Here is a 49,777-nt window from a genome sequence, read left to right on the forward strand (position 1 = left end):
GCGCATCCGCGCGCAGCCGCATCGGCGCTGCCGCTTCGGGCGCCGATCCGGTCAGCGGCGCGGCCGCATCCTCTCCCTCGTTCCGGTCTTCGCTCACGACGCCGGCCTCCCGTCGGTGCGGGTGATCCGGACACGCTTCTGATTGTCGCCGGAGCCGAACCGCAGCTCGGCGGCGGCGAACAGCCGGTCGACGATCATGTAGTTGGTGCGGACGCGATAGTTGACCAGCTCCGACGTCTTGCCCTCCGGGCCGACGACGAACAGCGGCGGCATCTCGCCCTGGCCGACGCCGCGTGGGAATTCGATGAAGACTTGCCGGCCGTCGTCATAGGCCCGCAGCGGCCGCCATGCAGCACGGTCGCCGGTCACCTCGTAGCGGAAGTTCAGCCGTGCGAGATCGACGCCGGTGGCCACCGGCTGGGTGGCCTGCGCCTCGGCATTCTGCCTGCGGAGCGCGATGAGCTGGTCCTGCGGATACTGCCACGAGACCGAGGCCATATAGGTCCGCTCGGTCGAGCGCAGCTCCATATGGTAGGTGCGTAGATTGGTGTTGATGACCAGGTTGGTCATCAGATCCGCGCGCGTCGGCTTGACGAGGATATGGACCTGCAGCGTCGCGCCGGCGCCGCTCTGCGTGTCGCCGATAATCCAGCGGACCGTATCGCCGGCCGCGACCGGCCCTGAGCCGACGAGCTGCTCGCCGGGTTGGAGCGCAATGTCGGTGATCTGCCCGACGGCGGTGTAGACCTGATAGAGCGCCCCTTGCGTGAAGGGATAGACCTGCATCGAGTTGATGAAGCCGTCGCGCACCGGCTGAATACGGGCGGCGGCGTTGGCCTGGTTGACGCGCGCGGTGGGATCGGCCGGCTCCGGAGCGCGGCGCGATTCCTCGACCGGCTTCATCTGACCGGGCAGCGGCAGCGGTCGCGGCAGCTCGACGACCCGGACCGGCGCGGGAGGATCGACGGTCTGCACGGCGGCCGGAGCGTCGTCGTAGCTGATTTCCGGCGGCGGCGTCGCGGTGGCGCAGCCGGCGAGCGCCGTCGCCGACAGCAGCAAAGCCGCAAATGTCTGAATGCGCAAAGCCGGCCTTCCGGCTTTACGGAAATACGGCTTTGTCATTGCCCCAGCTCCCGTGACCATGAGGGGGTGACTACACGAAAGTGACGTATCTGCACGGAAAGGGCGAACGGATAGCGAACGTCACGCGGCAAGTAGGGAGTTGACGGCGCGCAGCGGTCGCAAGGCGTCCGGATCGGGTTGATCTTCAACATTCCAGCTATAGTCACCGGTCAGCGAGATATGCTCCCAGCCCAATGGCGCGATGTGGCGTGCGATTTCGTCGGCTGTGCCGATGTCCGCCAGCGCCATTTCGAGATAGCGAGTGTTCCACAAGATGATGGCGGCGACGAGCAGGTTGAGGCCGGAGGCGCGATAGGTCTGGTTCTCGAACCGACGATCGCGCAGTTCGCCGAGCTGGTTGAAGAAGAGCGCGCGGGCGAGCGCGTTGCGGGCTTCGCCTTTGTTGAGGCCCGCCTGGGTGCGCCGGCGCAGGTCGATGTCGCGCAGCCAGTCGAGCATGAAAATGGAGCGTTCGAGGCGGCCCAGCTCGCGTAGTGCGAGGGCCAGTCCGTTCTGTCGCGGATAGGCGGACAAGCGGCGCAGCATTGCCGAAGCAGTGACGGTGCCGGTGCGGATCGACGTGGCGAACCGCAGCAGTTCGTCCCAATGCGCCGCGACATGACCCAATGCGATCGGTTCGGCCGTCATGCCGGCAAGCAAGGGGCCGGATTCTTGGCCGGGAAGGAGGTGTAAACGACGCTCCTTGATGTCGCGCAGGCGCGGCGCGAAGCGGTAGCCGAAGAAGGGCATGAGGCCGAACACATGGTCCGATGCCCCGCCCGTATCGGTGTAGTGCTCCTCGATCGTCAGGCCGGTCTGGTGATACAGCAAGCCATCCAGCACATAGGGCGCTTCGCCAGCGGTCGCCGCGATCACCCGACTTGCGAAGGGGTCATATCGATCCGAGACATGGGTGTAGAAGGCAACGCCTGGTTCGTTGCCGCTGCGCGCGTTGATGTCGCCGATCGCGGCCCCACGGCCCCCGGCATGAAATTGCTGTCCGTCGCTCGACGAAGTGGTGCCGTCTCCCCACAGCGCGGCGAGCGGCATGGCGCGATGGGCGTCGATCAGCCTTCCCAACGCTTCGCCATAGGCGGCTTCGCTGATGTGCCAGTCGTGAAGATGGGCGAGCTGACGCAGACTTGCGCCCCGGCAGGTTTCCGCCATGCGTGTGAGGCCGAGATTGATGCCATCGGCGAGGATGACCGTGAGCAGCGCATTGCGATCGTCGGCTTCCCGGCCCGAACGACGATGGATGAAGCATTCGCTGAACCCGGTCCAGGCATCGACCTCCAGCAGAAGATCGGTGATCTTCACGCGCGGCAGTCGATCATAGGCGGCGCGACGGGCAATCTCGGTGGCGGGCGGTGTTGCCGCCTTCAGCGGCGAGATGATGAGACCGTTTTCGTCAAGCTTAACCTGGGGCAGCTCCCCTTGCCGTGCAAGGACCGTTACCTGCTCGATCGCCGTGTCGAGCCTGGTGCGCCGTTCCTCGATATGGCGCTCGAAATCCGTTTCGATGGCGAGCGGCAACGGCCCCTTCTCGCGCAGCGCCGCAAAGGTCGCCGGCGGTATGAGATAGCTGTCGAAATCGCGAAACTGCCGGCTTCCCGCGACCCATATATCCCCGGCTCGCAACCGCTCGCGTAGTTGCGACAAGGCGCATAGTTCATAAGCGGCACGATCAACGATGCCATCCCGCAGGACGAACGGGCGCCATGCGGGCGGCACAAAGCGTAGCGGCACGCGATCAGGCAAGCGCCGTTTGCCGGTCCGATATAGCTCCGCGATGATGGCCAGCGCTGACAGGAGCCCCTGAACCGCGCCGGCGCCGCGAAACTCGAAGGCGTTGAGAAAAGCGCCGACAAAGAGCTTCACCGTCCGATGCCGCTCGATCAATTCGGCGGTGCGATCGACGGTTTCCGGTCGCCCGAGCACTTCGGCCTGCTCGACGGCCACGGCGAAGTGCTGCCAGTCCAGCGCCTCGATCTGCGCCAGAGAATCCACGCCCTTGCTGCGCGCGTCGATGAGGAGGCGGCAAGACCCCGTGAGCGTCCGGAGGTGGCCTTGCAACTCGCGCACCGTCTTGAGGGCTTTGTCGCGGGTCCGGTTCTCGGCGCGGCGCGCCATGCTGCCCAACAGCTTGTCGAACATCGTCAGGGTGGCGTCGGTCAGGCTTTCCTCAAGCCGGATGCCGGTTGCCGCCAGCGTCGCATGGCGGCGCAGGGCATTGAGTTCGCCAAGGTGCTGGGGTGTGATGCGGCTGCCTTCGTCCGCCAGCCTGTCAAAAGTCAAAGCCGGGATCATGTCGGCACGGGCGCGATCGAGGCCCAGCGCGCGGATATAGGCGAGCCGTTCGATCAGGCGCAGGATGTTGCGCGCTGCCGGCGATTGTGGCGCATTGCGCATCCAGGATAGCCATGTCGCGACCTGCCCCGGTCGTCGGGCCAGCAAATCGTCCAGGCCCTGAAGGGTGTCAGGCAGCAGGCCATTCGTGAGCACTTCATAGGTAAGCTGTTCGGCTTGCTGGCGCGCCCGCCGCAGCACCGCTTCGAGAATCGACGGAGAAGGCAGGAGGATCTGCAGGCGCCGGAGTTCATCGACGATGACGTCTGCCATCTGGCCGGGGTGTATGATGGTCTGCGCGATTGGGACCGAGAAGGCGACAACTTCACGGAAAGCGTTGCGGTCAAAAATCCTGAACCCGTGCGATCGTCGGATTTCGACGAGATGCTCGCGACGGGTCTGGTCCCGATGGGCATAATCCGCGAAGGCTGCCGGCGCGACGCCGAGTTGCTGCGCCACATAGGCGAGCACAGGAGCGGGCGGGACTTCGCCCGCTTCCAGCGCACGGCCAGGCCATCTCATATATAGCATGAGCATCGCATAGCCGAGCCGGGTGGCATCGCCGCGACGGCGGCCGACAATTTCCAGGTCGTCGCTGGTCAGCGTATAATGACGCGCGATCTCGCGCTCATCGAGCGGCGCGCCATAATGCCTCGCCCAGATTTCCAGGCTCACCAGTCGCCGTCTCGCCAAGCATCATCTCCTTCGCTTTGCGTGTCCGTCAGACGGTCCTCTGGCGGCCAACAGGAATATGTCCGTTAACTCTGGACCTGTAACGGCGATTCGGACAAGATCGCATAATGACGGGAAAACGGACAGGATCGGGCATCATGTGGCGCTGATCGGCTATGCGCGCGTCTCGACCGCAGACCAGAAGCTGTCGCTCCAGCTTGACGCGCTGAACACTGCCGGGTGCGACCGTATATTCGACGATCACGCATCCGGGGCAAAAGCCGATCGGCCTGGCCTAACCGAAGCGCTCGCCTATTTGCGCCCCGGCGACACGCTGGTGGTCTGGAAACTCGACCGCCTCGGCCGCTCGATGAGCCACCTGATCGAGAAGGTCGGCGAGCTTGCGGCGCGCGGCATCGGGTTCCGCTCACTCACCGAGAATATCGACACCACCACTTCGGGCGGCATGCTGGTGTTCAACATCTTCGGCTCGCTGGCCCAATTCGAGCGTGACCTGATCCGTGAACGCACTCATGCCGGCCTCAAGGCCGCACGCGAGCGGGGCAACAAGGGTGGTCGCCGGCCTGTCGTTACCCCCGACAAACTACGTAAAGCGCGGGCGCATATCGCAGCGGGCCTCACTGTTCGTGAGGCGGCGGCCCGGCTCAAGATCGGCAAAACCGCCCTATACAAGGCTCTGGAAAACGCGTGAAACCGCTGGCGATCAAGAACTCGTGGGTGCTGGTCACAGGGGCTTCGACCGGTTTGGGCAGAGCGTCCGCCCTCCGCTTGGCGGCATCGTACCAGGCCAAGCCCCTGATTGTTGGACGAAGGCTCGACAACTTGCGGGAGCTACAGACCGAAATTGACGAGCGGTTCAATGTGCCGTGCGAGATTATAGTGGCTGATCAACGTGAAATCGAGGGCAGGGAGAAAATCGCGGCTAAGGTTGCAGAATTGCAAGTAACAGCCGCTTTGTTGGTTGCCGGAATGACGAGCGTTGGTTCATTTGATGCAGGCCGTGCCGACACTTATGCCGAGGTAATTGAAACAAACATACTCGGTTTCACGGATTTGCTGGCTCGCCTGATTGCGATTTTCAGGGAGCAGCCGTTTGAATCCTCAGTAATCGCCGTGTCGAGCCTGGCGGGCGAAACATCCGTGCCCTTCCAAGCGGTCTACGGCGCGTCGAAAGCCTATGTGAGCACCCTCATGCGAGCGCTTTCCGTGGAGCTTGCCGGGACGGGAGTGAGTGTTGGATCTTTTGCACCCGGTGGAATCGACACAGACATGGCTGCCCTCAGCGATTTGAAGTGGGGGAGGTTGGGTTTGATGGACGTTGACCGGTGCGCGGCCCATGCAGTCCATGCTCTGGTTTATCGGCAATCCTTCGCCATACCGGGGATGGGCAACCAGCTCACATATTTGGCGAGCAGGGTTCTACCTCGATCGTTGGTCAATCGGATTGCCGCCCTCCCATATCGGCGCCCGTAGGGCGGCACCACATAAAAGGGGCAGGAAAGCCTGCGAATAGCATCTGCTGGCATCGTACCGGATTTGTTCGCCCTTAGCGTGCAGATACGTCACTTTCGTGTAGTCACCCCATCATCGCCACGCGCACGTCCCGCCAGATCGAGCAGCGCGCCATGTGGCGATGCCGCTGCGTCAGCCCTGCTCGGCTGTCATCGCGCTAGCGCAAATTCAGAGTTGAGGCGGCTGATTGGCCAGCCTGGGGGCCAGCTTCACCTCGCGTGGGGTATCCCCGGTGACCCTTGCGAACACCCGCGAAAACGCCGCAGCGCTATCATAGCCGACCAGCCCGGCCACGGCCTTGACGGGCTTGCCATTGCCAAGAAGCTGATGCGCGAGCGTCATCCGCCAGCGCGTCAGATAGTCGACCGGCGTCCGCCCGACGACGACGCGAAAATGCGTGGCGAAGCGGGTACGCGACATGCCCGACACCTCCGCCAGATCGTCCAGCGTCCAGCTCCGCTTGGGCTGTTCGTGCATCGCCGTCAGCGCCTTGGCCAGTCGCGGATCGGCTAGCCCGGCCAGCACGCCGTCGGTGACCAGGCCACCCGCGACGACATGCCGCACGATCAGGATGAGCAGATAGCCGAACAAGCGATCGATGGCCACTTGACGCCCGTCATCCTCGGCAAAACCTTCGGCAATGAGCAAGGCGCACACGGGCCCCACCGCCGGGTGCGACGCCAGCGGCAAGATTATGAGGTCGGGCAACCCCTCGCTGATCGGGTTGCCGGTGTCGCTCCCCAGATCGACGGTCGCGCAGACGAGATCGGCGCCGCCTTCGGTTGCCCCGGTAAAGCGATGCGCTCGCCCGCGGGGAAAGAACAGCAAGCTGGGCTCGCTGACCACGATGTCCGCCGCGCCCGATTGGCTGAGCGTCAGCGCGCCCGCTTTGAGCAGATGGAGATGGCCGCGTTCGGTAAACTGCGCCGTGGCGCGCAGATTGCCGGAAAAGAACGTCTGAGCGGTCGGGGCGGTATGCGCAAAGAGCGCAGCGAAAAGATCCATCTGAACGATCTGCAATATAATTGGCACCAATGTGCATCGATAGTCGCAGATAGAAGCGTTGTGCAACCTCGCACCGCTTTCGAAGGAAATCCCGATGCCCCGTATTGCTCCCGTCGATCTCGCCACTGCCGACACCGGCGTTCAGGCTACCCTCGCTGCCGTCAAAGCCAAGATCGGCATGGTCCCTAACCTGTTCAGCACTTTCGCCCAGTCACCTGCCGTTCTCAACGCCTATCTCGCGTTGTCCGATGGGCTGGCAACCGGCAAACTGACCGCCAAGCAGCGCGAAATCGTGGCGCTTGCCGTCGCCCAGGCCAATGGCTGCGCCTATTGTCTGTCGGCCCATACGATGATGGGCAAGGGTGCCGGGCTTTCCGCCGACGCCATCACCGCCGCACGCCACGGCAAGGGTGCCGATGCGATCGATCATGCTATCGCCAAACTCGCCTACGACCTGATCGAAGCCCGTGGCCAGATCAGCGATGCGCAGCTCGCCGCTGCACGTCTTGCCGGGCTCGATGATGCCCGCATCGTCGAAATCGTGGCGGCCGTCGCGCTCAACACGATGACCAACTTCATGAACAACGTCGCGCACACCGACATCGACTTCCCCAAGGTCGACCTCGCCCTCGCGGCCTGACCCGAATCGGCCGGACGTATCCCGCGTCCGGCCCACACCACCACCCCGCATTTGAAAGGCTATGCAAGGAACTCGGGATCGAGCGCGTCACTCTCTACCGCTATGTCGGTCCCAAGGGTGAACTCAGAGATTACGGAAAGCGCGTCCTCGGCTTAGCGTAGGATTTCGCCCCCTCCCGCAAACGACCCCGAACAGATCGCGGAATCCTTCGCGGACTTCGCCGGAATCGGGCCACCGGATTCCGGCCAGCGTGCGAAGATCGGAAATTATCTTCAGGGCATGAGTGCGTCTTGAGAATCCGCCACGCCGAGCACGCGCCGCATCGAGCGAGACGATGTTGCACGGATTGTCTGCCAGGCGCTTCCGCTCGGCCTTCTCCGCGTTCTCTTTGGCCCACACTTTCCGTTGCTTGTTGAACGCTCGGGTCTTCGCCTCCCGAGCCTTCTTCCATTCCGACACCTGGGCCGAAGAATAGGGCAAAACAGCCGCTTTCAGGTCGGCCATCGCATACGTTTCCCCGCTGTTATGCAGGATTTTCACCAATTCGCCGTTCTTCGAGTTTCGAGACAGCGGAACCCGAAGAACACGCGCCCCCTCGGTGCATTTCATGTCCGCCCCGAGGCCGGATAGACGTTTAGCCAGCCCTTCATTGACCGCTTCAACGACAGAAATCGGCAGTTTTCCGCCATTTTTCGAGACGTTCCACACTGGGTCTTTCAGCTTCCAGATCATGTATGCGCCCCGGCCGGACGTGATCATGAGCGTCGGGAATGGCAGACCCGAAGACATGACGCCTTCCGTTAAAGTCGCCGTTCTCTCTTCCCAAGACATATCGTCCCAATCCGCAATCGAATTGTAAACGTCTAAGTCAACCCAGACCCAAGGCAATACTTTGATACCTGCTTTGTCGTGTTTTTGGCCGGGACAAAAGTATAGACCTTGAGAGAAGTAAATATCTCTCAAGTCTGGATTATCCTGTAACCTAGCTATTTCGGCCAAGCCGTCAGCGTTCGCAGGCACCCAATGCCTGCGTCTCCCGTGCCATTTCGTTCCATCGTCATTTGTTACTGTCGATTCAATCGTCAATACTGACCAGAACAGACACTTTTTATCTCGTTTTTCAGGTATCCAGCCGTCAACCCACATCTCCTCCGCCGATCACCTGGCGGTCAGAAGACTCGACGGAATCCGTTTGGTTCGCTATAATAAGCGCAACCAGGCCGGACACCCGGCAGGGCCGGGACGGGGTATGAGTCAGGATCATATCCTCTCCAATCAGAGGACGACGCCCGTGCATCCGCCAAGATACGAACGGTCGTTGCCCCCAGTTTCCCGGACACTATAGCAAACAATTCGGACTTCCACCTAATCGGTCAGAACGATGGCCGATTAGGTGGTTGATTCCCTTAGTTTCTAGCCGTTCGCCATGTCTGACGCATCGCCGCTCCTGTCTGACGGATCGGCCTTCTTGTCTGACGTGGACGCCTTTATGTCAGACAAGGCCGCCTTCAACAGACCGTATGCCTGGGCAGCCACTCGCTTCGGTGGAGGCGCACCGGCTGCGGACATTTCAGAGATCAACCCCACTACCTTCGCCACGTCATCAATGGTCTGACGTGTCGGACGGTCATTGTCCGACGCTATCGTGGGGGCGGTCTGACGGCCGAGATCGGCCTGGACTTGCGTTCGAATAGCGCGATCTATCCATGCGCCTATTGCCATTTTTTCTCGGTTTGCTGCCGATATTGCAGCGTTGCGCGATTCAGGTGGAACGCCACGGATAGACCACGGCTTAATATCGTCAGACATGTGACAGACTCCGTTGTGTTACCGTCAGTCTGACATGCTGGCAGACAAAGCGCGATAAATCGTGCTTCGATCAACGCGATACCGCCGAGCAATCTCACTGACAGACTGTCCGGCCTGGTGCGCCGTGATGACCTCAGCCCTGGCGCTGGGCGACAGAGCATGGCGACGACCGCCGATGCGCCCCCGGCGACGAGCGGCCGCAAGCCCGTCTTTCGTCCTCTCGCTGATGACTGACCGTTCCCACTCCGCGACACTGGCGAGAACCCCGAGGATCAGGTTTCCGGCCGGGCCGGTCGTGTCGGCTCCCAAACCCAAAATGCGGACACCGACCCCGCGCCCCCGGAGATCGCGAATCAACGACAAGGTGTCCGGCGCATCGCGCCCGAGCCTGTCCAATTTCGTGACCGTCAGCGTATCACCCTCGGTCAGCCGATCCAGCAGACCGGACAGGCCGGGCCGGGCCGCTGCCCGAACCCCTCCCGACACCTTCTCACTGACGATCCGATCTGGCCCGACCCCGGCCGCCGCCAGTTCGTCAGTCTGGCCGTCATGCTTCTGGTCATCGGTCGATACTCGTGCGTATCCGTAGATCGCCATTTCGCACACCCCTTTATGCAAGAACGGGAGGCCCGGTTTCCCTGGCCTCCCGATAGTGTAGCACAAACGGTCGTTTTCGCACGGTTATCTCGGGGTCATTGATCCAGAGATAACCGCAATATCACCATTGCCCGCCGGATAGGATTTCATAGGAAATTCACCAGCAGATGCGTCAGCGCACCGAAATTCACGTCGGTCCCCGACGCGATCCAGGTCGCGGCCAGCTTGGGGCCGGCCGTGCGGCCCTCCATCACCAGCGGCATCCACTGCGCGAGCTGTGCCGGGTCGGTCGAGAAGCGCATGCCGCTGAACAGCGGGTGATCCTTCAATGCTTCGTAGCGGCGGCGCAGGTAATCGCAATTCTCGTCGCCCCAGACGAAACTCATGTGCGGAATCGGGTTGAGAAACGCGCGGGGCGAGGCGATCACGCCCGATTCGACCAGATAGGCCCAGAACTGGCGCGAAAGCTGGAAGGCCTCGTTCACGCCGACGGCCTTGGAAATGTCGATCGTGCCGTCGGCGCGCGACGGCGTGTAATTCAGCTCGCACAGCGCGGAATGGCCCGTGCCGGCATTGTTCCAGGCGTTGGAACTCTCCTTCGCCACGTCGTCCAGCCGCCCGAACATGCCGATCGACCAGTCCGGCTGCAGAAGCTTGAGAAGCGCGCCCAACGTCGCGCTCATGACCCCCCCGCCGATCAGGACGACGTCATAGGCGGATTCGGTTCGGGTCGTATGCGAGGTCATGACATTCTCCGGAACGAGGCGCGCAGGCCGAGGCCTGTGAATACGGTCTGGGCCGCCGGTCCCATCGCGGCGGACCGAAGGCGGGAAAGGGTGATCGTCCATGAACCGGACGAACCTGAACCGGGTGCCATGCGGGCCGTACCGTCGCGGACAGTCCGCACATCGCACATACGGTATCGCACAGCCATCACCCGGTCCGGTCCACCGGAACGCCTCAACCTCTTGCCATCTGAACCGGTTTTCCGAGGCATCATCTCTGCGCGAGCCGATCCTGACCCGCCTTGCCCGCCACGGCAAGCGGCGAATGAATACAGATTCCGCCTCTTCCTTTTTATTTCTTCCATTTTTTGGACTTCCCCGTCGGAGTGGCGCTTCTGTCCATTCCATTACCGCATGACTGTCAGGCTTTTCCCGCATCATGGCAAGGGAACCGCCCGCCGCAATGCGGGACGCTCAGACTGACGGCGTTTTCACGCGGCGGGGCATGACCCGATAGACCCGGAAAGCCAGCAGGGCGGCCACGACCAGGCCATAGAGCAGCGTTTCGACCCGTATGACCTTGAAAGACAGGATGAAATGGATGGCGGCGCAGATCGCGGCGGCATAAACCCAGCGATGCAGCGCCTTCCAGCGCCGCCCCAGCCTGCGGATGGCCCAGCCATTGGACGTGGCGGCCAGCGCGGACAGGATGGTGAAGGCGACCATGCCGAGGATGATGAAGGGCCGCGTGGTCACGTCGGCCAGCAGGGTGTGCAGGTCGAACCCCTGGTCGAGCGCCACATAGGCCGACAGGTGGAACAGCGCATACCAGAAGGCCAGCAGCCCCACCGCCCGCCGGTAGCGGAGCAGATTGACCCCGGCCAGGTCCCGCAGCGGCGTGATGCACAGCGACAGGATCAGGAACCGCAGGGCCCACAGGCCCAGCGTGCGCTCAAACGTATTGACCGGATCGGCACCCAGCCGGTTCGTCGCCCCCAGGACGAACGAGACCACCGCCGGCGTCAGCCCGATGCCATACAGCGCCAGCCGGATCGGGCCGGCCGATCGCACGCGCCGCGCTGCCATCAGAAGTCGCGCCGCAGGTCCATGCCGGCATACAGGCCCGCCACCTGCTCGCCATAGCCGTTGAACGGCAGGGTCGGCTGACGCCCGGCACCGAAAAACCCGCCGCCGGCACCGATCGGCCGCTCGCTCGCCTGGCTCCAGCGCGGGTGGTCCACGGCGGGATTGACGTTGGCGTAGAACCCGTATTCGTCGGGTGCGCGGACATTCCACGAGGTATGGGGCTGCCGGTCGGTCAGCCGGATGCGCACGATCGACTTGATGCCCTTGAACCCGTATTTCCACGGCACGACCAGCCGCACCGGCGCGCCGTTCTGGTTGGGCAGCGTCTGGCCGTACAGGCCGACGGCCAGGATCGTCAGCGGATGCATGGCCTCGTCCAGGCGCAGCCCCTCGACATAGGGCCAGTCCAGTACCGGCAGCACGCCGCCCTGTCCCGGCATTTCCGACGGGCGCACCACCGATTCGAAGGCGACATATTTCGCGCTGCCCAGCGGTTCGACCTCGGCCAGCAAATCGCGCAGCGCGAATCCGATCCACGGAATGACCATCGACCACGCCTCGACACAGCGCATGCGATAGATCCGCTCTTCCAGCTTGCGCCCCAGCAGCGCGTCGATGTCATAGGTGCGCGGCCTGGCCACCATGCCTTCGACCCGCACGGTCCATGGACGCGGATGGAAGTCGCCCGAGCGCTCGGCGGGGTCGGTCTTCTCCAGCCCGAATTCGTAGAAATTATTGTAGTGCGTCACATCGCGCAGCGGTGTGGGCTTCAGCCCCTCGTCCGACAGGGGGCCAGGCTGCGCCGCCAGATCCACCGCCCTGGCCGAGCGGGAGGGCAGGATGCCGCCGAGGAGGCCGGCGGCGGCACCCGCCGCCAGCAGGTCGCGCCGCGACAGCCAGAGAGCGTGCGGCGTGATGGAGGAGGATGGCGGAGAAGGGTAGCGGAAGACACGCATGCTGGACGCCTTCTGGAGCGGGGCGGGGCCGGGCCGGCGGGCCGCCTGGGGGAGGTGACACCGCCGGGATCGTCCGGCACCCTGCCGGAAACGGGACGGAAAAGAAAAGGACCTGCATTCCCCAAGTGGCGTGTCGTTTGAGGTGAAGATCGCCTGTATCCGAGCGCTAGACAAGGATTTTCTGCCGCAAGCGGCACCTGCGGTCGCGCAGACTGCTGGATCTGGACGGATCAGACCGCGAAGCCGCTGTTTCCTTGCCCAAGGGCGGCGTTTTTCAGCGCAGCGGACAGATCTGTCCAGCCGCTTTCGTTCAGTTTGAGCGTGGATCGCGATCATGCGCATAGCGGTGGCGCTCGCAATCGGCGGATAGCGGCGAGGATGGCGCGTACCATCGTGCCGGTGACAGCGACCTCGGCCAGCTGGAAGGTGATGGTGCGGGCGTGACGGACCACACGTGCCCCGATCTTGATCAGCTTCAGTTGCAGGCTGGTCAACGACCAGTCGGCCATGGCCTCGGGCAGCTCGATGCAGCGCAAGAAGGTGGCCAGGTTGTACGCCAGGGCGTGCAGTTGCAGCCGCACCTCATTGTCGCGGAACTTCCGGCACGACAGCCGCGTCCAGCGAAAGGCGTATTTGCCCTCTTTGATGTGCTGCTCGGCGGTGCCGCGCTGGTTGTAGAACCGCACCACCCAGTCCGGCTCCATCGGCAGGTTGGTGACGATGAAGCCGACACGCGGGAACAGTTCGCCCGGATGCCATTCGATCTTGGCGATCACCCGGCGTTCCTTGTCCCAGGACGCCGCCTGATACTCGAATTCCTCGAAGAACCGCTTGACCTTGGTCAGTGACGGCCGCCCGACAGGGCGCGTTAGCCGATGCGCGATCTTGTCCTTGAGGACCGCGTTTGCGGGCAGCCGGATGGCGTAGAAGAACCGCGCTTCTTCCAATCGCTCATAGATCGCCGGGATCGCGTAGGCAGCATCGGCCCGGAAGAACCTGCCACCAAGGTCGCGCTCCGCGTAGCGCGCAATGACGGGGTCGAGAACATCACGCCAGCCATCGGCGCTGTGGACGTTGCCATGGCGCAGGGCGCAGCGTTCCAGCATCCCGAACTGGTTGAACAGAAAGTTGGGGTGATAGCAGCTACAGTCGAAATGGCCATTCCAGGCGGACCCTTCCTGGTCGCCATGGGTCGGGCTGACCGAGCTGTCCATGTCCAGAACGATGTACTTCAGCCCGTTACGGTCATGGAACCGGTCGATCCATTGCCCGTTCAGGTCGGCCAGCGCGGCACGGTTCCCGGCCAGAGCCAGCGTCTCGGTCTCGAACCGTCCCATCTGCGATGCCGAGGCCGCTTGTGCATCGACCGCTCTGCCGCCGACAACTTGGCGCATGACCGGATCGCAGGCGAGACGGTTGTCGGTATGGAGATGCCGATGATCGACCCCGGTTGCGACGAGCGCGTCCCGCTGGAGATCGACCGTTTGGCGGTCATCGGTCGTTGACACCCGCATATATCCGACCAGCATGTACGACAAACCCTCGAAAGCATGTTTTCGAACACCCTATCAAAGCGACAGGGTTTGTCGATCGTTATGGGCTGAGGCGGGTATGGTTCGGCAAAAGCGCAGGTCCGGAGCGTCGCCTATCACCTGTTTGCCGTCACGCGTCTGCTGTCCGTATGGACGCAAGTAGAAGGCACGCTGATGCCGCAAGAAGCACCAGGTCCTTCAACAGGAACTGTCCGGTTCCGGCCGAAATCGCCGGGAACCCGCCAGCGGTCGGCTCGGCGACGCCAGGCGTGCTCAGGAAAAACGTCAGTGTCACGGCATAAGTCAGGCATGACATCGCCGCGCCGAGAGCGGAGGCCGTCTTGTTGAAAGCACCGATAATCAGCGCAGCGGCCGTCGCGAGCTCGACGGTGCCTATAAAATAGCTTCCACCCTGCACCCCAAAAACGGCCGGAATCCAGCTCATGATCGGACTGTTCTTCATCAATGGCGCGATGCCCATCGCTTCATAGCTCGTGAATTTCATGCAACCGAACCAGAGAAAGATGACCACCAGCGCCCAGCGCAGCAACGCGAGAGACCCGCGAGAGCCGGTCGTCTTTTCAGCTATGTGTAATGTCGAAAACATGGTGCCTCGCTTTCATCATGGCGCATGACCTGCCTTCATGCTTAGACAGGCGTGATATATGCGCTGCGCATACACTATGCGCCGTCAATGAATAAGGCAACCCTTTGAACGTACTCTCGGACCGGCTCGTCAATCTGTTCGGCGCCCTCGCAGTGGGCATCACCGATCGAATTAAGAAGGCGGCATTCGACCCGACGATACCCGGCGGTGGCGAAACCACCGCGGCGATCGTCGTCATCGGTCACGCGACCGGTCTTTCGATCGACGAATTAGGACGGGTGCTAGGCTTGTCCCACGCGGGGACGGTGCGGCTTGTCGATCGATTGGTTGCAGCCGGGTTCGCCGTTCGATCCAAAGCGCTACGGGACCGTCGTGCAGTAGCGCTGATGCTCACTGAGGCAGGCGAGACTCGCCTATCTGCGATCCTGCAACGAAGAAACGAGACTTTATCCGAAATCCTTAGCCATGTCTCGAATGCTGACCGCCTCGTGCTGGAACGTATTGCCGAGACAATACTTGCGCAGATGTCTGACGACGCTGTCTCGGCGCTGACGATATGCCGGCTCTGCGACGAGAGGCGATGCTACAACTGTCCGATGGATGCCTTTGGAATGCTGGAGTCGTCGACGCATAGAGTCGACCCATAAGTGCGCGCAGAGACGCTTAGCGTATATCTGTGCCCGTTCTATGTCCTGACCCCCTTCTGCCATCTGCGCAAACAGATCACGTGCGAGAGGTGGCAGCGTTTCTTCAGACGCAATCTTCTGAAGGAATGGGGCCACACGGGAGAGACCCGCAGGGGCGGTCACTCCGAATTCTGCGGCATAGCCCCGAATGGAATTGGCCAGCTGAGTCCGCCTGCCAATGAGCCGCTCCCGCATGCCGACAAGCATGAGGGCTGCCTGCTGCTCAACGGTTTTGACAGGTACAAAACGCATGGTCGGCCGGCTCATCGCCTCACAGAGGGCCTCGGCATCTGCCGCATCATTCTTGCTGCGTCTGACGTAAGGTTTGACAAGCTGTGGCGCCATCAGCCGCACTTCGTGGCCGAGTGCACCAAGGGTTCTGGCCCAGTGATGGGAGGCTCCACAGGCTTCAATGCCAATTACTGTGGGCGCAAGGTTCGTGAAAAACCGGATCATCTGATGTCGGCTCAGTTTCCGGCTCAGAACAACGCGCTCATCGGCATCCACGCCATGAAGCTGGAACACTTTTTTCGACGTATCCATGCCAATACGGATCAACTGGGACATGATGGTTTCCTCCACTGGACAGTCAGCTCTTCAGTTCTCAGTGAAAATCAACAGTATAAATGGTCTAAATCATCAGTATCGTGTTACTTCGGCTGTCGGGCATCCACCGCATTTTGAGCATTTGAGGCGGTCAATGATCCGATAGATGCGAGTGGAAGCCGGAATCCCCCGAGCAGTTGCAAACTGACCGAGAGGCTCGACAACGAAGTGGCCGCAGCCGCAGCGAATGCGGAAGATGCAGTCTTTCCGGTAATGGATCGTGTCGATTGGCTTGGGACGCTCATAATTTGCCGACATGATCCTACCTTATAGGCGCGCACTGCGCCGTTTCTTTTGTTTTTCCTGCGCTTTGGCTTCGGTTTTGCGTGAGAGAATGGTTCTGACCTTCGCTTTCAAGGCTTCGGTCATCTCACGCAACCGATCCATCATACCTTTTCGGTCCTTCATGACTTCAGCCGTGTTTTTAAGGCCCTCGGCTGCCTTCTGCTCATGCCGGCGGGTTGAGAAGCGGCCTGCCAGAGTAGCACGTTGCTTGCCCTTTCCTTCCCGTGCTTCCAGACCCTGTTTTGTCTGCTGCATAGCGCGTACGGTGCCACGCCGGATATTTTCCGCTCGTTCCAGAAGGGCGTGTGCTGTCTCTTTTTCGGGCTGGCGCTCGAAGTTCCGGATGATATTTTTCAGGACATCGGTTGCGGTAATTGTACGCTGATCCCCCAGAGGCCGTCGGCCGGCAATCTCGCTCCGTTCAGCGCCATCCGATGTGACCATAAAGGTCTGCTCCCGGTGTCGGCTGGACGAAGTGTAAGCACCGAACGCCGTGACATTCCGTGACCCGGCTGGAATGGCAAAAATATGCTCGGTGACGGTGACACCCTGGCTGGTATTGGTGGTCATCGCGTCCCCATAGGATAGTAGAAACCGACCGGTTTCCTTATCCTTGAGGGAGTCCCATTTCACCAGTCCATCCCGACCATTGGCCCCTCGCAGAACCAGCCCCTCTTCGCGTACGTCACGGACTTCAACCACAGTGCCGTTGCGGCCGAGATTCCCGCCTGAATTGGTATCGAGGAAGCGGGCATTTGTCCGCTGGAACAGGCGAACCTTGTCGCCGCGTGCCAGGGACAGGTCATAGGAGGTATTTTCTCCGGTAGCCTGTGCCTTGATGGTAATCAGATCCGCGCTGATTTCCCCAAGCTCACGCCGGCGATCACGGATCGCGCGGCTGATGTTGTGGGCGTCAGCATTCGTCGGGGTGGAGATCGAAAGGGTGTATTTGTCGCGATCGGCATTCTCCGTACGGCGTTGCTGCCAGAGATCGACCACGGCCTTGATGGCTTCCTCGTAGCCTCCCGGTGCAACACGCAGGGTTCCATTTTCCGCCTTCCGCTTGACGGCTTCCTCGGTTTGCCCGTTGCGAAACATAAGGGTGGTTTCGCGCTCTTCCTGCTGAATCTGGCGCGTGGACGTCCCCAAGAGGGGTATGTTTTCCTTGCCCAGCCCTCGTTGCAGTAATTCGATAACCGCGCCCGCCTCAACGGACTGCATCTGTTTCGGGTCGCCGATCATCACCAGCTTGAAGCCGATGTCCTCTCGCTTCCTGAGGATGTCATTGAGCTGGCGTGTGCCCAGGAGGCTGAGTTCGTCAACGACGACGACGGATTTCTTGGTGAGTTTGAGCTTGCCGCTGTCGATCCGGCGCAGGAAGGATTCCAGAGCGCGGGTCTTGGCGACTTCCATACCCGTAGCAGACAGATCGTCGGACTGTCGCCAGGCCAAGGCGATGCCGTGAACGTCCCGGCCCTGCTGCTTCCACGCGGTTACGAGCGGCTTCAGGAGTGTGGTTTTTCCTGAACCTGCAACGCCGATCCCCACGACGACCTGACCGCCCTTCCCTAGATCCTCCATCATCGTGCGTTGGGCCTGCCCGTGCGCGCTCTCGAAACTGAGTTCGGGATGGGCCTTGACGGCCTGGTCAATCTGCTTGTCCGTGAGCGCGCCGCTTCGATCCTTCGCGGCCTCGCGCGTCATGCGGATCAGGTCGCGCTCTTCGCTTTCGTGAAGGGCGGTCGTGATTCCGACCCGCTCTCTGCCTTCCGGGTCTTTGACTTCTCCCCAAATCAGGGAGGTTTGACGTCCGTGCTGGCGGACGCCGCGATTGCGCATGGCTGCGGTCACGGCGTTGATGTCGGCTGCTGTGTCGATCCCCGCTGCGATCAATCCTTTGGCGGCGGCGATCCGGGCATCAGAACCGTCAAGAGATGCGCGCTGCTGAAGCTGCTTGTCAAAGACATGCTGTGCAGCTTCATAGGCGTGTTCCAGGCGCTCGGCCCGATCGCGCTCGGGTGCGATTTCATCGGGCCGGAGAATGCTCCGGTGCTTGTATCCGATCTCTGCGGCCGTACGCTGCCATGAGGCCATGTCGGTAAGATCGTCCGACTTCGCGCCGCGCGGATCTTGCACCCCTTGCTTGATAAGGCCGATTTTGCGCTTGGCATCGAGGGTATCCCAATCAAGGCCCTGCCCTGCCGCATAGGCACGCGCGGCGGCCGTTCCTGAAAGTGTGCGGCGGCTGAACTGTTCACAGACACTCTCGGGAATGGCTGCAACCCTGCCCATTTCCGTCCGCTCGTCCAGCACCATATCGACCCCCTGCTTGCGCAGGTTCGTCGCTAGGTGGGCCTGATAGACGGCGCCCCACTCCTTGACCTTGCCGTTAAGCTGATCGAGCCACAGGCCGCCCATGCGGCCCTCGTCGGTCAGTGCCGCGTTCAGAATGGCAGTATGCGTGTGGAGCTGCATATCGCCTGGCACCCGGCCCCCTCCCTGACGGAGCGTATGCAGCTCGGTAAAGACCTCGCCCTGGTCGTCTGTCCGGATGACCTCAACGGTCGGCCGTGCCGTATAATGATCGAAGGACACCCAGCCGATGGATGCGGGGTCCCAGCCATCTTTTCCGGCGTCGCCTTTCCGCGCACGTCCGATCACCTTTTCCACTTCCTGCATGGTTGAGGCGATCGCGTCGTGATGTGCCTGAAGGATGATTCCGCGCTCGGCTTCTGTCGGGGCGAATGCCCATGCAACGGAAACCGATTTGGGGGCGGAAAAGGTGAAATCCACATACCCGATCCGGGCGCGACTGGTGTCCATGCGCTCGTGATATTCGGACACACTCAACTCCTGCCCGTCGGCCATACGCCCGGACAGGATGTTTTCGCGTTGGTCATTGGTCAGGCTGGCCGCATCGGCACCAAGGACGGCCGTAAAACGCCGTACAGCCCGTTCAGCTTTCTTAGCAGGTATATCGCCGCCAGAAACCGTCTTGCCCGCCAGAACGGCTTCCAGTTCGGATCTCGTGGGCAATCGGCTTTCATCCATCTCGAAGATTTTGCCGATTGCTTCCGTGGCCGATCTTTTCGTCTTCCCCGGAATATCCTGTCCGTCTGCTCGTTGCCCGTTCAGAAGGTGAGCGACTTCGGCCGGTGTCAGGCCCTTCGTGGGGTCGATCCCAAGTCGTGCGGCCAATTCGGGATTCATGTCCCGGCGTGGGATGGCTGTCGCACTGCTGTAGTCGCGGGCGGCGCTGGCGTTGCGGATCTCGCTATCAAGTGCGTCGGCAGTGAAGGGCACGGCGCGTTGCTGCAACAATTCCTCGGCTTTGGCCCGGTCGATCAGATTGGCCGCCACGAAGGTTCCGGCTGCGCGGACTGCCAGCACGTTGTCCGAATCGGACGTGGCTTCTCGCAGGCGGTCGATTTCCATTGCCAGCGTGTCGGCCAGGTCATCCATCCCGCTCGTGGTGCCGGCATAGCGGGTGGCAGCGGCCTCGGCCGGGGTCGGGGGTCTTACACCCTGCGCGTAGTACTCCGCCATCACGGCCATCTCGGGCGGAAGGGTCTGCTGAAGCAGGTGCTCGCTCATGGCCTTGGCGGCGGACGTGGCCCCGGCCGCGCCTGTCCGATAGGTCAGCATCAGGGTGCCGGGGTATCGGACGCCTCGTGACCGGAAGCGACAAGAAGAGACGCCATATCATTCATGCTTTCGGCCATTGTGTTGACGGCCTGGGTATTCTCGCCCACGGCGGCGGTCAGGTTGGTGAGGGCCTGCGCGACCGGAGAATCCCCCGGCTCGTCTCTGGCGGCTGCCAGCACTTCGGTCAGCATTTCGGTCTGCGCCTGAAGCGTGTCGAGCATCATCCCGAGGACGGTCTGAATGGCCGAGAGCTGCTTACCGTGCTCTTCCAGCGTATCGGAAACATGGGCGAGATAGGCCCCGTCGGTGTCTTTCGCCATGAGGGTTCGGGCTCCTTATTCCCGGCATTATCACGAAAACGTGAGCAATGAATCGGAAGGCGATGCGCCGGAATCAGTGCCTTCTTTTCGCACCTTTTCACCCCATGCGTCTAGCATGACTTGGTCTGTAGAAAAAACGCCACTCCCCCCTCACCCTCCTACCTCTCATGGAAGGATACGATAGAGGCCACGTATCAGGACACGAAAGAGGACACATCAGAGGATACGTTAGAGGGCACTCTAGAGGCTACGGAATAAAAAAAGAAGGTGACGGACGAGAAGAAAAATGCAATTTTTCTCAAGCCATGAAAAACGCCAACAGACAGACGATCCGTGGAGTTCCGAGCAAACGTCCTCGCACTGAAGAGGAATTGCAGGAGGCTGCGGATCGGTTCAGCCAGGACTGGACCCCACAGGATCAGGTGATGCCGTGGATACGCGCTCATGAGCCGGAGCTTAGTGCGATGGTGAGTGCGGGCTGGTCCTGGGATGATGTCGGCCGGGCGATGGCTCGTGCGCGCATCACGTATAAAACCGAGGTGCCCATGAAAGGGTCGATCTTGCGCGCGAAAGCGTACAAGGCGCGGAAGGACAGGTCAGAGGCGACGACAGTTCGAGCGGTTCCCGCGAGAACGCCAGTCGTCTCGGGAGGCGTGAAACCGGCTCCTGCTGCCTCGTCCATCAGACCGTCAGCGGACCCCTCGCCTGCGTGGCTGGAACAGGCCCCGGAAAGGGAGGAAGGCGAACCGGAGTTCAAGCCGATCTCACTGCGAACCCCTCTGCCCCCGACAGCCGAACCCAAGGCGGTAAAAACGCAAACGGCTCCTGAGCGGCCGAAACGCTCAAGAGCCGATGCTTTAGCAATGCTAACTAATCGTCCTGTAAAGACTGAGGAATCATAATGAGCGACACGAAATCAGGCAACAAAAACCCTGCGCCTGCTGCCAAGAAGCCGGTCCAGCCTGCGAAGTTCGATCTGAACCAGACACTCGCGCAGGAACCGGTCTTTGACGTTAAACCCTTCACGCCGCGTAAGGTCGAAGAAGCCGAGCCGGTGATTGCCGAGGGCATGGACCTGAGCGGCAAGACGAAGATCGTCTTCGTCAACGGGCGCGGCAAGACCGGCAAGACCACATTCCTGCGCTGGGCGGCCGAGCGTGCTCTGCTGGGCAACCGGCCGATCCTCATGGCGGATCTGGACCCAACCAATGCGTCGTTCTCGTCGTATTTTCAGGACGTGGCGCGACCGAACACAGACGATCCGGCAGGCGTTGCGCAGTGGATGCAGCGGTTCATCGAATACGCGGTCGAAAACCAGACAACGGCGGTTCTCGATCTTGGCGGCGGCGACACCACGCTGCGCGAGACGGCGGCCGAAATGCCGGGTTTCGCATCAGCGATTGCCGAGGCCGGCGCGGTTCCCGTCCTGATCTCGCTGGTCGGGTCGCAGGTCGATGATCTGGCCCCGATTGCAACACTGCGCGATCGCGGGTTTTCGCCGGACGCGCGGGCGATCGTGTTCAACGAGGCATCCAAGGAAATCGGTCACACGCGCGATCAGTCATTCGGCCGCCTGCTGACAAGCGCCGTGGTCGTGGATGAAGTCACGGACGGGGCGGTCCCGCTGTGGATGCCCCGGCTCAATGCGGCGGCAGCCGTCGAAAGCCGCCGGAGCCTGTTCAGCGCCGCGCGCGACGGCCTGACCACGCCTCCCCTCGGGATGTTCGACCGCTCAAAGGTCCGGACATGGCTCGAAGCGATGGACCGCCGGTTTGCTGGGATCATGTCATGGCTTCCGTAAGCCAGGACGAACCGGCAGACGATTTTGAAGGCGCGATCGCCAGCGCAAGACAGGATCTACAGTTGGCGATTGCCAAGGCGCACCTGACGGATGATCCGTTGGGTGTTGCCTTGCACGCGATGTCCGAGACGCTGGGTGCTCAGGCCGCGCTCTACAAGGCGACGTTCAACAAGTATCGCGACATCAGCGCGGACCTCGATCGCGCGCGAAGCGATGCGGTCGAAGCTGGACGGCTGGAACTTGAAGGCCAGAAAGCCGGTATCGTTCAGGAACTGGCTCCCCAACTCCTGAAGCTGACCGCTTCGCAGGTGAAGGTTCAGGAACGCACGGTCAAGCTCAAGACGCTGCTCATGGCGGGCGGCATTGCCGGAGTGCTCGCCATCACGGCGGCCTGTGTCGGATACGGCACGGGCTGGAAAAACGGCAGGACGAACGGTCTTTACGACAAGGGGGCGCTGTTCGCGGCGCTACAGGAGCATGGCCCGGGCGCTGAGACGGCCCTGATTGAACTGGTCCGGAACAACGACATTCCGGCTGTCCTATCGGCCTGCCGCGCTCATGCTTTCGATCAGGGCGGGCGACAGGCTTGCGCCGCGCCGCTCTGGCTTGAGCCGCCTCGGCCTCCTGCTGCACAGGACAACAAATAAAGTCAGGGACACGGCATCATAAGGGAGGGCAGACTATGCGGAGAATGTCACTCAATCCGGGCCTGCGGCTTGCGCTTCGCCCGTTTGCCTCCCTGCTGGCTTTTGCCGTCGGCCTTCCGGCCGCCATATTGGCGGTGCTCTGCTTCATTCATGGTGCGTCGCTGCTCTGGTCAGCCGGAATCCTCATTGCGTACAAGACATTCATCGCGGGCGGAGTATGTGCGGCGCTGGCTGCTTTAGCGCGCTGGCCGCGCGAGTACCTGACGCGCTGACGGACCGGGCGCGAAGTGCCCGGAAACGTCGAGCGTCATCGACGGTGTAAAGCGTCGCAACGGAATGTTGAGGGCTTCCATCAGATCGTTGACGAAGCGGTCGCGGTCCTGCCGCTGTCGCTGCTGGTGGCTTCTATCATCGAGTTCGATGGCAAGGACCGGCCGCCCCGTCGCCAGTTCGATCACCACGAAATCGAGACTTTTACCGGCTACCCGATTCAACGCCTCGGGAAAGCGGCGTGGATCGACCACGATGCTTACCAGCTCCGCAAGCCGCACCTGCGGGCAGACATAGTGTCCGGCCGGAATCTGCGCCCGAAAGGCAAGAAGGGCACGGCGTTCCCAATCCGATAGAAGGGCTTTGGGCTGATAGCGTTTGCGCAGGATAGCTTCCCGCCCTGTCTGGTTCTGCTCGGGCGGTTCCTGCACGCTCTCGGCCGGCGTGTCGGCCGAGAGCGTCGCCGGCGTTGCCTTGCCAAGCGGTCGGCGGCGGACATGCCATACGACCGCACCAATTACGCAGGAGCCGCCAATCAACCAGAGCGTTTCGAGAGAAAGAAACAGGGCGCGGTCCTTCCGGTTAGCGGAGCTTCGGGCCTCGCGGTTTGGCCGCGGACGCGTCCGGTTCCTTCATAACGCCTGCGGGGCTGGATCGCGCACCCTGCCCTTTCTGCACCTGGCCGGACCAGTAGCTTGCAGCGCGCTGGCTGGTGGCGGGCTTTTCCTGCGCTGTGCGGTCTGCCGCTGCTGCGGAGAACCCGGATTTGACAGTCACGGTCACGTCGTCGCCGGCGGCCGCCTTCTGGCGGCCGAGATCTTGCGTCGGTACAACGATGATGCCCTTTCCCGTGTTCACGCTGCTGCTGTGCGTATCTGTGGCGACCAGTACGCCCGTGATCTGTTCGCCGGGACGCGCGGTCCGCACGTCCTGGGCCAAAGGCTCCGCACCCTGTTGTCGCAGATGCTCAAACGCTGTCCGAAGGGCGGCCACCCTTCCCCGGTCCGTCGCGTCCTCGACCAGATGACGCATGGCCGGGTTGGCAGGGTCATCAGCACCCGCGATGGAGGCGGCCAGCATTCGCGGCTTGGTGATAACGGAGAAATCGACATCATGCCCGTACTTCTGCCCAAGCGTGGCGATGAAGGCTTCCTGAACCCGCCCATTTCCCTCGCGGAAAGGATGGACAAAATTAAGCTCGGACATGACGCGACCGGCCACGGCGGAAAACTGCTCGACGTTAGAGCCCTTCAGGACATCGGGATCACGGATCGGCCGGAATGCCTCGGCCAGCCCGCGATCGAGCCTCGAACCCGGCAGGAAAGTCGTGCTGCCCTTGGTCATGAATTCGATGGGCTCGACCGGTCGTCCATCCACAACGGGCCGCTCGTTGCGCGTATGTCCGGCCCATTCGTAAATCTCGCCGAAGAGATGCTGGTGAATGGCTTTGAGGTGCGCCGCATCGAAATTACCGGCCGGGCCTGAACCCAGCCGGATGTCGATCATGCGGTCACTGGTGATCCTGTATTCGGCCCGATTGAGTGCCGCGCGCGACCGTAGGTCCAGCCGGTTGCGCAAGACATCCTGTTGATCCGGATCGTTGGAATTGGTGGGATAGGTATAACCGCGCCCCGGATCGCCGGTACTCATGGCGGCCGCGGATTAGCGACCGGCCCGGATGGCGTCGCGCATCTCGCGGCGCAGGTCTTCGAGCGAAATCACGCCCCGGATATAGCGTTCGTTCGCCTCTTCAAGAACCGGATCATGGACGTATCCCTGCCGGTAGTTTGCCGCCCGGGCTTCCTCGACGGCGCGACGACGCTGCGCGGATTCTTCTGCGCTGATCGGTCTGGCGGAAAGAGTCTGTCCCATCACGCTCGCTCCTGACTGGTAAGCGGTCATAATAGCCGATTTTGCAAGCGGAACAAAGAATTTATGGGGATGGTGTCGCCGCGTGTCTGCATCTTGCGAAGCAAATATGGGAGGGTAAACCCGTCACGCGACGACACGATAGCATGTGCGCGAACGGGCCTGAAAAAGCAAGTGAAGAGCCGCCCGAAGACGGCTCCCCTCCCCTGCTTATTTCCGGTCGAACGGATCTTCTCCCTCCCACTGGTCGGCCGGTGGAGCATCGGCCCCCTGCCCGCGCTGCTGTGCGGGACGGCCCTTGAATTCGAAATCCGTCGGATCGACGTACCAGATCGTGACATCATTGGTTGCGCCCTGCGGCCGGAAAGTGGCCGAACGCAGATCGCCCCGGACCTCAACCTGCCGCCCCTGTGTCGCATTCTTTTCGACATACTCGGCGCGCTTCTCCTGCCGGAGATCGACGCGGACTTCGACCCATTCGGTCAGCTCGCGCCAGCCGGTTTCGGACTGCTGCGAACGCACATTCTTCGAGCACGCTACGCGGAAAACCACATATCCGCCGCCGTTGCCGAACGTCTTGCGCGTCGCATCCTTGCCAACACGACCAGAGAGATTGATGGATGGGAACATGGTTAGGCTCCTTCAATGATTGATAAGTGTGAGGCAGAACATCAGCGCGACGAAGCTGCCAAAACAGCAACAGGCAAGAGCGCCACAAAGAAGACAGCGCGGGTTTTCCAGAACGCCTTCTGACGGAGCCTCTGGGACTTCCGACAGATACGCGGCGGCAAAGAAAACAAAGGTTAAAACACCGAATACTCCGGCGAAAACAGACAGATAGACATCTGACATAGGGTTTACCCTCCCTCCACCGAGCGGCTGGGGACTGGCCCCGGCTTTCCGCCCGGTGTTCTTATTATATACACGATATAATAAGGGAGAGGCAAGAGAAAAATGCAGTTTTTCACACAGATAATGGCGGTTTCCCGCCAAAAATTACCCTTGCATCCGCCCCCTCAAAACCCCAGCCTTTCGTTCGACCTGCCAGCGGCAGGGCGAAAGGCAGCGCAGCGACGCCTTTCGTCCCGACACCTTCAGATCCGCCGGCAACGCAGCGCAGGTCTAGGGGTCATCTCAGGGGACCCGTCTGCACGGAGCGACCAAAGGGAGCGCAGGAAGATGGGGTGGATGATCCCCTAGACCGGAGCGAGGCTGCTGGCACCAGCGCAGCCCCCCTTGGGGGGGCGAGCACCGGGGGGACATACCGGGCTTCCGATCGTTACCCGGATGGGTGGAGACAGACGGCGACCGCAGCGCAGCGCAGGGCGGCGGCTGGCTCCGGTGAGTTGGCCGGGAGACAGGTGCAGCGCACCTGGCTCGCGGCCTTACGAACTAGAGCGGAGATCAAGCCCCCGAAAAAACCCGCACGCGCATCGCTGATCTTTGAGGGATAAATCCATTCGTCACGAAAGAATTTCATTGACGAATCAATGATACCCCATTTATCAGAAAGAAATCAGCGAGGAATCAGACCGATATGGCGAATATCTTTGAAGGCCCCAAAAAGGCAGCCAGAAAGGCACAACTCTTTGAAGCTGGCATTCATGCGTTAGAGAATGACGGATGGCAGGTCGAGAAAATCCCCGGCTTCGGAAAAGGAAGCGTTCGGAAGATTACAAAAGGCAGCCAGGAACGAATCGTATCAATCAGGACGACGCAGGATCAATGGATTGCGTTTCCGAGGAATGATGCCGGTGATGCCTGGGTCACGTTGTCCGATGTGGATGCGATCGTGGCCGTTTCTGTAGATGACAAGGAAAATCCGCGCTTTGCGCAGGTGCATCTTATTGAAGGTGATGAAATGCGCGCGCGCTTCGACCGGGCATATCAGGCTCGGATCAAGGCCGGACATAGTGTACCGAAAAAGCGGAGAGGGATCTGGATTTCACTCTACGATGAAGAAGCCAGCAGCCCCGTTTCGCGTGTGGGAGCTGGTGCTGGAATAGCTCATAAGCCGATCGCGCGCATACCTCTGGCAGAACCTGGTCTTCCTGCCGAACAGGAAAAGAAGGAGGCCGGTCATGCCGGCACCGATTTGCGGCCACTTTCCATAAGCGATGCGAAGAAAAGTCTGTCGATGTTTCTCGGGGTGCCGGAAGAATCCATCGAGATCATCATACGATCCTAGAGACAAGCGTGTTGCAGTGAGGTCGCTCAATGGCATCGCGCGCCGACGCCGCGATGCGCTTCCGTGGAGCGAACCGCGATATTTAGGACACGCTAGAGGATACACTAAAGGGCACGTCACAGGATACGCACGGAGCGCGGTTTCCGTTTATGCTTGACTCCCGCCGTGTATCAGCTTAAAAGCCCACTTAATATGGCCGTCTCCGCTGTTGTGCTGCGCGCAAGCTCAGGACATCAAGGGACGGCCTTCTTTATTTTTAGGCACATGCGTCCGCCTTATACCAAGCCCCACCTCAGTTTTGCCGATCAAGTTGATCTCCTGATAAACCGGGGCTTGGGAGTGACAGACCGGACCAAGGCGATCCATCACCTTCAGCGCATTGGTTACGGGCGTCTGGCACCGTATTGGGAGCCTTTCGAACAGAACGGCCCCGATCCTCGCGATCCGTCCCGCATCATTCGCACCGACCAGTTCCGACCGGGTGCTGAGTTTCGCCACGCAGTCGATCTTTACCTGTTCGACAAGCAGCTCCGTCTTCTGTTCCTAGACGCAATCGAGCGGATTGAGGTGGCATTGCGCGTGGATCTGGCACACACGCTCGGAAAGCGCGATCCGTGGGCACATCTCTCGCCAGCTTTCCTCGACACGCGCCGAGCGAACACACCATTCCACGACGGCACACGCCACCAGAATTGGCTCGACAAGGCCAATCAGTCGATCCGACGTTCGAAGGAAAGCTGGGTAAAGCAGTTTTTCGACACCTACAGCTCGCCCCTGCCGATCTGGATGGCCGTTGAGACTTGGGATTTCGGCACGCTTTCCTGGCTTCTGTTCATGGCGCACCCACGGGACCGCTTCGCGATCGCGTCACGATACGGTCTGCTTCCCGATACGCTGGTGAGCTGGATCAGGTGTCTTGCGTTCGTCCGCAACATCTGTGCCCATCATTCCCGCTTATGGAACTCGCCGATCATCAATCAGCCCAATGTTCCGAAAGAGCAGGAGGCACCCACAGTCGTTCATATCGGAACGGAAGTCGTGCGGCGAACTCGTGTTTATGGTGCGGCAGCCGTGGCAAGCTGTCTCGTCAAGGAGATCAGCGCCGGCACATCATGGAGCCGCCGGATGAAAGCGCATTGGATCGACTTCCCGACAATGCCTCTTGCAAGGGCCAGCCAGGGCGGCTTTACCGCGCCGTGGGACACGCTTGAGATCTGGACCTAGACCCTTCCATTCTTCTGTACTCGCGGCTGGTTCGGTGCTAGAATCTGGTTATGGGCAGGACCGTCATGAAATCCAGACAGTCGAAAAAATCCGCCGCCTTGCATAAGGCGGCCCAGCTCGCGTTGTTCCCGCTTACGGCACGTCTTCGGCGTATTCGACCGGAGCTGAATGAATGGCGCTTTTATGCGATGTCCGTTCAACCTGACCTGTTCGGCGGCGCGGCGCTCGTGCGGCAGTGGGGCCGGATCGGCACGACGGGATCGCAGTGTCTCGATCTTTATCCGGACGAAGGTACGGCCATCAATGCGCTGTCGAAAATGGTCCGTTATCGGCAGAAACGCGGCTATACGCTCGCCGTTGGTCAGGATTAACTCAGGGGCAGTGTGGTTCCTGCATGGCCCTGCGACAAACTCCATTCATTGAGCGAGCTGGCACAACCCGTCAGCACTGCTTCACGACCTGCCCTCCCTGCCGTGGTGGGAAGACATTTGGGATTCCAATGAGTTCGCACGGAGCAATTACTGGCCGGGATGGAAAAAGCTCTGCACGGATCTGTACGAAGAAATTTCTGACAGTAAGAGCGCATCGAACATTCGGGAGTCGATCGAAAGCGGTGAGCATCCGCTTTTGAAAGAAATCGAGAACGCAGCCCTTCTAGGAAAGCTCGATACGTGAAACAGTTCGCCTGTCACTTCAGACCAAATACATCTGTTGTGCAAAATTTATATGATCTCAGGCCCGCGCATATTGGATGGTGGCAAGTTTTTTCGTTTGTCCGCAAATGAATAATAATAAAATCTGTTTCCATCACCTGCACCGAAACGATAACGTCGGATCAGAATCATCAAGCAGACAAACAAGCCTTGCGTCACACGCGATATGCTGAACAACGTAGCAGGGAAGAGAGGGATCGGACGAATGAGCAAACGCAAATCACCGCCTGAACAGAGTGAGCTTGTGCTTTCTCCGACAACCGCGCGCGTCATCCAGCTCTCGGCCGAAATCCAGGCAACACCGCCTGACGACATTGAGTTCATGCACACGGTCCTCTGCCAAGTCGGGCTCCCCCGCAAAAGGACGAAGGAAACGCGCTTCGAGCGCAACAATGGCAAGGCGTCCCTGCTCATTACAGCCGGCGAAATGTACAACGACGGTCATTGGGAAAAGCTCTTCGTTCCTTATGGGACAAAGCCGCGCCTGGCCCTCTTCCATATCAGCACCGAAGCCATCCGGACCAAATCGCGCACTGTCGCGGTCGGCCGGACCATCAGCGAATTCATGAAACGGCTGAACATCAGCCAGAACGGCCCATCCCGTGAGGCATTCAGGGCGCAGATGAACGCCTTATGCGCCTGTGAAATGAAGCTCGGGTATGGGTCGCGCAATCTGAACGCCCGACCGGTAGATGAATTCGATGCGTGGACCAAAAACCTCGCTAAAGACAGCACGATCGAGCTGTCCGAGAAGTTCTGGCACGAGTTGAAAGAAAACGCCGTCCCCCTTGATCCTCGTGCGCTTGAGGGCTTGCAGCATTCCGCACTGGCGCTCGACATCTATACGTGGCTTGCCCATCGGCTTCATCGCGTGCGGGGATCTGGCGAACGGCTTACCTGGTCCAACCTTCGGCTACAGTTTGGGCAGGAATATACGGACGACAAGAATTTCAAAAAGGCATTCCTGATAGCATTGAGGCAGGTTTCGGCTGTTTATCCGGATGCGAAGTTGGAGCAGGTTCGAACGGGTCTGAGGCTGATCGCATCGCCGCCTCCTGTCCCGAGACAGACAGTTGTCGCTTTTCAAAAAGTAATTGGATCAGGCGCTTAATCCAAAAATCCGGGGATAATGGGCGGTGCAATCACCACCCCTTGGACGGCGTGTCTCCCGGTTTATCACGGTGCAATCACCACCCTTTTTCGAGCGATCCCAGCCTCTCCGGCGCGGTGCAATCGCCACCCTTTTACATCCGATTCGTCTTCACAAGCAGACGGTGCAATCGCCACCCTTTTTCCAGCGCATCGCCGTAGAAAAGACGGTGCAATCACCACCCCTTTTATCCCCCTCACAGCCACCCAAAACACGGTGCAATCGCCACCCTTTTTGGAGAAAGGCTCGCCTCTGTGGATAAAAAAGTTATCCCGGTGCAATCGCCACCCGGATGCGGTGCAATCACCACCCCCAAAGACGGTGCAATCGCCACCCGTAAGGACGGTGCAATCGCCACCCCCCTAAAACCGGTATGATTCCCGATAAATAAACCGATAGGTTTTTCCGGTAGTTACCTGCGGGTTTCCGGTGGATTTGTGGACAGTCGCCCAAGGGCGAACGCTCGAAGCGTGTGGACAGCTCTTCGACCTGCCCACACGCTCCGGCTCTGACCACAAGTCCACCGGACAAGTTCAATAAGATTTTTTTGATAGATTTAAGGGAAGGACGCCGCTCGCCTTCGGCGCGGCGCCCTGTATGCTCATACCCGGCCTATAAGCCATTCTGACGCGAGTCTGATTTGTATCCGGATGTTATCCCCTATCGGATATGCTCGATCATCGTACAGGGCCTTCATCAGCCGTTGTAAGCCATGAGTCTTGCATGGCGAAAAGTTGGTAATAGGAAGTCACATCAAACAAGCATTCCACTCGTTCCAAATGTCTCCTTGAGTTAGCTCTCCCCGTTCTATTCTGAGGCACACTTCGTTCGAAAGGACGGATTGTGGCCAATACCGTATTGGTCCAGAGCCATCCCCCCAAAGGTTTGCAAGTCGATAATAATCAGCCAGATCTCGAACCGATGGATCGTTCCATGCGAGACGTTGCGTCAGGTAAGCGAGCATTCCGCCGACTGGCTGAAAATTTTTTCCAGATTCGCTGGTCGCACACGTCATCGTTGACACTGGTCCCCAATCCCCCCCGAAAATCGTCTCCAGCTCTGCTGTGTTAGTGGGTTGAAAAGCTGCCTTGTAGAAGGGCGCCACCAGTTCGCTCCAACAACCAACATCCGCTACGCAGATAAGGTCGATTACATCTGTGGGGTGCTTCGCCTGCTCCATTGCCTCCCGAACCGCCCTTGATACATTGTCCGCAGGTTTTGATGCTGGCGCTTTCCAAGCATGCGAATGCGCGAGGATTCCATAAACCAATGATGATCTGAGTTCTCGGAGTGGACTACCTTCACGGCGTGGGAAAAGAGCCTTAAAGGCTTGGCATCGCTCCGCTGACGCTGAAATATGCTCAGCCCGCAGGGTTGTTTTACATTCAAACACTGCGGCGACGCCGTTCGCGAGCCAAACCTTCTTTTCCTGAAGTTTGCGGGGATAGAACGGTTTAAGGACGAGAACATCAATCTGTGGGGACATTCTTCCGTCGGAACTGATAAGACGGCCCTTTGTTGCAACATGGTATGCGGGAGGAAGCCATTCTCGTAACAGCGTGGCCCAGTTTTCCTCGCCCTCATCGCCTGCCGTCCCAGGATCGTCGCACGTCTTTGCATAGATGCGATCATATTCGGACGCCATTTCGTGAGTAATCTGCGCCATGAAGGTATGAAGGTCATGTTCCGGATTTGTCATACGCTTGGTGATACCTAGTTACATAAAATCTTCGAATTACTTACAGTCGCCCAATCGACCGCAGATGACAAATTCCGTCTCATAAGACGATCGTTAAACGGACACTTTCAAAAGACGTGACAGCGGAACGAAAACCCTACACAAAGTTCGTCTCATAAGGGTGGTACGGTAATAATCTCAATAGAGGGGGGCTTTACGTTACATGATGCTGATCGGTTACGCCCGTTGCTCACGGGACACACAGGATCTGGCCGCGCAACGCGCTGCCCTCGCTACTCTCGGGGTGGATGAAGATCGCATCTATGTCGATTTTGGATATTCTGGCACGAAGCGGGAGCGGCCGGGTCTTGACCAGGCACTGGCTGCGGTAAGGCGGGGTGACACGCTTGTCGTGCCGAAGCTTGATCGCCTCGCCCGATCTGTTCCCGATGCGCGAAGCATTGCCGAAATGCTGACCTCCAAAGGGGCGAAGCTGGCAATCGGCTCGAACGTCTATGATCCGACTGACCCAATGGGCAAGATGTTCTTTAACGTCTTGGCAACATTTGCCGAGTTTGAAGTCGATTTGGTGCGACAGCGAACACGCGAAGGCATGTTAATTGCCAAACAAAAAGGTAAACTAAAAGGCAAAAAGCCAAAACTTAGCGTAAGGCAACAGCAAGAATTACGCAGAATGCACGAAACTGGTGAGTATTCTATCAGTGATTTAGCTGATGTATTCTCTATTTCTCGCCCAACAGTATACAGAACCATCAAACGAAACGTGGAATAATCGTTTATAACGCCTTTTTCCGTATTTATAATATCAGTACGAATATACAAAGTGATACAAATTTATTTTGAGCATGAACGGCATTTCAGCACCATTTTTGCCACGAAAAAAAGTGAAAATCCCACATATCAAATATCGTCGTTCACGCCTGATCGTTTTCTTTACATTTGTCACAATTCCGTTATGTTCGACAGAAGTCGAACGTAATTTGTTCTAAATTTCCACGGATTACCGCTGTTCGAGATCATTTCATCAGCCTGAACGACTTCTCGGACCAAGGCTTTTTTTGTTGCGGCTCGTGAGAAAAATTCGATATTTCTACAAGGCAAGATATTTCGATGCGGTCAGATCGCTGACGATCGGGTGTCTCAAACGAGAGGTTTCGTCCTTGCCATGCGAAATTCTTCGGCCTTGCCAAAACTTAACGCCCCGGTTTGTTTTCCTGCTGGGCCTCTCCGCGTTCAGGAGAAGGCTATTGTAGGAAGGGGGATTGTCACTTGCTGGAACCGTTCGAGCTGGCAGACATCAAGGCCGGACTTCGGGACGGCGGGAAAATTTTGGGCGTTTTCATCGTCGCACGACCGGACAGCGATGAAGGACCGGTCTTTGTGGTCTATTTCCGAGCGGACTGGACACAAAGCCGCACGTTCAGGATTCTTTCCAGGTTCCGAACCGAAGGCGTACGAACGTACAAGAATCTCGGCAGTCTCTATAAGACCATCCGCAGCATCGGCTACGACGGACGGATCACGATTTATCCGTCTGGCGACAACGCGCTTCATACGTTCGTGGGCGTCCTTCCTGAAGATCTCGGCGACCATCCCGCAGATATGGTCACGTCGGAAGGCGACAAAGAGTAATCTAAAAACCGCACACTTTGCTGCTGCCGCGTTATTATTACCGCTCGCAGCGGGCGAAGTGTGCGCGCAGCCTTTGGCAATAAAGGATTTCGGACAGCTCGCGCTGAAATGCGGTCCGAATGTCGCGCCTATTACTTTGGCCTCGATCGCGCAGACTGAATCAGGGTTTGACCCATTTCTGGTTCACGACAATAACACGAAAAAAGCGTTCAATCTGGAAACAGATGCCGAAGCTGCGGAGCTGGCAAGCCGACTGATCTCGATCGGCCATTCGGTCGATCTTGGGCTTATGCAGATCAATTCGCATAACCTGCCCGCTCTTGGATTACGGGTTCAGGATGCGTTTGACCCCTGTGTTTCGATAGGTGCGGCGTCGATTATCCTATCCGATACCTATGTTGGCGGTGAGAGCCACGAGGCGCAGCAGAAGGCGCTTCGGGTAACAATCTCCCGATACAATACCGGAGATGCACAGCGCGGCTTTACGAATGGCTATGTGGGCAAGGTGGAAGCATCTGCCCGCAAGGTTGTTCCTGCGCTCGATGTAGGCATGGGTCAGAGCGGCGTGCCGGCCGCTCCCCAGCCGCAACAGGTTGCTGTTCCTACTGATCCAAACGCCCCCCCGGTGTGGGACGTGTGGGGCAGCTTCGAATACAGCACAGCGTCTGACACCAAGAAAAAAGGAAATGATCCTCGGGCTTCAGATGCGGTGTTGTTTGTCCAGGCTAGGGATGGTTCGGCCGTTTTTCCTCAACTGAGCAAGGAATAAGATATGCTGTCGTCCAGTCATTACGTTGCAGTTCGTAGTCCACGCTTGAAGGCGGGTCTGGTTGCATGGGTGGTTTTTCTATCTGTTCTTCCGGCAGTGGCCCATGCACAGACTGTTTCTGGTGGTTCAACGCCCACACAGATGATTAACAATATCTGCACATTCATCTTGGGTGATTTCGGCAAGAGCATTGCTGTCGTCGTACTCGCGGCTGCCGGATTGATGCTGGCATTCGGCCGTCTTTCGTTGGGTATATTCGCCGGAATGGTTGGCGGTATCCTCTTAATGTTTGGCGCGGCCTATCTCGGGTCCATGGTTACCGGGTGACTCATGGAAAAATTGGAAGAAGACACCCTCTTTCTTGCAGCAACCCGTCCGGCGCTATTGGCAGGGGTCCCTCTGCCGGTAGCTGCACTATTGCTGACGATGATTGGGCTCATAATGGTCCTTCTTCAAAACCCACTATATGAAGCAGTAATGGTTCCGCTTTGGTTCGGATCGCGAATACTTGTCGCGAGAGACTATAATGCGGTTGGCGTGGTAGTTTTGTTTTTGAAGACGGCCGGACGTTCTTTGGATAGTTCCTTGTGGGGCGGGGCATCTGTCAGCCCAAATCCGCTGAAGGTTCATAAACGGGGGAGGGGCATCGTGTGATGTTTGGCAATCCCGGTTATGGCGAACGCTCAGGTGAGATTTATCTTCCGTATGTTGGGCACATTACGGAAAATGTCATTCTGCTTCGTGATGGATCAGTTATGGCAATGGGCTACGTCAAAGGCGTTCCCTTCGAGCTGGAAGATACTGTCGTCCGTAATGGCCGCAAGCGCAATATGAATACTGTCCTTCGGAATATCTCCGATGATAACGTAACAATTACGACTCACATGGTACGGCATTCGGATGTGCCGGGATTGCCAAAGACGCATTTTAGGTCAGATTTTGCGTCGAGACTTCATGAAGATTACAATAGAAGAGTTCTAAAAGATCGTTTGTTTAGAAACGACTATTTTCTCTCTGTTGTGGTGACTCCCCGGAATGCACTCGGCAAGATGGGCAGCAAGCTCTTTCGGGTGGGTAAAGGCGAGGCGACAGAGGCCAGTGACGCGACAGTCAGGCAGCTTGAAGATGTCTGGCAGATCGTTTCGTCTGCTCTCGACAATTATAGCGTGCGGCGCCTGGGGCTGCGTGAGCATGATGATGTCGTCTTCACTGAAATCGGCGAGGCATTGCGTCTCATCATCTCTGCACGCTGGATGCCTGTCCCGGTTGTATCGGGACATCTTGGAGCGTCCATTTACACGGATCGGGTAATCTGCGGCAAACGTGGCTTCGAAGTTCGTTCTCTGGATCGGAGCTATGTCGGTGGCATTTTTTCGTTCCGTGAATATCCGGCCAAGACCAGGCCCGGAATGTTGAATGCCCTGCTCAGTGTGGGTTTTCCCCTCGTGGTAAGTCAGTCCTTTGGCTTTCTGACACGCTCACAGGCTGATGAAAAGCTGACGCTGAAGGGTAATCAGATGGTAAGCGCAGGTGACAAGGCGACCAGCCAGATCGACCAGCTCACGGATGCCGTAGATAAGCTCATATCGAATGAATTTGTCTTCGGATCGCATCATCTTTCATTGGCAGTTTATGCTGATACCCTTGCGCAGCTAGGCGATAATGCTGCTCGTGCGCGGGCACGGCTGACCGATGCCGGTGCAGTAGTCGTACAGGAAGGTATCGGCCTAGAGGCCGCATTCTGGTCACAGTTGCCCGGAAATTGGGAGTACCGCACCCGTCCCGGCGCTATCAACAGCAATAATTTTGCCTGCTTTTCGACCTTTGACAATTTTCCGGCAGGAGCACGCGAAGGCCATTGGGGCACGGCAATCGCCCGTTTTCGGACGGATGGTGCGACGTCTTACGATTATGTGCCTCACGTCAAGGATGTGGGCATGACGGCGATCTTTGGCCCGATCGGCTCGGGCAAGACGACCCTGCTGACATTCATTATGGCGATGATGGAACAGGCGCTCTCTGAGGTGAACGGTGCCGTCGTATTCTTCGACAAGGATCGGGGAGGGCAGCTTCTGGTCCTTGCTACTGGTGGCACGTATCTTGTTCTCAAGCGTGGTGTTTCCTGCGGCCTTGCGCCGTTGCGTGGCCTGACGAACACGCCCGAGGATCGGGAGTTTCTGCGGCAGTGGCTCACCGGGCTGATTGAGAGTGACGGCAAGGACACGGTCTCGTCAGAAGATGCAAAGCGACTGCAACGGGGGATCGAACGGCAGATGTCCTATCCCGTCGAAATGCGCTCACTTGCTGGATTGCGCCAGTTCTTGATGCACGGGCCAGAAGAGGGAGCTGGTGCCAGGTTGGAACGCTGGTGCAGAGGCGGCGCATTGGGATGGCTGTTCGACGGCGAAACCGATGAAGTGGATCTGTCGAGTGCCATAACAGGCTTCGATCTGACGGCTTTTCTCGATCATGACGAAATATGCGCCCCGACGGCTGCGTATCTGCTCTATCGGATCGAGAAGGTGGTTGACGGCCGACGTTTTCTTATGAGCTGCGATGAATTTAGGGCCTATCTTTTGGACCCGAAATTTGCCGCTGTAATCGACAAGTTCCTGCTGACCGTTCGTAAAAACAACGGGATGCTGATTTTGGCGACACAACAGCCGGAGCACGTTCTGGAATCAAAGCTGGGTTCGTCGCTCGTTGCGCAGTGCATGACAAAGATTCTCTACCCGTCTCCCACGGCTGACCGGCACGCCTACATCACGGGACTAAGCTGCACCGAGGGCGAGTATCGTGCTGTACGGGAAGGGATGGTGGGTGATCCCAAACGGTTTCTCATGAAGCGGGAAAACGGCAGCGTCATTTGTGAATTCGATCTGTCCTCCATGCCGGAATACATCGCGGTACTGTCCGGCCGCGCCAATCGAGCGAATTTTGCCGAACGGTTGAGGGCAGAATACGGGGCCGATCCGAGCCAGTGGCTCGACCATTTCATGGCCCGTTACCACGAAGCGAAAGACTGAGGCGAGGGAGGGCACGATGAAGGCATATAGTCTGGTTGCAGTGGTATGGTTTTCTCTCATTGGAGCGGATGCCGCCCATGCGCAGGTAGCTGTATTTGATAATGCAAGCATTGCGCAAAGCGTCACCAATACCACAAATGAAATCAATCAGATGATGGACGAGCTGAAGCAGCTACAAGCGCAATATCAGCTCCTTCAGAACATTCCGAATGTTGCAACGGGGATGCTGACGACTTTCAACAGCGCCAATCTGCAAAATCCTCTGCCGACAGTTACACAAGCAACCGGTCAGATCACGGGAGCAACCAATACACTGAATAGCTATGGTCAGTCATTTATGAGCCTGAACAGGTATTCAGCTACGGGAACAGATCCAGTTGCGCAGTCATATCAGCAGAGAGAAACTTCTTTAGCAAACATTCAAGGTATAGCAGCGCAGAACCTTGATTCTATTAACCAGCGCCTCGCTTCGCTTGATGAAATGAAGCAGGAACTGTCGAACGCAAAGGATATTACGCAGGTCAGCACGATTAACGGTCGGATAGCCGTCGAGAATCAGGCCATCCAGGCACAGGCGGCTGCGGCCCAAAATCTTCAGACTCTCTCTATGGCGCAGATCCGAAATCAGGAATTGCAGGAGCAAGAGGCGGCGCGGAAGGACGACGAAGCGACCGCTGCTTATTTCCCTGCGGCCATCCAGTGAAGGGATATGCTGTGAACGGTTACAAGACCCTTGTTGTGGCATCTTTGGGCGTGCTTGCGAGTGGTGTGGCTTCTGCTCACCCGTTACCCAATGCCGCGGAGCATACAGTGGAATGGTATTCATCGCACGCGGCCGAACGGCGTCAGGTAAACCGTGAGTGCATGAACGACCGGACGTATGAGAATTATCCGGATTGTAGGAATGCCGTTGCGGCTGAGACAGGTGCCGAAGCCCCGGCCCAGCCAGCAACGGACGACATGACGCAGCCGGGTTATTACGTGGACAAGCGGCAGCGTGACATCGTGCTGGCTTTGTGCGGGGTGAACCATCCTCCCCCGGCCGCCGTATGTAGCGCAGCAAGAAACGCAGCCTCGGCAGCCAACAAAAAGGGAAGCGGTCGGCAATAGACGTGAACTTAAAGACGGTGCGCCGTTGACGCGGGGTAAAGACTATGACGACGCCATTTGAAGACTTCGACACAAGCCTACGGACAGCTTTTTCGACCGGGACATCGAATGTCATCAGCCAAGGACTGTCTGCTGTGGCGTCCCCGTTCACGGCGTTGATTGTTCTGTGGGTGATTGTCCAGGGCGTACTCGTCATGCGTGGTGATCTGGATGCCAGACGCGGCATATCAAGGATTATTCGGGTGACGCTAGTTTCCGCATTCATCTTGGAAGCTGGCATATACAACGGTTACGTCGTGAATCTTTTCCAGACTGTGCTTCCGACTTGGGCTGCGAGTTCGGTATCCAGCTCTACGGCTTCGACACCTAAATTGCTGGACGACATCTGGAACAGCCTCGTCAATTATTCGGCAACAATAGATAAGCAACTTCATTGGTTTCAGGTTGTCGATCTGATTGAGCTGGCAATGATAGCGATCGCAGATGGTGCGATGCTGACAATAGCTTTTGCCATCTACATCTGCTCAAGCCTCATGACTGCGGTGATTCTGTCTCTCGGTCCATTCGTCATTGCAGGTTTCCTATTCGATGCGACAAGAAATATTTCCGAACGATGGATAGGAAAGCTGGTGGGCCTCGCTCTCCTGTCATTGCTTGTTGATGTTACGATGATAATCGTGGCGACAGGCATACGGACTTATATGTTGGCCTGTAATCTTAATGCAGTTTCTGCTGCGGGAACGCCGGGTATTGCCATTCAGATTATGGAACAGACGGCGATGTTTATTGCCGTATCGACCTTTATTCTTATTTCGTTGCCGGCTGCTGCTGCTTTTATCGGCGGGGGAGTATCGCTCAATCCTGCTGGGGCAATCCTGAATACAATCATTGGCGGCGCAACGGGTGGTGTTGGGACTGTCGCAAAGGCAGGGGCCAACATCGGCAGGAAGTCTTCTAATAAATAACTAAGTTAAGTTTTAACATTACTAGGGGAGTAAGACGGATGGCAAAGATCCGTATAAGTATTTCTGTACTCATGCTCTCTGTTTTATCGGCGTGCGCAAGTCACGATCCGGTCCCAAAATGCAAAGGACCGACATTTGCTCTGAACTCGGGGCACTGGAAACCGACAGAAGCGGACCTCAAAAAGCCAAAGGAGATTGGGCATAAATGACAGATCAGAAATTTGTCCCGCCCGTTCCGAAGGAAAAGATGGCGGAATATTATGAGCAGGTCGAGAATTTCCAGAAGTCGCGAGCGCGCGCGGTCGTCAAGATCAATAAGTACCTGACGATCGGCTTAGGAATTTCATTGCTGGCTAACGTCGGCTTGGCCTGGTCGGTTGCTTCGCTGTTGCCGTTGGAAAAGCTGGTGCCCATGCCGTTGTGGGTTCGCCCGGACGGAACGGTTGATAGCGAGATCTCCATGTCACGCTTGCCGAAGACAATGGACGAAGCAGTCGTCAATGCAGCGGTGTGGCAATATGTTCGGCTGCGCGAGGGCTATACATATGCCACGGCGCGCTATGCCTATGACACGGTTTCTCTCATGAGCAACGAACAAGTCAGAGAGCAATATCAGTCGTGGTTTAATTTCCCCAACCCCAAGAGCCCACAGGTAACGGTTGGAAAAAGGGGCCAGATCGACGCCGAACGTCTGTCTCTCGCTCCCATTGGCAATAACGTCATTCAGGTGCGCTTCCGGCGCATTGTGTCGATGGAGGGAGCGCGCCCACAGACGACGACCTGGACCGCGACTGTGCAGATTCAGAGGGTCACGGATCTTCCGGCCAGTGCCCGCTTGGCAAATCCGGGCGGTGTGATCGTCACGTCCTATCAGTCGTCGGAGGATGGGGTATGATTCAGCGTCTCGCAGTTGCTGCCTTCCTTGCAGCGACCTCTCTTTCGGTCGTGCCCGCATTTGCAGAGCAAGACCCTCTACCCAGCCGTCATGACACGCGAATGCGGTACGTGCCTTATGTAGCGGATCAGGTTGTTCATCTTTCGACTGCCGTGGGGGCGACACTGGTGGTTGGTTTCAGTCCTCATGAAACCGTCGATCGCGTCGCAGTGAGTGACAGCATACATCTGAAGGCAGCCCCGGCAGGGAACTATCTTTTCTTCAAAGCGACACAGGGGCTTGGCCTTCAGCCTGTTATCGTGTTGACACGAAACGATACCGGTGCCGAGCGGCGATACGTCTTTGAAGTGACGACAGTTGCAAGTGCGTCGCTCGCGAATGCGACGGACGGCGTTTACTACAGCGTGCAGTTCACTTATCCCGCTGATGAAGCCGCAGCGCGTCGTGCAGCCGTCCTGGCCCGGCAGCAACAGGAGCGGGCTCAGGCCGAGGCACGAGCAAAAGAGTTGGAACTTCAGCTCGCGCATGAAAGGATGGAACGGGAAACAAAAGACCCGAATTTCGGTCCCAAGAATTGGAAATACATTGCTCAGGGTGATCGTTCTATTCTTCCTATCGAAGTATGGGACAATGGAAACATCACTGTTTTCCGGTTTCCGGGGAATGTGCGTCTTCCCTCGCTTTTCACGATCAATCCGGACGGCAAAGAAGCGACTGCCAATTATAGCGTGAAGAACGATCCGGCTGGGTGGGGAACACTGATGATTGCCGATCATCTCGCCCCAGCATGGCGTCTGCGAGATGGAAACACCGTCTTGTGCGTCTTCAACAAGGCATTTGATCCGGTTGGTCGTAACCCAGGCACAAATACCATCAGCCCGAACGTGGTCCGCACGCTGAAGGAGGCCGCCCAATGAGCGACGAACAAAACAACAATAGTGGAATTAACGACGGCGGCTCTCTCGTATCAAACAACAATCGACGCGAACTAAACGCATGGCAAAAGGTTGGCATTTTCATACTCGTTGTCGTAGTTGCGCTGGGTTTTATTTGGCTTCGTGCTCTCGATAGAGCGAAGAAAACAGAGGAACAGAATAATCAGCCTGTCGTAGCGGCTGGGACGCACATGCGCAGCGCACCGCTGACACCGCCACCTGCTCTTACAGACCAAAATCTGCCAATGCCGCAGCAAGCTCCGCAGCGGTTTTTTATGCCTGCGCAAGCAACGCATCACGAGGTAACGCCGGCAGAAAGCCCGATTTTTGCCGCGTCAGGAGGCTCGGGGGGAAGCTCTGCACCTCAGCCCGCGTCTGCGCAGGAATCTTCCAAGACGGTGACGGTCAATGGAGCACAGCCCCCGGCCGGACAAGATCCGCAGGGGGATAGGTCACTGGCCGTTCGGCTAAAGCCGACAGTGTTGGAGGAAGCGCGCGCGCGGTTGCTTCCGCACCCGGACTTTCTGGTTACGAAGGGGACAATTATCCCGTGCATTCTTCAGACCAAGCTAAACACTCAACTCGCCGGATACGCGAAATGTGTGATTCCCCTAGATGTGCGGAGCACAACGGGGAATGTGGTTCTCATGGACAAGGGGACGATTGTCACCGGTGAGATGCAGCACGGTTTAATGCGCGGTGAAGACCGGGCATTCGTGATTTGGGATCGGGCAGAGACACCGGAACACGGCATCATTGATCTTGCATCACCCGCGACGGGTGAGCTGGGCGAGAGCGGTGTTAAAGTGACGGTGAACAATCACTGGTGGTCGCGCTTTGGCAGCGCCATTCTTCTAAGCGTGATTCAGGGTGGTCTCGATGCCGGGGTCGAGCTGGCATCCCGGGTTGGTAGCAACAATAGCGGTGCATACTTCAATTCATTCCAGTCAAACGGGCAGACAGTCGCGAATACGGCGTTGCAAGCGGACATCAATATTCAACCAACTGGAGAAAAAGCACAGGGAAAGACGGTCGCTATTTTTGTCGCGCGCGATCTTGATTTCTCGGACATCTATGACCTGAAGCCAACTGTAGGTAGCAATGCTCAATGAAGCAGCGGTACAGCTCCGTTTCCTGATGCAGCCCCTTGCGGGCTGGCTCGAAGACCCGGCGACGGAAGAGATCTGCGTTAATAAGCCCGGAGAGGTTTTTGTTCGGCAGAGGGGTGTGTTTACACAACACGCTCTTCCCTTGAGCTATACGGATCTGGAAGACATCGCGATCCTGGCAGGAGCTTTGCGCAAACAGGACGTGGGTGAACGGCATCCTCTGTGCTCTACCGAGTTGCCAAACGGGGAGCGTCTGCAAGTGTGTTTGCCGCCAGCCGTACCCGCGGGGACGGTGAGCCTGACGATCCGGCGGCCAGGGGGGAGTGTGGCTGCCCTCAGTTCCGTGACAAAGCGGTACAACATTGCGCGTTGGAACCGCTGGGATAAACGGACAGAGGCCGAAGAGAAACGGCACGAAGAGGTTCTGCGGTATTACGATGAAGGCAATTTCGAAGCCTTCCTCGCTGCGTGTGTACGGAACCGTATGACCATGCTGCTGTGCGGGGCGACGGGCTCTGGAAAGACCACGATGGGCCGAACGCTGATTTCGGCCATTCCGCTGCATGAGCGGCTGATAACGATCGAAGACACGTTAGAGCTTGTTATTCCGCACCCCAACCATGTGCGGTTGCTCTATTCAAAGTCGGGAACAGGAATCAGCTCGGTCAGTGCGGAAGACCTTTTGCACGCAAGTCTGCGCATGAGACCGGATCGGATCTTGCCGGCGGAGCTTCGCGACGACGCCGCATGGACATATCTCAATGAGGTCGTATCGGGGCATCCCGGTTCGATTTCTACCATTCATGGCGCAAATCCGGTTCAGGCGTTCAAGAAGCTCTTCTCGCTTATCAAGGGCTCGCCCCAGGGGGCGGCGCTAGAAGACAAAACTCTTGTGGACATGCTCTCCGCCGCGATTGACGTAATCGTGCCCTTCGAGACGACAGGCGAGATCTATTCCATCGGCGAAGTGTGGCTGGCAGCGGATGCGCGCCGTAGAGGCGAGACAGCAGCAGATCTTCTGACGAAATACTGAAAGGAAGCGCACGATGGCGTCAGAAAACAAGTCGATCGTCTTGATCGCCCGGATTATCCTCGGAATTCTGATGGTATTTGTGTCTTGGACCGTTGTCGCGTCTTTTGTTTTTCTGAAGGGAACGGGTTTATCGGGCTCGTTCGAGCATCCTTTCTATCAATGGTGGCTCTATTTTCTGTATGGCCGGGATAATCCGATCGTAGTGCAATGGCTCAAGATCGGCGCGGGGGCAGGCGGTGTTGTGGTTGCGCTGGTAATGCTGGCGGTGATCTTCCGGCGTGGTGCAATCGGCCCTTCTCTGCGCCCGTCCATATTCAGTCGTAGGCAACGGCCTATCCGTGGCGTGACAGAGAATCATGGCTATGCGGACTGGATGACAATGAAGCAGGCCAGGCAGCTCTTTCCACGTCCTTCCGCTGAATATGGAGGTGTCGTTGTAGGCGAAGCCTATCGCGTGGACGAAGACCGGCATGCAAGGGTGCCCTTTCATCCTAAAGAGCCGAAAACATGGGGACAGGGCGGCCGTGCGCCATTGCTCATAGATCCCTGTGAGACAGGATCGACCCACAGTCTGGTTTTTGCCGGACCGGGATCGTTCAAGTCCACGTCGGCCGTCACCACGCTGACCACATGGACGGGCTCTGCCGTGGTGCTTGATCCGAGTACAGAATTGGGGCCGATGCTTCGACCGTTCCGCGAAACGCTGGGTCATCAGGTCTACGAGCTGCGGCTCGGTGGAGATGTTGGCTTTAATGTCTTGGACTGGATCGACATTCGTTCGCCCGAAGCAATCACGAATATACAGGACGTGGTGTCATGGATATGCCGGGAGAGTGGTGCCAAAAAAGACGCCAATAACGAGTTTTTTGACCGGCAGGGCCGCAATCTCGTGACGTGTTTATTGGCGCACATGATGTTTGATCCGGACCTTCCAGCCGAGGAAAAGACCTTGCGGACGCTGAGAAGCGGGGTCTGCACGCCGCAAGAAGAAATGCGGAATCTGCTGAACACGATCCATGCGAGCAGTCCGTGCGCCTATGCGAGCCAGACGGCCGGCGCGCTCAAGGGACTGGTCGATGAGACGTTTTCCGGGGTGTATGGCAATGCCGATGACAAGACAGCCTGGCTCAGTAATCCTGCGTTTGCGGACCTGGTGTCCGGAGACAGTTTTCGCTCGTCAGATCTGGTCGATGGCAAGATGGATGTTTTCGTACAGTTGCCATTGCGGGCTTTGGAAAACACACCCGAAATTGGTCGCACGATTATAGGGGCGTTACTGAATGCCGTTTATGAAGCTGATGGCAATATTCGGAATCGTGTCCTCTTCCTTCTGGACGAAGTCGCACGTCTCGGTCCTATGCGGATCATGGCAACAGCACGGGATGCCGGGCGCAAATACGGTATTACCCTGAGATTGCTCTATCAGTCGGTCGGACAACTCGAAGAACAATGGGGCCGTGAGGGAAAGCGAGCATGGTACGAGGCGGCCGCACATCGGACATATGTTGCGATCTCCGATCTCGATACCGCGAAAGAGCTGGAAGAAACCTTCGGTCAGTATGGTGTCATGGCGACATCCGTGGGCAGCAATACCGGCACGTCGGGGAAAGGCTGGGAAGCGAGCAACCGTTCGCGCGGGGCGAACACGAGCTATCACGAAATCAGCCGTCCGCTGATCCGACGGGAAGAACTGCTGAACGATGTCCGGGTAGATGAAGCGTTTGTGGTGGTGCGTGGTGGTCGTCCGTTGCGTTGCGGGATGCCTATCTATTTTCGACGGCCTGAAATCAGAGAAAAAATAGCGGCCAATCGGTTCAATAAGATCTCGGCCTGAGTGTCAGGGGGACATGAGCAATGTCGGAAACGAACAATGAGAAGCGTCGGGATAAGGCGCGTCAGCAGGGAAGCCAGAAGACGGCCGGTATTGCCGAGGCGCAGAAAGCGGCATCGCGTGAGAATGTCGCTGATCGCTACTGGAAGCAAACAAGCGAAAAGGGACAGACCCCTGGACAGCGGGCGGAGAGCAACAAGCCACGTGCAAAGCCCAAAAGCAGTCCGTAACTAGGAGGCTGACATGCCTGAAGCGGGCTGGCTGTACGTTCTCGAAATTCCGGCATTACCTGGGGTAGTGAAGATCGGGCGCACGTCCAGAGATCCGACGTTACGATGCCGCGGGGTGGGCGGCGCGGATTGCCCCTTTGAGCTGGTTGTCGCGTGGAAGAAACCTGTGCCTGATGCGCAAGCGGCCGAAAAGCAGGCGCATCGGATGCTGGTTGCCAAGCGGCTGCGACGTGCAGACCGGGTGCTTGGTCATGTGGCTTTTGCCCGGTCCCGCGAGTTTTATCGGGCGAATGTCCAGGACGTCACGTCGGTCCTTGAGGTCATTGTTGCTTCTCGCGTGCGCGCGCGATCTTTGCTGCTGGCGGCAGCTCGCCCAGGTCGGTGTCAGCCCTTTCGATCAGGATGGAAAGGGCGACGCAAACTGGCAAGGCATTATCGGCCGACTGGCCGGGCGGCCGGGTTTAATGCGCTCATGGTTCCTATGATGCTTCTTGCTGTCATTATGGCGGTGCGTCCGGATGTGAACTGGCTACCGTGGCCTATAGCGGCTTCGCTCGAATGGCTGGAATCGCTGAGTATGATGCTTTGGTAAAGACAGTGATGGGCGATCAAAAAAAGCCATACAGTAACAGTAGGGCTGTTGATCGGCGGCTTAGGAAGATAAGCGAGGTGTCTGATCTGAGCAGCAAAATTGAGAAAATCGACGGTCATGATCTCCGTTTGCTTGATAGGATACCTTGACTTGTATCCATATATCTGAAAAGCCAGATATATGGATACAAACTCTGCCATTGCCGCACTTAACGCCCTGTCACAGTCCACGCGGCTGGATATCTTCCGCCTGCTTGTGCGCCATGAGCCGGACGGGCTGCCCGCCGGGGACGTCGCACGCCATCTTGATATGCCGCAGAACACGATCTCGGCCCACCTCGCCACCCTAGCCCGCGCCGGCCTGCTGACCTCGCAACGCCATAGCCGGCTGATCGTCTATCGCGCCTGTCTTTCTCGCCTGCACGACCTGATGCTCTTCCTCGTCAGAGACTGCTGTGCAGGCAGCCCCGAACTCTGTACGCCCCTGATCGCGACCCTGTCCTCCTGCTGTCCGTCCCCGGAATCCTGCTCATGACCATCACGATCTATCACAACCCAGCCTGCGGCACGTCGCGCAACGTGCTGGCACTGATCCGCAACAGCGGTGAGGAACCTCGCATTATTGAGTATCTGAAAACGCCTCCCAGCCGTGAGGAACTGGTCGATCTGATTGCCCGTATGGGCGTTCCGGTGCGCTCGGTCCTGCGGGAAAAGGGCACGCCCTTTCACGAACTCGGCCTCGATAATCCGGCCCTGAGCGATGACGCGCTGATCGATGCCATGATCGCACACCCAATCCTGATGAACCGGCCGATCGTCGTCACCCCGCTGGGTGCGGCACTCTGCCGTCCGTCCGAGGCGGTTCTGGACATCCTGCCCAACCCGCAGAGAGGCGCTTTCGTCAAAGAGGACGGCGAGAAGATCGTCGATGAATCCGGAAAGCGGATCGTCTGATGCTGGCGCTTCTGATTTTCGTTGTCACGCTGGTTTTTGTCATCTGGCAGCCTCGGGGGCTGGGCATCGGCTGGAGCGCAATGGCAGGTGCCGCCGTGGCCCTGGTGGCTGGAGTAATTCACTGGCACGACATTCCTGTCGTCTGGCACATCGTCTGGGACGCGACCTTCACCTTTATCGCGCTGATCGTCATCTCGCTGTTGCTGGACGAGGCCGGGTTCTTCCATTGGGCCGCCCTGCACGTGGTGCGCTGGGGCAAAGGGCGAGGCCGGACGCTATTCCCGCTGATCGTGGTCTTGGGAGCAGCCATTGCGGCTGTGTTCGCCAATGACGGCGCGGCCCTGCTGCTGACGCCCATCGTCATCGCCATCCTCACGCAGCTTCGCCTCAGTCCTGCTGCGGCGCTGGCCTTTATTATCGCCACTGGCTTCGTCGCGGATACCACCAGCCTGCCGCTTGTCATCTCCAATCTGGTGAACATCGTCAGCGCCAATTTCTTTGGTATTGCGTTCGATCGCTATGCTGCGGTCATGGTGCCGGTCGATCTGGTCGCACTTGGTGCAACGCTGGCGGTCCTGTGGCTGTGGTATCGGCGGCAGGTGCCTGCGACCTATCCCGTCGCCGAACTGCCCGCACCTGCCACGGCCATTCGTGACCCTCATGTATTCCGGGCGGCATTTCCACTGCTGGCCCTGGTTCTGGCGGCCTATTTCCTGACGGCGCCGTTTCATATCCCGGTCTGTGTCGTGGCCTGCCTGGCCGCCGGAATCCTGTTGCTCGTCGCCGGATATGGTCGGGTCATCCCTGTTCGCAAGGTGCTGCGGGGCGCCCCGTGGCAGATCGTGATCTTCTCCCTGGGCATGTATCTGGTGGTCTACGGGCTGCGCAATGCTGGGCTGACTGACTACCTTGCGACCGCACTGGTCTGGCTCGGTCATCAAGGGACGTTCACGGCCACCATCGGCACCGGCTTTCTAGCGGCTGTTCTGTCGTCCATCATGAACAATATGCCGAGTGTGCTGGTCGGGGCGCTGGCGATCCAACAGGCTCACGACATCACGCCACTGACACGCGACCTGATGATCTATGCCAACGTCATCGGCTGCGACCTCGGGCCGAAATTCACGCCGATTGGTAGTCTCGCAACACTGCTGTGGCTGCATGTGCTGGCATCCAAGAACCATCGGGTCACATGGGGGCAGTATATGAAGGTCGGACTGGCGATTACGCCGCCCGTCCTGCTGGCAACACTCGCGGCGCTGGCCCTATGGCTGCCCCGGATCAGTCACCCGTAATACACGACAGGACCGATATATATGACCGAACCTGAGCTGCCAGCCTTGCATCCGGAGTATCTCGAACGGGTCGATCTCGCGCGGCTGGAACCGCAACCGCGTGTGGACCATCCGCCGCGTATCCTGCTGCTCTACGGCTCTTTGCGTCCCCGATCCTTCAGTCGGTTGCTGGTGCTTGAGGCGGAACGCATCCTGAAGGTGCTGGGGGCCGAGACACGGGTGTTCGACCCGACCGGCCTGCCGATAGCGGATTCCGTGCCTGCCACGCATCCGAAAGTGCAGGAACTGCGGGAACTGTCGATCTGGTCGGAAGGCCAGGTCTGGTGCAGCCCCGAACGGCACGGCAACATAACCGCTGTGTTCAAAAACCAGATCGACTGGTTGCCATTGTCCGAAGGCTCGATCCGTCCGACGCAGGGCCGCACGCTGGCGGTCATGCAGGTCTCAGGCGGATCGCAAAGCTTCAATTCCGTCAATGCCCTGCGGGTTCTGGGCCGATGGATGCGGATGTTCACCATCCCCAACCAGTCCAGCGTGCCAATGGCCTATACGCAGTTCGGTGACGATGACCGCATGAAGCCGTCCCCCCTCTATGACCGGATGGTAGATGTCATGGAGGAACTGATGAAGTTCACATGGCTGCTGCGCGACCGGGCCGACTACCTCGTGGACCGCTATAGCGAACGGAAGACGGAATTCCGTCTCCCGGAAAGCCTGTGAGCCGGGCAATGGGCGAGCAGTTCGATGTCGTGATCGTGGGGGGCGGTCAGGCGGCCCTCGCCGCGTCGTATTTTCTACGACGGACCGGACTGCGTTACGTCATTCTCGATAACGGGACCCAGGCAGGTGGTGCATGGGTGCATGGCTGGGACTCCCTGCATCTGTTCTCGCCCGCGTCCTACACTCGGCATTCTGCGGCGGCATAGCCTGCACGGTGGCCGCGCCCATAAAGGCAAGACCAACGATAACGAATACCAGACGTCGGAGAAAGCACCACCGCATACCGGCCATCATCTCGCAAACAGGCAAAGGGGGCAATCTCTTATGCACGGAGCGGAAGTCATGCCGCGCTCTTGGGCCGGTCGTTTGGGCTGGGACATCCCTCGCCACGCGAGGCCGGGCAACTCACTTGAAGAGGCCATCGTGTGGAAAGTACGCTAAACAACGTTTAGCATGAACAGTAGAAGAACGTCTGGGTAGCGTGATCTTGCCTGAGGGCAAGCCGCTGTTTCTTTGTTGAACAACGGCAAGCAGCACGGAAGTTAGCGGATGAAATATCCGCTAACGCGCCAATATGCCTGACCGATCATGCCCGCGATCTGATGACGATCCTTGGCCTGCGCGCGCCCCAGAGAGCCGATATCCCGTTCATGATCGAGGCTGCGGCAAACGCAGCCTGGGCCACGGACAGCGGCATCGTAATCGTCCGGGCCGTGATGGACGCGCTACGCCATGCCAAAATCGCACTCCCTTCGATTTCAACCATCGAACGCGCCAGCATTGCGGGACGGGCGCGGGCCCGACGGAAGACCGCGCAGGCGTTAACGCAGGGCCTCACAGGCGATCAGGTCACGGCGCTGGATCGGCTTTTCGGGGTCAGGACATAGAACGGGCACAGATATACGCTAAGCGTCTCTGCGCGCACTTATGGGTCGACTCTATGCGTCGA

52 protein-coding genes and 2 pseudogenes are annotated in these 49,777 nt (G+C 58.7%); 34 read left to right on the forward strand and 20 right to left on the reverse strand.

All coding sequences use genetic code 11. The features are described from left to right. Window positions 1–93: 93 nt before the first annotated feature. Together trbG and AB2L51_RS12175 are read right to left on the reverse strand one after the other, a co-directional pair. On the reverse strand, window positions 94–1,122 hold the full coding sequence (gene trbG, locus AB2L51_RS12170) for a P-type conjugative transfer protein TrbG (protein WP_196490233.1): 1,029 nt from the start codon (window positions 1,120–1,122) through the stop codon (window positions 94–96). Window positions 1,123–1,203: 81 nt separating this feature from the next. Next, the gene (locus AB2L51_RS12175; protein WP_031286087.1) at window positions 1,204–4,161 is read right to left on the reverse strand and encodes a Tn3 family transposase; all 2,958 of its coding nucleotides are present in this window, start codon (window positions 4,159–4,161) and stop codon (window positions 1,204–1,206) included. Between the two features lie 139 nt (window positions 4,162–4,300). Between AB2L51_RS12175 and AB2L51_RS12180 the strand changes: the two genes are divergently transcribed. Both AB2L51_RS12180 and AB2L51_RS12185 read left to right on the forward strand, forming a co-directional pair. Then, entirely contained in the window at window positions 4,301–4,852 is a 552-nt protein-coding gene (locus AB2L51_RS12180) for a recombinase family protein (protein ID WP_004213210.1), read from the forward strand. After that, the gene (locus AB2L51_RS12185) at window positions 4,849–5,634 is read left to right on the forward strand and encodes an SDR family NAD(P)-dependent oxidoreductase (RefSeq protein WP_004213209.1); all 786 of its coding nucleotides are present in this window, start codon (window positions 4,849–4,851) and stop codon (window positions 5,632–5,634) included. Before AB2L51_RS12180 ends, AB2L51_RS12185 begins: the two co-directional genes overlap by 4 nt. 207 nt (window positions 5,635–5,841) lie before the next feature. Here AB2L51_RS12185 and AB2L51_RS12190 read toward each other — a convergent pair whose 3' ends face one another. Further along, window positions 5,842–6,678 (reverse strand): helix-turn-helix transcriptional regulator, encoded by an 837-nt coding sequence (locus AB2L51_RS12190; RefSeq protein WP_395583009.1) that lies wholly within the window; start codon window positions 6,676–6,678, stop codon window positions 5,842–5,844. Window positions 6,679–6,772: 94 nt separating this feature from the next. On the opposite strand from AB2L51_RS12190, the gene AB2L51_RS12195 reads away from it, so the two are divergent. Then, entirely contained in the window at window positions 6,773–7,318 is a 546-nt protein-coding gene (locus AB2L51_RS12195) for a carboxymuconolactone decarboxylase family protein (protein WP_063690214.1), read from the forward strand. Between the two features lie 123 nt (window positions 7,319–7,441). Here the strand turns inward: AB2L51_RS12195 and AB2L51_RS12205 are convergent, their stop codons facing one another. The 8 genes from AB2L51_RS12205 to AB2L51_RS12240 all read right to left on the reverse strand — a co-directional run bounded on the left by AB2L51_RS12205 (window position 7,442) and on the right by AB2L51_RS12240 (window position 14,630). Continuing rightward, window positions 7,442–8,464 (reverse strand): hypothetical protein, encoded by a 1,023-nt coding sequence (locus tag AB2L51_RS12205; protein ID WP_395583008.1) that lies wholly within the window; start codon window positions 8,462–8,464, stop codon window positions 7,442–7,444. A 267-nt stretch (window positions 8,465–8,731) separates the two neighbouring features. Further along, a complete protein-coding gene (locus AB2L51_RS12210) occupies window positions 8,732–9,127 on the reverse strand; it encodes a hypothetical protein (protein WP_395583007.1) in 396 nt (131 codons plus the stop codon). Between the two features lie 24 nt (window positions 9,128–9,151). Beyond that, a complete protein-coding gene (locus tag AB2L51_RS12215; RefSeq protein ID WP_395583006.1) occupies window positions 9,152–9,724 on the reverse strand; it encodes a recombinase family protein in 573 nt (190 codons plus the stop codon). 146 nt (window positions 9,725–9,870) lie between these two features. After that, a complete protein-coding gene (locus AB2L51_RS12220) occupies window positions 9,871–10,470 on the reverse strand; it encodes a malate:quinone oxidoreductase (protein WP_475557843.1) in 600 nt (199 codons plus the stop codon). A gap of 453 nt (window positions 10,471–10,923) precedes the next feature. Next, window positions 10,924–11,535, reverse strand: a complete 612-nt coding sequence (gene msrQ, locus AB2L51_RS12225; RefSeq protein WP_395583005.1) for a protein-methionine-sulfoxide reductase heme-binding subunit MsrQ — start codon at window positions 11,533–11,535, stop codon at window positions 10,924–10,926. Further along, on the reverse strand, window positions 11,535–12,491 hold the full coding sequence (msrP, locus tag AB2L51_RS12230) for a protein-methionine-sulfoxide reductase catalytic subunit MsrP (protein WP_395583004.1): 957 nt from the start codon (window positions 12,489–12,491) through the stop codon (window positions 11,535–11,537). The genes msrQ and msrP overlap by 1 nt, the downstream gene beginning before the upstream one ends. A 332-nt stretch (window positions 12,492–12,823) precedes the next feature. Then, window positions 12,824–14,020, reverse strand: a complete 1,197-nt coding sequence (locus AB2L51_RS12235; protein WP_400922123.1) for an IS1380 family transposase — start codon at window positions 14,018–14,020, stop codon at window positions 12,824–12,826. Between the two features lie 133 nt (window positions 14,021–14,153). Next, on the reverse strand, window positions 14,154–14,630 hold the full coding sequence (locus AB2L51_RS12240) for a YkgB family protein (protein ID WP_010339850.1): 477 nt from the start codon (window positions 14,628–14,630) through the stop codon (window positions 14,154–14,156). Window positions 14,631–14,782: 152 nt separating this feature from the next. Between AB2L51_RS12240 and AB2L51_RS12245 the strand changes: the two are divergent. Then, window positions 14,783–14,998, forward strand: a pseudogene (locus AB2L51_RS12245) (MarR family transcriptional regulator); the annotation flags it as partial. Between the two features lie 78 nt (window positions 14,999–15,076). On the opposite strand, the gene AB2L51_RS12250 reads toward AB2L51_RS12245, so the two are convergent. From AB2L51_RS12250 to AB2L51_RS12260, 3 genes are all read right to left on the reverse strand, one after another. Next, window positions 15,077–15,883 carry an IS110 family RNA-guided transposase gene (locus AB2L51_RS12250; RefSeq protein ID WP_400922129.1) on the reverse strand — a complete coding sequence of 269 codons (807 nt, stop codon included), beginning with the start codon at window positions 15,881–15,883 and terminating at the stop codon, window positions 15,077–15,079. A 306-nt stretch (window positions 15,884–16,189) separates the two neighbouring features. Continuing rightward, window positions 16,190–19,852, reverse strand: a complete 3,663-nt coding sequence (gene mobF, locus AB2L51_RS12255) for a MobF family relaxase (protein ID WP_061487238.1) — start codon at window positions 19,850–19,852, stop codon at window positions 16,190–16,192. After that, window positions 19,852–20,172, reverse strand: coding sequence for a hypothetical protein (locus AB2L51_RS12260; RefSeq protein ID WP_007284568.1), 321 nt, complete (start codon window positions 20,170–20,172; stop codon window positions 19,852–19,854). Before AB2L51_RS12260 ends, mobF begins: the two co-directional genes overlap by 1 nt. 901 nt (window positions 20,173–21,073) lie before the next feature. On the opposite strand from AB2L51_RS12260, the gene AB2L51_RS12265 reads away from it, so the two are divergent. Together AB2L51_RS12265 and AB2L51_RS12270 are read left to right on the forward strand one after the other, a co-directional pair. Continuing rightward, complete coding sequence (locus AB2L51_RS12265) at window positions 21,074–21,973, forward strand: P-loop NTPase family protein (protein ID WP_007284570.1); 900 nt, start codon at window positions 21,074–21,076, stop codon at window positions 21,971–21,973. Further along, window positions 21,961–22,620: a hypothetical protein gene (locus AB2L51_RS12270; RefSeq protein ID WP_007284571.1), complete on the forward strand. Its 660-nt coding sequence runs from the start codon at window positions 21,961–21,963 to the stop codon at window positions 22,618–22,620. The genes AB2L51_RS12265 and AB2L51_RS12270 overlap by 13 nt, the downstream gene beginning before the upstream one ends. Before the next feature lie 236 nt (window positions 22,621–22,856). Here AB2L51_RS12270 and AB2L51_RS12275 read toward each other — a convergent pair whose 3' ends face one another. The 5 genes from AB2L51_RS12275 to AB2L51_RS12295 form a co-directional block, all read right to left on the reverse strand. After that, window positions 22,857–23,429: a DUF2726 domain-containing protein gene (locus tag AB2L51_RS12275; protein ID WP_070097778.1), complete on the reverse strand. Its 573-nt coding sequence runs from the start codon at window positions 23,427–23,429 to the stop codon at window positions 22,857–22,859. 43 nt (window positions 23,430–23,472) lie between these two features. Then, window positions 23,473–24,540: a Fic/DOC family protein gene (locus AB2L51_RS12280; protein ID WP_007284574.1), complete on the reverse strand. Its 1,068-nt coding sequence runs from the start codon at window positions 24,538–24,540 to the stop codon at window positions 23,473–23,475. A 12-nt stretch (window positions 24,541–24,552) separates the two neighbouring features. After that, the gene (locus AB2L51_RS12285) at window positions 24,553–24,762 is read right to left on the reverse strand and encodes an antitoxin VbhA family protein (protein ID WP_007284575.1); all 210 of its coding nucleotides are present in this window, start codon (window positions 24,760–24,762) and stop codon (window positions 24,553–24,555) included. A gap of 207 nt (window positions 24,763–24,969) precedes the next feature. After that, entirely contained in the window at window positions 24,970–25,389 is a 420-nt protein-coding gene (locus tag AB2L51_RS12290) for a single-stranded DNA-binding protein (RefSeq protein WP_007284576.1), read from the reverse strand. Between the two features lie 12 nt (window positions 25,390–25,401). Beyond that, window positions 25,402–25,752, reverse strand: coding sequence for a hypothetical protein (locus AB2L51_RS12295; RefSeq protein WP_395582902.1), 351 nt, complete (start codon window positions 25,750–25,752; stop codon window positions 25,402–25,404). 191 nt (window positions 25,753–25,943) lie between these two features. Here AB2L51_RS12295 and AB2L51_RS12300 point away from each other — a divergent pair, with 191 nt between their 5' ends. The 5 genes from AB2L51_RS12300 to AB2L51_RS12320 all read left to right on the forward strand — a co-directional run bounded on the left by AB2L51_RS12300 (window position 25,944) and on the right by AB2L51_RS12320 (window position 29,995). After that, the gene (locus tag AB2L51_RS12300; protein ID WP_400922140.1) at window positions 25,944–26,213 is read left to right on the forward strand and encodes a hypothetical protein; all 270 of its coding nucleotides are present in this window, start codon (window positions 25,944–25,946) and stop codon (window positions 26,211–26,213) included. 83 nt (window positions 26,214–26,296) lie between these two features. Further along, window positions 26,297–26,947, forward strand: coding sequence for a hypothetical protein (locus AB2L51_RS12305; RefSeq protein WP_395582824.1), 651 nt, complete (start codon window positions 26,297–26,299; stop codon window positions 26,945–26,947). A 192-nt stretch (window positions 26,948–27,139) separates the two neighbouring features. Beyond that, complete coding sequence (locus AB2L51_RS12310; protein WP_010666724.1) at window positions 27,140–28,171, forward strand: Abi family protein; 1,032 nt, start codon at window positions 27,140–27,142, stop codon at window positions 28,169–28,171. Between the two features lie 65 nt (window positions 28,172–28,236). Next, window positions 28,237–28,542 (forward strand): WGR domain-containing protein, encoded by a 306-nt coding sequence (locus AB2L51_RS12315; RefSeq protein WP_035730650.1) that lies wholly within the window; start codon window positions 28,237–28,239, stop codon window positions 28,540–28,542. 547 nt (window positions 28,543–29,089) lie between these two features. Continuing rightward, window positions 29,090–29,995 carry a replication protein RepA gene (locus AB2L51_RS12320; protein ID WP_062810091.1) on the forward strand — a complete coding sequence of 302 codons (906 nt, stop codon included), beginning with the start codon at window positions 29,090–29,092 and terminating at the stop codon, window positions 29,993–29,995. 787 nt (window positions 29,996–30,782) lie between these two features. Here the strand turns inward: AB2L51_RS12320 and AB2L51_RS12325 are convergent. Further along, window positions 30,783–31,733 (reverse strand): DUF6602 domain-containing protein, encoded by a 951-nt coding sequence (locus tag AB2L51_RS12325; RefSeq protein WP_075624467.1) that lies wholly within the window; start codon window positions 31,731–31,733, stop codon window positions 30,783–30,785. Between the two features lie 202 nt (window positions 31,734–31,935). Here AB2L51_RS12325 and AB2L51_RS12330 point away from each other — a divergent pair, with 202 nt between their 5' ends. From AB2L51_RS12330 to AB2L51_RS12440, 23 genes and pseudogenes are all read left to right on the forward strand, one after another. Further along, entirely contained in the window at window positions 31,936–32,505 is a 570-nt protein-coding gene (locus AB2L51_RS12330) for a recombinase family protein (RefSeq protein WP_007284612.1), read from the forward strand. 497 nt (window positions 32,506–33,002) lie between these two features. Continuing rightward, window positions 33,003–33,365 (forward strand): hypothetical protein, encoded by a 363-nt coding sequence (locus tag AB2L51_RS12335; protein ID WP_061487204.1) that lies wholly within the window; start codon window positions 33,003–33,005, stop codon window positions 33,363–33,365. 58 nt (window positions 33,366–33,423) lie between these two features. After that, window positions 33,424–34,134, forward strand: coding sequence for a lytic transglycosylase domain-containing protein (locus AB2L51_RS12340; RefSeq protein ID WP_050796931.1), 711 nt, complete (start codon window positions 33,424–33,426; stop codon window positions 34,132–34,134). A gap of 3 nt (window positions 34,135–34,137) precedes the next feature. After that, a complete protein-coding gene (locus AB2L51_RS12345) occupies window positions 34,138–34,461 on the forward strand; it encodes a TrbC/VirB2 family protein (RefSeq protein ID WP_007284448.1) in 324 nt (107 codons plus the stop codon). 3 nt (window positions 34,462–34,464) lie between these two features. Further along, the gene (locus AB2L51_RS12350; protein WP_010665815.1) at window positions 34,465–34,788 is read left to right on the forward strand and encodes a type IV secretion system protein VirB3; all 324 of its coding nucleotides are present in this window, start codon (window positions 34,465–34,467) and stop codon (window positions 34,786–34,788) included. Next, entirely contained in the window at window positions 34,788–37,160 is a 2,373-nt protein-coding gene (locus AB2L51_RS12355; protein WP_007284447.1) for a VirB4 family type IV secretion/conjugal transfer ATPase, read from the forward strand. The genes AB2L51_RS12350 and AB2L51_RS12355 overlap by 1 nt, the downstream gene beginning before the upstream one ends. 16 nt (window positions 37,161–37,176) lie before the next feature. Further along, entirely contained in the window at window positions 37,177–37,863 is a 687-nt protein-coding gene (locus AB2L51_RS12360; protein ID WP_007284446.1) for a type IV secretion system protein, read from the forward strand. Between the two features lie 11 nt (window positions 37,864–37,874). Beyond that, window positions 37,875–38,270: an EexN family lipoprotein gene (locus tag AB2L51_RS12365; protein WP_010665816.1), complete on the forward strand. Its 396-nt coding sequence runs from the start codon at window positions 37,875–37,877 to the stop codon at window positions 38,268–38,270. Between the two features lie 44 nt (window positions 38,271–38,314). After that, entirely contained in the window at window positions 38,315–39,235 is a 921-nt protein-coding gene (locus tag AB2L51_RS12370; protein ID WP_007284444.1) for a type IV secretion system protein, read from the forward strand. 71 nt (window positions 39,236–39,306) lie between these two features. Further along, on the forward strand, window positions 39,307–39,444 hold the full coding sequence (locus AB2L51_RS12375; RefSeq protein WP_369689251.1) for a type IV secretion system lipoprotein VirB7: 138 nt from the start codon (window positions 39,307–39,309) through the stop codon (window positions 39,442–39,444). Further along, window positions 39,441–40,130, forward strand: a complete 690-nt coding sequence (locus AB2L51_RS12380; RefSeq protein WP_007284443.1) for a type IV secretion system protein VirB8 — start codon at window positions 39,441–39,443, stop codon at window positions 40,128–40,130. The genes AB2L51_RS12375 and AB2L51_RS12380 overlap by 4 nt, the downstream gene beginning before the upstream one ends. Continuing rightward, window positions 40,127–41,047: a TrbG/VirB9 family P-type conjugative transfer protein gene (locus tag AB2L51_RS12385; RefSeq protein WP_007284442.1), complete on the forward strand. Its 921-nt coding sequence runs from the start codon at window positions 40,127–40,129 to the stop codon at window positions 41,045–41,047. The genes AB2L51_RS12380 and AB2L51_RS12385 overlap by 4 nt, the downstream gene beginning before the upstream one ends. Then, window positions 41,044–42,177 carry a type IV secretion system protein VirB10 gene (gene virB10, locus AB2L51_RS12390; protein ID WP_061487415.1) on the forward strand — a complete coding sequence of 378 codons (1,134 nt, stop codon included), beginning with the start codon at window positions 41,044–41,046 and terminating at the stop codon, window positions 42,175–42,177. The genes AB2L51_RS12385 and virB10 overlap by 4 nt, the downstream gene beginning before the upstream one ends. After that, entirely contained in the window at window positions 42,167–43,207 is a 1,041-nt protein-coding gene (gene virB11 / locus AB2L51_RS12395) for a P-type DNA transfer ATPase VirB11 (protein ID WP_007284440.1), read from the forward strand. The genes virB10 and virB11 overlap by 11 nt, the downstream gene beginning before the upstream one ends. Before the next feature lie 13 nt (window positions 43,208–43,220). Beyond that, window positions 43,221–45,041, forward strand: coding sequence for a type IV secretory system conjugative DNA transfer family protein (locus AB2L51_RS12400; protein ID WP_007284439.1), 1,821 nt, complete (start codon window positions 43,221–43,223; stop codon window positions 45,039–45,041). A 20-nt stretch (window positions 45,042–45,061) separates the two neighbouring features. After that, window positions 45,062–45,268 (forward strand): hypothetical protein, encoded by a 207-nt coding sequence (locus AB2L51_RS12405; protein WP_007284438.1) that lies wholly within the window; start codon window positions 45,062–45,064, stop codon window positions 45,266–45,268. 13 nt (window positions 45,269–45,281) lie between these two features. After that, a complete protein-coding gene (locus AB2L51_RS12410) occupies window positions 45,282–45,860 on the forward strand; it encodes a GIY-YIG nuclease family protein (protein ID WP_010665820.1) in 579 nt (192 codons plus the stop codon). Window positions 45,861–46,040: 180 nt separating this feature from the next. After that, window positions 46,041–46,394: an ArsR/SmtB family transcription factor gene (locus tag AB2L51_RS12415; protein WP_099349392.1), complete on the forward strand. Its 354-nt coding sequence runs from the start codon at window positions 46,041–46,043 to the stop codon at window positions 46,392–46,394. Beyond that, window positions 46,391–46,813 (forward strand): arsenate reductase (glutaredoxin), encoded by a 423-nt coding sequence (gene arsC / locus AB2L51_RS12420; protein WP_099349393.1) that lies wholly within the window; start codon window positions 46,391–46,393, stop codon window positions 46,811–46,813. Before AB2L51_RS12415 ends, arsC begins: the two co-directional genes overlap by 4 nt. Continuing rightward, window positions 46,813–48,108, forward strand: a complete 1,296-nt coding sequence (locus AB2L51_RS12425; protein ID WP_007284434.1) for an arsenic transporter — start codon at window positions 46,813–46,815, stop codon at window positions 48,106–48,108. Before arsC ends, AB2L51_RS12425 begins: the two co-directional genes overlap by 1 nt. A 21-nt stretch (window positions 48,109–48,129) precedes the next feature. Further along, window positions 48,130–48,828 (forward strand): arsenical resistance protein ArsH, encoded by a 699-nt coding sequence (gene arsH / locus AB2L51_RS12430; RefSeq protein WP_395582823.1) that lies wholly within the window; start codon window positions 48,130–48,132, stop codon window positions 48,826–48,828. Window positions 48,829–48,836: 8 nt separating this feature from the next. Continuing rightward, window positions 48,837–49,013 (forward strand): annotated as a pseudogene (locus AB2L51_RS12435) (NAD(P)-binding protein); the annotation flags it as partial. A gap of 393 nt (window positions 49,014–49,406) precedes the next feature. After that, window positions 49,407–49,715 carry a DUF4158 domain-containing protein gene (locus tag AB2L51_RS12440; protein WP_400922165.1) on the forward strand — a complete coding sequence of 103 codons (309 nt, stop codon included), beginning with the start codon at window positions 49,407–49,409 and terminating at the stop codon, window positions 49,713–49,715. The last annotated feature ends 62 nt before the right edge of the window (window positions 49,716–49,777 follow it).

This window comes from Acetobacter fabarum (assembly GCF_040702925.2).
Classification (GTDB): domain Bacteria; phylum Pseudomonadota; class Alphaproteobacteria; order Acetobacterales; family Acetobacteraceae; genus Acetobacter; species Acetobacter fabarum_B.

Bases quoted from the DNA above. Each gene is read 5' to 3' on its own strand.
- trbG (WP_196490233.1), bottom strand. From the start codon at position 1,122: ATGACAAAGCCGTATTTCCGTAAAGCCGGAAGGCCGGCTTTGCGCATT.
- AB2L51_RS12190 (WP_395583009.1), bottom strand. From the start codon at position 6,678: ATGGATCTTTTCGCTGCGCTCTTTGCGCATACCGCCCCGACCGCTCAG.
- AB2L51_RS12195 (WP_063690214.1), top strand. From the start codon at position 6,773: ATGCCCCGTATTGCTCCCGTCGATCTCGCCACTGCCGACACCGGCGTT.
- AB2L51_RS12205 (WP_395583008.1), bottom strand. From the start codon at position 8,464: ATGTGGGTTGACGGCTGGATACCTGAAAAACGAGATAAAAAGTGTCTG.
- AB2L51_RS12210 (WP_395583007.1), bottom strand. From the start codon at position 9,127: ATGTCTGACGATATTAAGCCGTGGTCTATCCGTGGCGTTCCACCTGAA.
- AB2L51_RS12215 (WP_395583006.1), bottom strand. From the start codon at position 9,724: ATGGCGATCTACGGATACGCACGAGTATCGACCGATGACCAGAAGCAT.
- AB2L51_RS12220 (WP_475557843.1), bottom strand. From the start codon at position 10,470: ATGACCTCGCATACGACCCGAACCGAATCCGCCTATGACGTCGTCCTG.
- msrQ (WP_395583005.1), bottom strand. From the start codon at position 11,535: ATGGCAGCGCGGCGCGTGCGATCGGCCGGCCCGATCCGGCTGGCGCTG.
- msrP (WP_395583004.1), bottom strand. From the start codon at position 12,491: ATGCGTGTCTTCCGCTACCCTTCTCCGCCATCCTCCTCCATCACGCCG.
- AB2L51_RS12235 (WP_400922123.1), bottom strand. From the start codon at position 14,020: ATGCTGGTCGGATATATGCGGGTGTCAACGACCGATGACCGCCAAACG.
- AB2L51_RS12240 (WP_010339850.1), bottom strand. From the start codon at position 14,630: ATGTTTTCGACATTACACATAGCTGAAAAGACGACCGGCTCTCGCGGG.
- AB2L51_RS12250 (WP_400922129.1), bottom strand. From the start codon at position 15,883: ATGTCCCAGTTGATCCGTATTGGCATGGATACGTCGAAAAAAGTGTTC.
- mobF (WP_061487238.1), bottom strand. From the start codon at position 19,852: ATGCTGACCTATCGGACAGGCGCGGCCGGGGCCACGTCCGCCGCCAAG.
- AB2L51_RS12260 (WP_007284568.1), bottom strand. From the start codon at position 20,172: ATGGCGAAAGACACCGACGGGGCCTATCTCGCCCATGTTTCCGATACG.
- AB2L51_RS12265 (WP_007284570.1), top strand. From the start codon at position 21,074: ATGAGCGACACGAAATCAGGCAACAAAAACCCTGCGCCTGCTGCCAAG.
- AB2L51_RS12270 (WP_007284571.1), top strand. From the start codon at position 21,961: ATGGCTTCCGTAAGCCAGGACGAACCGGCAGACGATTTTGAAGGCGCG.
- AB2L51_RS12280 (WP_007284574.1), bottom strand. From the start codon at position 24,540: ATGAGTACCGGCGATCCGGGGCGCGGTTATACCTATCCCACCAATTCC.
- AB2L51_RS12285 (WP_007284575.1), bottom strand. From the start codon at position 24,762: ATGGGACAGACTCTTTCCGCCAGACCGATCAGCGCAGAAGAATCCGCG.
- AB2L51_RS12290 (WP_007284576.1), bottom strand. From the start codon at position 25,389: ATGTTCCCATCCATCAATCTCTCTGGTCGTGTTGGCAAGGATGCGACG.
- AB2L51_RS12305 (WP_395582824.1), top strand. From the start codon at position 26,297: ATGGCGAATATCTTTGAAGGCCCCAAAAAGGCAGCCAGAAAGGCACAA.
- AB2L51_RS12310 (WP_010666724.1), top strand. From the start codon at position 27,140: ATGGCCGTCTCCGCTGTTGTGCTGCGCGCAAGCTCAGGACATCAAGGG.
- AB2L51_RS12315 (WP_035730650.1), top strand. From the start codon at position 28,237: ATGAAATCCAGACAGTCGAAAAAATCCGCCGCCTTGCATAAGGCGGCC.
- AB2L51_RS12320 (WP_062810091.1), top strand. From the start codon at position 29,090: ATGAGCAAACGCAAATCACCGCCTGAACAGAGTGAGCTTGTGCTTTCT.
- AB2L51_RS12325 (WP_075624467.1), bottom strand. From the start codon at position 31,733: ATGACAAATCCGGAACATGACCTTCATACCTTCATGGCGCAGATTACT.
- AB2L51_RS12330 (WP_007284612.1), top strand. From the start codon at position 31,936: ATGATGCTGATCGGTTACGCCCGTTGCTCACGGGACACACAGGATCTG.
- AB2L51_RS12345 (WP_007284448.1), top strand. From the start codon at position 34,138: ATGCTGTCGTCCAGTCATTACGTTGCAGTTCGTAGTCCACGCTTGAAG.
- AB2L51_RS12350 (WP_010665815.1), top strand. From the start codon at position 34,465: ATGGAAAAATTGGAAGAAGACACCCTCTTTCTTGCAGCAACCCGTCCG.
- AB2L51_RS12355 (WP_007284447.1), top strand. From the start codon at position 34,788: ATGTTTGGCAATCCCGGTTATGGCGAACGCTCAGGTGAGATTTATCTT.
- AB2L51_RS12360 (WP_007284446.1), top strand. From the start codon at position 37,177: ATGAAGGCATATAGTCTGGTTGCAGTGGTATGGTTTTCTCTCATTGGA.
- AB2L51_RS12370 (WP_007284444.1), top strand. From the start codon at position 38,315: ATGACGACGCCATTTGAAGACTTCGACACAAGCCTACGGACAGCTTTT.
- AB2L51_RS12375 (WP_369689251.1), top strand. From the start codon at position 39,307: ATGCTCTCTGTTTTATCGGCGTGCGCAAGTCACGATCCGGTCCCAAAA.
- AB2L51_RS12380 (WP_007284443.1), top strand. From the start codon at position 39,441: ATGACAGATCAGAAATTTGTCCCGCCCGTTCCGAAGGAAAAGATGGCG.
- AB2L51_RS12385 (WP_007284442.1), top strand. From the start codon at position 40,127: ATGATTCAGCGTCTCGCAGTTGCTGCCTTCCTTGCAGCGACCTCTCTT.
- virB10 (WP_061487415.1), top strand. From the start codon at position 41,044: ATGAGCGACGAACAAAACAACAATAGTGGAATTAACGACGGCGGCTCT.
- virB11 (WP_007284440.1), top strand. From the start codon at position 42,167: ATGCTCAATGAAGCAGCGGTACAGCTCCGTTTCCTGATGCAGCCCCTT.
- AB2L51_RS12400 (WP_007284439.1), top strand. From the start codon at position 43,221: ATGGCGTCAGAAAACAAGTCGATCGTCTTGATCGCCCGGATTATCCTC.
- AB2L51_RS12405 (WP_007284438.1), top strand. From the start codon at position 45,062: ATGTCGGAAACGAACAATGAGAAGCGTCGGGATAAGGCGCGTCAGCAG.
- AB2L51_RS12410 (WP_010665820.1), top strand. From the start codon at position 45,282: ATGCCTGAAGCGGGCTGGCTGTACGTTCTCGAAATTCCGGCATTACCT.
- AB2L51_RS12415 (WP_099349392.1), top strand. From the start codon at position 46,041: ATGGATACAAACTCTGCCATTGCCGCACTTAACGCCCTGTCACAGTCC.
- arsC (WP_099349393.1), top strand. From the start codon at position 46,391: ATGACCATCACGATCTATCACAACCCAGCCTGCGGCACGTCGCGCAAC.
- AB2L51_RS12425 (WP_007284434.1), top strand. From the start codon at position 46,813: ATGCTGGCGCTTCTGATTTTCGTTGTCACGCTGGTTTTTGTCATCTGG.
- arsH (WP_395582823.1), top strand. From the start codon at position 48,130: ATGACCGAACCTGAGCTGCCAGCCTTGCATCCGGAGTATCTCGAACGG.